The sequence below is a fragment of the Paenibacillus phytohabitans genome, from assembly GCF_013141775.1.
GTDB classification, from domain to species: Bacteria; Bacillota; Bacilli; order Paenibacillales; family Paenibacillaceae; genus Paenibacillus_AQ; species Paenibacillus_AQ phytohabitans.
This window is the reverse complement of the sequence record NZ_WHOB01000061.1, coordinates 1-57,671: the sequence shown is the minus strand read 5'-3', so window position 1 is coordinate 57,671 and position 57,671 is coordinate 1. Positions and strand designations below refer to the sequence as shown.

General features: G+C 51.6%; 53 protein-coding genes and 1 pseudogene (1 of these 54 running past the window's edge). 43 read left to right on the top strand and 11 right to left on the bottom strand.

The annotated features are described in order from the left end of the window. From GC101_RS20430 to GC101_RS20410, 5 genes are all read right to left on the bottom strand, one after another. A protein-coding gene (locus tag GC101_RS20430; RefSeq protein ID WP_246354428.1) for an FTR1 family iron permease crosses the window boundary here: on the bottom strand, positions 1-1,618 show its 5' portion. The gene continues 200 nt to the left of window position 1, outside the view; only the first 1,618 of its 1,818 coding nucleotides appear in the window; its start codon is at positions 1,616-1,618; its stop codon lies off the left edge, out of view. Between the two features lie 548 nt (positions 1,619-2,166). Then, the gene (locus tag GC101_RS20425) at positions 2,167-2,313 is read right to left on the bottom strand and encodes a hypothetical protein (RefSeq protein WP_171718750.1); all 147 of its coding nucleotides are present in this window, start codon (positions 2,311-2,313) and stop codon (positions 2,167-2,169) included. Beyond that, a complete protein-coding gene (gene efeB / locus GC101_RS20420) occupies positions 2,310-3,659 on the bottom strand; it encodes an iron uptake transporter deferrochelatase/peroxidase subunit (RefSeq protein ID WP_171718749.1) in 1,350 nt (449 codons plus the stop codon). The genes GC101_RS20425 and efeB overlap by 4 nt, the downstream gene beginning before the upstream one ends. A 5-nt stretch (positions 3,660-3,664) precedes the next feature. Then, the gene (gene efeO / locus GC101_RS20415) at positions 3,665-4,591 is read right to left on the bottom strand and encodes an iron uptake system protein EfeO (protein WP_171718748.1); all 927 of its coding nucleotides are present in this window, start codon (positions 4,589-4,591) and stop codon (positions 3,665-3,667) included. 709 nt (positions 4,592-5,300) lie between these two features. Then, the gene (locus GC101_RS20410; RefSeq protein WP_171718747.1) at positions 5,301-6,278 is read right to left on the bottom strand and encodes a LacI family DNA-binding transcriptional regulator; all 978 of its coding nucleotides are present in this window, start codon (positions 6,276-6,278) and stop codon (positions 5,301-5,303) included. Between the two features lie 478 nt (positions 6,279-6,756). On the opposite strand from GC101_RS20410, the gene GC101_RS20405 reads away from it, so the two are divergent. Further along, entirely contained in the window at positions 6,757-6,981 is a 225-nt protein-coding gene (locus GC101_RS20405; RefSeq protein WP_019908812.1) for a helix-turn-helix domain-containing protein, read from the top strand. Between the two features lie 207 nt (positions 6,982-7,188). Here the strand turns inward: GC101_RS20405 and GC101_RS20400 are convergent, their stop codons facing one another. After that, positions 7,189-7,578 (bottom strand): pepsin/retropepsin-like aspartic protease family protein, encoded by a 390-nt coding sequence (locus tag GC101_RS20400; protein ID WP_171718746.1) that lies wholly within the window; start codon positions 7,576-7,578, stop codon positions 7,189-7,191. Further along, positions 7,575-7,835 carry a hypothetical protein gene (locus GC101_RS20395; RefSeq protein WP_171718745.1) on the bottom strand — a complete coding sequence of 87 codons (261 nt, stop codon included), beginning with the start codon at positions 7,833-7,835 and terminating at the stop codon, positions 7,575-7,577. Before GC101_RS20395 ends, GC101_RS20400 begins: the two co-directional genes overlap by 4 nt. Before the next feature lie 86 nt (positions 7,836-7,921). On the opposite strand from GC101_RS20395, the gene GC101_RS20390 reads away from it, so the two are divergent. The 14 genes and pseudogenes from GC101_RS20390 to GC101_RS20325 all read left to right on the top strand — a co-directional run bounded on the left by GC101_RS20390 (position 7,922) and on the right by GC101_RS20325 (position 21,701). Then, positions 7,922-8,350: a hypothetical protein gene (locus tag GC101_RS20390; protein WP_171718744.1), complete on the top strand. Its 429-nt coding sequence runs from the start codon at positions 7,922-7,924 to the stop codon at positions 8,348-8,350. A 47-nt stretch (positions 8,351-8,397) separates the two neighbouring features. Further along, positions 8,398-8,472, top strand: a pseudogene (locus GC101_RS20385) (helix-turn-helix domain-containing protein); the annotation flags it as partial. A gap of 161 nt (positions 8,473-8,633) precedes the next feature. After that, the gene (locus GC101_RS20380; protein WP_171718743.1) at positions 8,634-9,068 is read left to right on the top strand and encodes a DUF6398 domain-containing protein; all 435 of its coding nucleotides are present in this window, start codon (positions 8,634-8,636) and stop codon (positions 9,066-9,068) included. A gap of 307 nt (positions 9,069-9,375) precedes the next feature. Further along, the gene (locus GC101_RS20375; protein WP_171718742.1) at positions 9,376-10,365 is read left to right on the top strand and encodes a LacI family DNA-binding transcriptional regulator; all 990 of its coding nucleotides are present in this window, start codon (positions 9,376-9,378) and stop codon (positions 10,363-10,365) included. A gap of 20 nt (positions 10,366-10,385) precedes the next feature. Further along, positions 10,386-11,375, top strand: coding sequence for a BadF/BadG/BcrA/BcrD ATPase family protein (locus tag GC101_RS20370; protein WP_171718741.1), 990 nt, complete (start codon positions 10,386-10,388; stop codon positions 11,373-11,375). Beyond that, positions 11,360-12,658 (top strand): 6-phospho-beta-glucosidase, encoded by a 1,299-nt coding sequence (locus tag GC101_RS20365; RefSeq protein WP_171718740.1) that lies wholly within the window; start codon positions 11,360-11,362, stop codon positions 12,656-12,658. Before GC101_RS20370 ends, GC101_RS20365 begins: the two co-directional genes overlap by 16 nt. A 24-nt stretch (positions 12,659-12,682) precedes the next feature. Beyond that, a complete protein-coding gene (locus tag GC101_RS20360) occupies positions 12,683-13,609 on the top strand; it encodes an ABC transporter permease (protein WP_171718739.1) in 927 nt (308 codons plus the stop codon). A 94-nt stretch (positions 13,610-13,703) separates the two neighbouring features. Then, complete coding sequence (locus tag GC101_RS20355; RefSeq protein WP_171718738.1) at positions 13,704-14,594, top strand: carbohydrate ABC transporter permease; 891 nt, start codon at positions 13,704-13,706, stop codon at positions 14,592-14,594. 34 nt (positions 14,595-14,628) lie between these two features. Further along, a complete protein-coding gene (locus GC101_RS20350) occupies positions 14,629-16,263 on the top strand; it encodes an extracellular solute-binding protein (protein WP_171718737.1) in 1,635 nt (544 codons plus the stop codon). Positions 16,264-16,519: 256 nt separating this feature from the next. Next, positions 16,520-18,259, top strand: coding sequence for a family 10 glycosylhydrolase (locus GC101_RS20345; RefSeq protein WP_171718736.1), 1,740 nt, complete (start codon positions 16,520-16,522; stop codon positions 18,257-18,259). Positions 18,260-18,323: 64 nt separating this feature from the next. Next, positions 18,324-20,042 carry a glycoside hydrolase family 84 protein gene (locus tag GC101_RS20340; protein ID WP_171718735.1) on the top strand — a complete coding sequence of 573 codons (1,719 nt, stop codon included), beginning with the start codon at positions 18,324-18,326 and terminating at the stop codon, positions 20,040-20,042. 267 nt (positions 20,043-20,309) lie between these two features. Beyond that, positions 20,310-21,071, top strand: a complete 762-nt coding sequence (locus tag GC101_RS20335) for a SagB/ThcOx family dehydrogenase (protein WP_171718734.1) — start codon at positions 20,310-20,312, stop codon at positions 21,069-21,071. Then, positions 21,043-21,336 carry a hypothetical protein gene (locus GC101_RS20330; protein WP_171718733.1) on the top strand — a complete coding sequence of 98 codons (294 nt, stop codon included), beginning with the start codon at positions 21,043-21,045 and terminating at the stop codon, positions 21,334-21,336. The genes GC101_RS20335 and GC101_RS20330 overlap by 29 nt, the downstream gene beginning before the upstream one ends. Beyond that, positions 21,294-21,701 carry a hypothetical protein gene (locus tag GC101_RS20325; protein ID WP_171718732.1) on the top strand — a complete coding sequence of 136 codons (408 nt, stop codon included), beginning with the start codon at positions 21,294-21,296 and terminating at the stop codon, positions 21,699-21,701. The genes GC101_RS20330 and GC101_RS20325 overlap by 43 nt, the downstream gene beginning before the upstream one ends. Positions 21,702-21,971: 270 nt before the next feature. Here the strand turns inward: GC101_RS20325 and GC101_RS20320 are convergent, their stop codons facing one another. Further along, entirely contained in the window at positions 21,972-22,502 is a 531-nt protein-coding gene (locus tag GC101_RS20320) for an NAD(P)H-dependent oxidoreductase (protein ID WP_171718731.1), read from the bottom strand. Between the two features lie 198 nt (positions 22,503-22,700). Between GC101_RS20320 and GC101_RS20315 the strand changes: the two genes are divergently transcribed. The 4 genes from GC101_RS20315 (at position 22,701) to GC101_RS20300 (ending at position 25,399) form a co-directional block, all read left to right on the top strand. Further along, complete coding sequence (locus GC101_RS20315) at positions 22,701-23,063, top strand: winged helix-turn-helix transcriptional regulator (RefSeq protein ID WP_171718730.1); 363 nt, start codon at positions 22,701-22,703, stop codon at positions 23,061-23,063. A gap of 83 nt (positions 23,064-23,146) precedes the next feature. Continuing rightward, a complete protein-coding gene (locus tag GC101_RS20310; protein ID WP_231575217.1) occupies positions 23,147-23,554 on the top strand; it encodes a MarR family winged helix-turn-helix transcriptional regulator in 408 nt (135 codons plus the stop codon). A 55-nt stretch (positions 23,555-23,609) separates the two neighbouring features. Then, positions 23,610-24,488, top strand: a complete 879-nt coding sequence (locus GC101_RS20305; RefSeq protein WP_171718729.1) for an alpha/beta fold hydrolase — start codon at positions 23,610-23,612, stop codon at positions 24,486-24,488. 20 nt (positions 24,489-24,508) lie between these two features. Further along, positions 24,509-25,399: a DMT family transporter gene (locus GC101_RS20300; protein ID WP_171718728.1), complete on the top strand. Its 891-nt coding sequence runs from the start codon at positions 24,509-24,511 to the stop codon at positions 25,397-25,399. Between the two features lie 95 nt (positions 25,400-25,494). Here the strand turns inward: GC101_RS20300 and GC101_RS20295 are convergent, their stop codons facing one another. Both GC101_RS20295 and GC101_RS20290 read right to left on the bottom strand, forming a co-directional pair. Beyond that, a complete protein-coding gene (locus GC101_RS20295) occupies positions 25,495-25,680 on the bottom strand; it encodes a hypothetical protein (RefSeq protein ID WP_039297739.1) in 186 nt (61 codons plus the stop codon). A 275-nt stretch (positions 25,681-25,955) separates the two neighbouring features. Then, on the bottom strand, positions 25,956-26,249 hold the full coding sequence (locus GC101_RS20290; protein WP_171718727.1) for a histidine kinase: 294 nt from the start codon (positions 26,247-26,249) through the stop codon (positions 25,956-25,958). A gap of 295 nt (positions 26,250-26,544) precedes the next feature. Here GC101_RS20290 and GC101_RS20285 point away from each other — a divergent pair, with 295 nt between their 5' ends. From GC101_RS20285 to GC101_RS20250, 8 genes are all read left to right on the top strand, one after another. Then, positions 26,545-28,275, top strand: a complete 1,731-nt coding sequence (locus tag GC101_RS20285) for a cellulase family glycosylhydrolase (RefSeq protein WP_171718726.1) — start codon at positions 26,545-26,547, stop codon at positions 28,273-28,275. 139 nt (positions 28,276-28,414) lie between these two features. After that, complete coding sequence (locus GC101_RS20280) at positions 28,415-29,836, top strand: spore germination protein (RefSeq protein WP_076248420.1); 1,422 nt, start codon at positions 28,415-28,417, stop codon at positions 29,834-29,836. Positions 29,837-29,847: 11 nt separating this feature from the next. After that, positions 29,848-30,930, top strand: a complete 1,083-nt coding sequence (locus GC101_RS20275) for a GerAB/ArcD/ProY family transporter (RefSeq protein ID WP_171718725.1) — start codon at positions 29,848-29,850, stop codon at positions 30,928-30,930. Next, positions 30,923-32,005 carry a Ger(x)C family spore germination protein gene (locus tag GC101_RS20270; protein ID WP_171718724.1) on the top strand — a complete coding sequence of 361 codons (1,083 nt, stop codon included), beginning with the start codon at positions 30,923-30,925 and terminating at the stop codon, positions 32,003-32,005. The genes GC101_RS20275 and GC101_RS20270 overlap by 8 nt, the downstream gene beginning before the upstream one ends. A 324-nt stretch (positions 32,006-32,329) precedes the next feature. Continuing rightward, on the top strand, positions 32,330-33,301 hold the full coding sequence (locus tag GC101_RS20265; RefSeq protein WP_246354427.1) for an ABC transporter substrate-binding protein: 972 nt from the start codon (positions 32,330-32,332) through the stop codon (positions 33,299-33,301). Beyond that, positions 33,282-34,064, top strand: coding sequence for an ABC transporter ATP-binding protein (locus tag GC101_RS20260; RefSeq protein ID WP_171718722.1), 783 nt, complete (start codon positions 33,282-33,284; stop codon positions 34,062-34,064). The genes GC101_RS20265 and GC101_RS20260 overlap by 20 nt, the downstream gene beginning before the upstream one ends. Continuing rightward, the gene (locus GC101_RS20255) at positions 34,058-34,810 is read left to right on the top strand and encodes an ABC transporter permease (protein ID WP_171718721.1); all 753 of its coding nucleotides are present in this window, start codon (positions 34,058-34,060) and stop codon (positions 34,808-34,810) included. The genes GC101_RS20260 and GC101_RS20255 overlap by 7 nt, the downstream gene beginning before the upstream one ends. Positions 34,811-34,964: 154 nt before the next feature. After that, positions 34,965-37,304 (top strand): S-layer homology domain-containing protein, encoded by a 2,340-nt coding sequence (locus tag GC101_RS20250; RefSeq protein ID WP_171718720.1) that lies wholly within the window; start codon positions 34,965-34,967, stop codon positions 37,302-37,304. Between the two features lie 80 nt (positions 37,305-37,384). Here the strand turns inward: GC101_RS20250 and GC101_RS20245 are convergent, their stop codons facing one another. After that, positions 37,385-38,212 (bottom strand): TerC family protein, encoded by an 828-nt coding sequence (locus tag GC101_RS20245; protein WP_171718719.1) that lies wholly within the window; start codon positions 38,210-38,212, stop codon positions 37,385-37,387. 797 nt (positions 38,213-39,009) lie between these two features. On the opposite strand from GC101_RS20245, the gene nifB reads away from it, so the two are divergent. The 16 genes from nifB (at position 39,010) to GC101_RS20165 (ending at position 57,290) form a co-directional block, all read left to right on the top strand. After that, on the top strand, positions 39,010-40,377 hold the full coding sequence (gene nifB, locus GC101_RS20240) for a nitrogenase cofactor biosynthesis protein NifB (protein ID WP_042139712.1): 1,368 nt from the start codon (positions 39,010-39,012) through the stop codon (positions 40,375-40,377). Positions 40,378-40,383: 6 nt separating this feature from the next. Continuing rightward, on the top strand, positions 40,384-41,250 hold the full coding sequence (gene nifH / locus GC101_RS20235) for a nitrogenase iron protein (protein ID WP_039297719.1): 867 nt from the start codon (positions 40,384-40,386) through the stop codon (positions 41,248-41,250). 132 nt (positions 41,251-41,382) lie between these two features. Further along, positions 41,383-42,840: a nitrogenase molybdenum-iron protein alpha chain gene (nifD, locus tag GC101_RS20230; protein ID WP_171718718.1), complete on the top strand. Its 1,458-nt coding sequence runs from the start codon at positions 41,383-41,385 to the stop codon at positions 42,838-42,840. After that, positions 42,837-44,396, top strand: coding sequence for a nitrogenase molybdenum-iron protein subunit beta (gene nifK, locus GC101_RS20225; RefSeq protein ID WP_171718717.1), 1,560 nt, complete (start codon positions 42,837-42,839; stop codon positions 44,394-44,396). Before nifD ends, nifK begins: the two co-directional genes overlap by 4 nt. 288 nt (positions 44,397-44,684) lie before the next feature. Further along, positions 44,685-46,049 (top strand): nitrogenase iron-molybdenum cofactor biosynthesis protein NifE, encoded by a 1,365-nt coding sequence (gene nifE, locus GC101_RS20220; protein WP_076248462.1) that lies wholly within the window; start codon positions 44,685-44,687, stop codon positions 46,047-46,049. Then, positions 46,039-47,367, top strand: coding sequence for a nitrogenase iron-molybdenum cofactor biosynthesis protein NifN (nifN, locus tag GC101_RS20215; protein ID WP_171718716.1), 1,329 nt, complete (start codon positions 46,039-46,041; stop codon positions 47,365-47,367). The genes nifE and nifN overlap by 11 nt, the downstream gene beginning before the upstream one ends. Further along, positions 47,342-47,752: a nitrogen fixation protein NifX gene (gene nifX, locus GC101_RS20210; RefSeq protein ID WP_039297710.1), complete on the top strand. Its 411-nt coding sequence runs from the start codon at positions 47,342-47,344 to the stop codon at positions 47,750-47,752. The genes nifN and nifX overlap by 26 nt, the downstream gene beginning before the upstream one ends. Further along, positions 47,736-48,302: a DUF269 domain-containing protein gene (locus GC101_RS20205; protein ID WP_171718715.1), complete on the top strand. Its 567-nt coding sequence runs from the start codon at positions 47,736-47,738 to the stop codon at positions 48,300-48,302. The genes nifX and GC101_RS20205 overlap by 17 nt, the downstream gene beginning before the upstream one ends. A 310-nt stretch (positions 48,303-48,612) precedes the next feature. Further along, the gene (locus GC101_RS20200; RefSeq protein ID WP_171718714.1) at positions 48,613-49,365 is read left to right on the top strand and encodes a HesA/MoeB/ThiF family protein; all 753 of its coding nucleotides are present in this window, start codon (positions 48,613-48,615) and stop codon (positions 49,363-49,365) included. Further along, positions 49,362-50,504: a homocitrate synthase/isopropylmalate synthase family protein gene (locus tag GC101_RS20195; protein WP_171718713.1), complete on the top strand. Its 1,143-nt coding sequence runs from the start codon at positions 49,362-49,364 to the stop codon at positions 50,502-50,504. Before GC101_RS20200 ends, GC101_RS20195 begins: the two co-directional genes overlap by 4 nt. A gap of 176 nt (positions 50,505-50,680) precedes the next feature. Continuing rightward, a complete protein-coding gene (locus GC101_RS20190; RefSeq protein ID WP_171718712.1) occupies positions 50,681-51,457 on the top strand; it encodes a Cof-type HAD-IIB family hydrolase in 777 nt (258 codons plus the stop codon). Between the two features lie 333 nt (positions 51,458-51,790). Next, positions 51,791-53,062, top strand: a complete 1,272-nt coding sequence (locus GC101_RS20185; RefSeq protein WP_171718711.1) for a BclA C-terminal domain-containing protein — start codon at positions 51,791-51,793, stop codon at positions 53,060-53,062. A gap of 170 nt (positions 53,063-53,232) precedes the next feature. Then, positions 53,233-53,472, top strand: coding sequence for a hypothetical protein (locus GC101_RS20180; protein ID WP_171718710.1), 240 nt, complete (start codon positions 53,233-53,235; stop codon positions 53,470-53,472). A gap of 105 nt (positions 53,473-53,577) precedes the next feature. Beyond that, positions 53,578-55,281 carry a glycoside hydrolase family 13 protein gene (locus tag GC101_RS20175; RefSeq protein ID WP_171718709.1) on the top strand — a complete coding sequence of 568 codons (1,704 nt, stop codon included), beginning with the start codon at positions 53,578-53,580 and terminating at the stop codon, positions 55,279-55,281. Positions 55,282-55,514: 233 nt separating this feature from the next. After that, complete coding sequence (locus GC101_RS20170; protein WP_171718708.1) at positions 55,515-56,249, top strand: class I SAM-dependent methyltransferase; 735 nt, start codon at positions 55,515-55,517, stop codon at positions 56,247-56,249. A 39-nt stretch (positions 56,250-56,288) separates the two neighbouring features. Then, complete coding sequence (locus GC101_RS20165) at positions 56,289-57,290, top strand: MBL fold metallo-hydrolase (protein WP_246354426.1); 1,002 nt, start codon at positions 56,289-56,291, stop codon at positions 57,288-57,290. Positions 57,291-57,671: the final 381 nt, after the last annotated feature.

The following is a 57,671-nucleotide window of genomic DNA, read 5'->3' as shown; positions in this document are numbered from 1 at the left end:
TCTCACCAAGGAAGCGGAATACGAGATAATAGATCAGCACTGTGGCGGTGCGGAAGAAGGCGGCAATCGGCAGTCTGGCGCTCAGTGCAATGATTGCGTAGCCGAGAACGATCAGTACTGCAAGTGCGCCGCCAATCCCGAGCAGCAACTGGGAAGTAGCGATAGCAGGAGCCATGCCTGCATAGAAGATAGTTGTTTCCGCTCCTTCGCGCAGGATTGCCAGCGCAGCGATGAAGAACAGGTACCATAGGTTGCCCTTGGCGAGAGCACCCTGCATCTGGCGGTCCACATACTTATTCCAGGCAGCCGTACTGGATTTACCATGCAGCCAGCGGCCGACGGTGAGCATCATGACCACGGCGACCAGCCCGGCAATACCTTCGATCAGCTCACGTGCTCCTCCGGAGGCTGCCTGCGAGATGGTATAGGTTAGCAACACGGCGATGCCGATGCTTCCGGCCAGCCCCACCGCAGCCCCGGACCAGACCCAGCGCCGGGCCGCGGGTTCTGCTTCCCGGCGCAGATAAGCGAGGAGTGCGGCGAGCACAAGAATCGCTTCGAGCCCCTCACGCAGCAGAATGAGTGCCGCATCCCACGCAGTATACGTCTGTTCTCCGGCCAGCGGAGTCAGCTCGGCGAGCATATTGTCCATGATCTCCAGCGCCCCGGCAAGCTTCGGAGGATCGGAGAGCAGGTAGCCGGTGACGGCGGTGCTCTCATTCTCGATATTGGCATAGACCTTGGGCGAGGCAATCTGTACGGCGCCTTCTGCTGACGGCCAAGCTATGATGAACTGCTCCATTATCGCGGCTGCTGCCGGACTGTCTCCGGCTTCGGCAGAGGCTGAAGCTTTGTTCAGGTAGCTGATCAGCCCTTCAATGGAGGCGGGCTCCGCTGCCGGGGTACCGGTATCGACCGCCTTGCCCTCGCTGTAGCCGGACAGCAGCGCAACCAGCGCCTCAGATTCCGCCAGCGCGGCTTCTTCGCGGAGGGGCTCGGCCTGCAGCGCAATGCGCAGCAGGCTCATCTTCGTCTCCAGCAGGCCGTAGACGGCGGGATTGTCCCCGCGGATGCCGCGCTCCGCCGGCGTCCAGCCGTTCACGACGGCGAGGTAGGCTTCCGCCGCCGCCGTCCAGTCGGCGCTGCGCGCCGCATCCCGCGTGCGCTCCGCCGCGGGCAGCAGCTTCGCCGCCGCTGCGCGGCCGGCGGCGCCTGAGTCACCGCCGCCCCCGCCCGCGGCGGCGGTGACGTACGCGTCCACGCTTCTGGCGAGCGTGGACAAGGCGGCCTTGGCGGGCGCTCCGCCGCCGGCCGCAAGGGCCTGCGCCGCGGCTGCCAGCGCGGCGTCGACTTCAGCTGCCGGACCGGCGAGTGCCGGGTCCGGCGTGCCTTCGTTCGCGCTGCGCCACAGCGCCGCGAACGATTCCACATCGGCCGCCGCCGCATCCCAGCGGCTCTGGCCGGACTCTACCAGCGCGCTGCCTACAGGCGGCAGCAGCTCATCGAGCGGCGCGCCTGACGCAGAAGCCGGCGCGCCGGGCAGCAGCAGAAGCAGGCCGATCAGCAGCAGCGCTGCCCGGATCTGCCGCCATGGACTGATTTTAACCGTTATGATCATCGGGATCATTCCCTTCGCGAATAAGCATGCTATTATGTTTCCTCTATAGAAGGCGGACTTAAGAGTTGAGCCTGAAACGAGGTTGTTACTGCAGTGAACATTGGGACTCGGGGCGGCAGTAACTGTTGTACCTGATTCTCCGCTAACAATCCTGCACGAAATACAACATTTCTTTTGAAATATTGCCCCTAAACTAAAATTGTTGTATGAAATGCAGCATTCCACCGGTTCCAGGCTGGTAAACGAAGCGATTGTTGTATTTCATACAACAATCCGTCCCAATAGGCAGGAAACTAGGTATTCGAGTTGTACCCAGTGCAACATTTTGCCTGATTCCGTTTGCCGCCGTGCCAGCTGCCAGCCGCCCCTCCATTTACTCAATCCCGCCGCTGCTCCGTTTCTTTCCGCAATTTCCCCGTCACACTTTCCTATTCTCAAATCTCCAGTCTGCTCTGGATTATTTGTTCTGGATCGTTCGTCCCACATCTAATTCATCCCGCAATTTCCTTATCGCACTTTCCTGTTCTCAAATCCCGGTTGACTCTAACTTATTTGTCCCTTAACATCCGTCCCATATCGTTCATCCCGCTGTTTCTGGTCACACTGCGCAGCCTTACGAACCCGGATGTATCCAGCGCCAAATTCAGCGTCAATTCCTCACGCTGAATCCGGGCAGTCCCTCCAATGTTCGTCACCCCAGCAGCGTCTCCCCAATATAACCGCCTTCCCGTACTCCGGGGAAGCAGGCGAATACGGCGCTGCCGGTATGGACCATATATTTATTCAGCCGGTCATTCTTCGAGAGGCGCTGCTGAATGCTCACGAACTGCTTCACCAGATCCTTCTGGAAGCTGATGAAGACCAGTCCTGCATCCAGCTGTCCGGTTTTGAGATCCATGCCACTGGAATAGGAGTAGGAGCGGCGCAGCATTTTGACTGAGCCGTCCCCATGGGCGAGGGCCGAATGGGAATCCGGCGGAATGACAGGCTTGCCGCTGGCATCCGCCGCCTCCAGATTGAGCTCGGCGAATTCATCCCGCGCTCCAATCGGAGCGCCGCTCTGCCGGTGACGCCCGAACGTTGCTTCCTGATCGCTCAGCGTAGAGCGGTCCCAGACCTCAATGCGAAAGCGTACCCGGCGCAGTGCGAGATACGTGCCGCCGTTAATCCAGGCGGGGCCATCGCCGCTTCCGCTCCAGACGACACTTCGCATCTCGGCGTCATCGGTGACGTCGGGATTACCCGTGCCGTCCTTGAAGCCGAGCAGATTACGCGGTGTGCCGCCTGCCGGGTCGGCGCTGCCGGTGCGCTGGAAGCCCTCCTGCGTCCAGCGCAGCACGGCTGTGCCCCGGGCGATGCGGGCCAGATTGCGGATGGCATGGAACGCCACCTGCAGATCGTCGGCGCAGGCCTGCACACAGAGATCGCCGCCGCACCACTGCGGCTCCAGGCTGTCTCCCGTGAATGCCGGGAGATCGGTGAAGGAGGCCGGCCGTTTCGCAGCCAGTCCGAACCGGCTGTCAAAGAAGGCAGGACCCGCCCCGAAGGTAAGCGTACATTTGGAGGGGGTAAGACCATCGGCCTCGCCTGTGTCGGCAGGCGGAAGATTGGGATTGTCGTTCACGCTGCCGATCAGCGTACCGGCAGTAAGGGCAGCGGCGGCGGTGGTCCAGGCCTCCAGCAGTTTTTTGACCTCACTGAGCTTGGTTGTTGTCAGATCAAACGAGGCGAAGCACAGGAAATTCTGCGCAGGCGTAATGATTCCCGCCTGATGATTCCCGTAGAATGGAATAATGTCCGCTCCCGCGTGTTGCGGGGAAGAGAGTGCCTGTCCCGGCTGCCCGGCTGCTTTGCGTGCCGCCAGAATGCTGCCTACCCCGCCGCCGCCGAGCAGCAGGCCGAGTCCGGAGGCGCCAGTAAGCCGCAGCATATCGCGGCGGCTTAGTTTTTTATCGAATAATAGCTGATCTTTAGAAGCATCCTTGGAGAGAACGCTCTCTGTCGCGGGAGTTTCCCGGGAAGTCCTGTCTTTCTTTTTCATACCGGTCACACTCCCAGAATAGTTCCCATGTTGGATAGAGGCTCAGCTAAGGCGTCCAGATTCTGGCTTAACGTCCGGACCTCATCTTCTTTCAGCGTTTCGTAGGAAACGTAGCCGTCACCGGATTTAAACGGTGCCAGCTCATTCAGCAGTGCCGTGAAGCGTTCGCCGATCGTTTGCTCCAGCGCAGGGTCTTTTTTGGCCAGCTCGGGTTTCAGCAGCTCATAGATCTTCTGGGCACCTTCCACATTGGCGACAAAATCATACAAATCCGTGTGGGAGTAACGTTCCTCTTCACCGGTTACTTTGGAGGAGGATACTTCATTCAGCAGCTCCACAGCTCCGGTAACGAGCAGGTTGGCATCAATCTCAGCGGTTTCCACCTTGGCACGCAGCAGCTGCGCATCCTTCAGCAAACGGTCCGCGACATCAGTCATGCCATCTGTGGTATTGTTCTGCCAGAGGGCTTGTTCAATCTTGTGGAAGCCGCGCCAGTCCGCAGCGTCAACATCGTTCTCGCGGGCATCAATATTCGGGTCCAGATCTCCGAGCGCTTCAGCAATGGGCTCAATCCGTTCATAATACATGCGTGCCGGAGCATATAGCGCCTTGGCGTCTTCAAGCTTGCCTGCTTTCACCGCATCGGTGAAGCCTTCGGTCTGTTTCACGAATTCGTCGCATTGTTCAATTACATATTTCCGGTACTCGTCGATGGCCGTGGTGAAATCCGCCGTAACGCCAGCAGCAGTTGAATCTGCAGTTGCGGCAGGTGCACCGGTTGACCCATTGCCCGTCTGGGCTGCGGCATTATTCCCGGAGGTATTGCTGTTATTGCCGTTGTTGCCATTATTATTGTTATCATTGCTTGCACAGCCGGCAAACAGGAGGGAAGCCGCAAGCAAACCCGCGGGTAATGCATAACCTATCTTCATTCTGTTGGACACCCCTTTTTGTTTATGTAAATGATAATCGTTATCAATGATGGACCTATCATAAATCTCCATCCAGTACCTGTCAATAAAAATGTGATAATTATCATATCCATGCTGACTCACACAAATAAAACACCAAAAACGCCTCCCGACAGGCGGAAGACGCAGTTTAATTTTTTGAGTATATAGGAATATATACTTTTTCATATGATAACTTATCCTTCAAGTTCCCCTGAAACGGTACCGTCCCCTAAACAGACAGCGTTACGGTTTCTACTTGATTCCTGCACGAAATACAACAATTTACTCCTAAAAACGGCCGAACTCAAGAATTGTTGTAGAAAAGGCAGCAATTCCTCTTGTTCCAGCAGAAGATCGGGGGAATTCCTGTATTCCGTACAACATTCCTCCCGGATACCCGGGTATTCATGAACCGGAGTTGCACTACGTACAACATTATGCCTTTACAGGCCGAAGGCAAAACTTAATTATCTTACTCTAAGCTCGCTCTGCTGCCGGGTGTCCCAGAGACAACAGCGTAATCCCCGGCGGAATGACTGGTATACGCAATGTTTTTTAAACGTTCCGCCACATTGAAGTTTATAGCATTCGTGACAGCGCTGGATTAACTCAGCACGAATTATTCCGCGTACCTGCCGGCAATAGACCGTTTGGTTAGGAAACAAGCAGTGATCGCAGATCGCTGATTCTACACCGTGGACCGCTCAATAATCCGGTAATCCAGCTTGCGGTAGACCGGGGCTGGGTTGTCTGAGCTGATCTGCTCATGAATAATACGGAAGGCGGATGCACCCATCTCATACAGGTGATTGTCTATGGTGGTGATCTCCAGCAACCGGCCGATCGGCTGGTTATCGAAGCCCATGACCGCGAGGTCTCCCGGGATACTAAGACCCGCTTTGCGCGCCTCAATCATCAGTCCGGCTGCAACATGATCACCAGTGATGATCATAGCTTCAGGCCGCTCCGGCATTTCCAGCAGCAATCGTGCCACGGCAGCACCGTCTTCTTCCGTTGTACAGTCATAGATCATCCATTCCTCCTGAAAAACCAGCTTGTGCTCAGCAATGAATTCGCGAAAGGCAGTCTGCCGGATAGAGGCGCTGCTGCCATTCTGCCTGCCTTCGCAATAGCCGATGGTGCGGTACCCTTTGCCCTTCAAATACTGCAGCCCCTGCCGGAAAGCCGCATAATGCTCAATATATACAGAGGAATAACGGCGCTGCCCGCTGTCCTGGCAGGTTACAACCGGACCGTATGCGGTATACTCCTCAATCGTTTCGGGCTTCAGCGCAGTCGATACAATGATCACACCGTCGATTTCTTTATTGCGCAGCATCTCCAGCACTTTAATCTCTTCATCCGCCAAATAATTGCTCTGGCACAGGATCAGCCGGTATTGCGCGAGCAGTGCCTCATGGGCAAGACCATTCATAATAATCGAGAAATAAAAAGCATTGATATACGGAAGAATCACCGCCACTGTACCGGTACGGCCAGTAATCAGGTGGACGGCGTTCATATTGCGGGTGTAGTTTAACTGCTCAATCGTATCGAGGACGGCGGCTCTTTTGTCTTTGCTGACATAAGGATGATTATTCAGCACCCGCGAGACGGTCGTTACGGAAACTCCGGCAATCCGGGCGATTTCTTTAATATTAGCCATGGCGTATGCTGCCCCCCGAGTCAGAATTGGAATGGTTTTATTTTACCATAGAAATTTTCACATTTTCGCATATAAAAAAGCTTGCTATGGAATCCATTTCATAAATTACACTGGGGTTGTTAGCAGCCTTACCGGATTAAGCCGGCGTGACCGAAAGGGCGTGACGGACCGGTAAAGTTTGCGGCTTCACGCTGCGGGCGGACGGAGTTCCAGCAACATTTTTTTGCCTAAGCATTACTTAGCAGCGTGTTTTCTATAGACTTTGCCCCAACGGATGACGCCCTTAACGATAGGAGCTGAAGCCGTTTTTATTATGCGTTTTGGTCAGAAATGCCAGGGTTGTCCGCGATCCGCGTCTGTCCCCGCCCAAATTAATGCTGCAACAGCACCATTAACTGCCACCCTACATAGTATGGTTTGACTGTATCCCTTTACCTTGTTATACCAAACAAACCCAGAGCAAGGAGGGGTGACACCATTGAAAGGGAACGAACATCATAGCAAATTTCTGTTGACGCATCGTGAGCGCGAAGTATTCGAGCTTCTAGTGCAGGACAAAACTACACGGGATATTGCAGGACTGTTATTCATTAGCGAAAAAACCGTCCGCAACCACATTTCCAACGTCATGCAAAAATTAAACGTAAAAGGCCGTTCGCAAGCGGTTGTCGAGCTGATCAAGCTTGGGGAGCTGAAAATATAGCTGCCGTGCTTCAGGGGTGACGCGTTTAAGCCTTCTCTTATCCTTCGGGGTGAGGGGAGGTTTTTTGTTGTGACAGGTCTCTGAGCAAAATAATCCGTTCAACAAGCTTTTCTCAGTAAATGGTATTATCGTTTCGGATGATTATTTTGAAAAATAAACAGGAATAGACCAAGTGACTGCCGTCCGAGTGAGGAGGCGTCATTTGGTCTATTTTTCAAGCTGGACAGTCATCGCTTCAAAATCCACTTGGCATTTGGTTCTCATCATAAAATCAATGCCAATAATTCCATCAAAGCCGTAAGGCTCTTGAATCGAACCAAGCTGTATGGGGAAATCACTCAAATCGATATCTTCAATGCAAAAGTCGGGAATCTGCTGCTCATAACAAATTTCGCTCGTTCCCCCTACTCCATACATTCGCTTGGCTCTTCCGTTAATAAAATCAATATCGATACCTATTACAGCTAGTATATCGGAATCAAAAACGGTTGCAGCACAGCCAGTATCAAATAAAAGATTTTTAAGAGAAATGGATTCACCATGGTGAGTTAGAGTCAAAGAAACAATAGGCAGGCCATGCAGAAGGTGTAACTTCATATCTGTTGCCGTACTCCTGAGAAAAACTCTTCCACAACCTCAACATCATTTCTGCTTGTATGAAATACATACAGTTCACGGTTTGGATGAAGCTTATGCAGCTTTTTATAGCCGCTCCAAGCTTCTTGCGGGTTATCGTAATCTTGTATGACTGCCATATCCTCTAACTGACGCATGCGGTTACTTGAGCTTGCTTTAATTGCTTCCACCAGTACAAAGCGGCTTGGGTGTAATTCTGTAATCTCTCCCCACTTCATTGGCTTCACCTCGCTTAGTTTATCATCTTTTCAGTATAGCATAGATGCTTAAGGATGACGGAAGTGAGTGCAGCAATTGTAATTATATGGATGGTGCAGCTTGTGACGCCGGTGTTTTGCATTCAACTGAAAATTATGAAGAGAAGCTATTATTAAAAGTACTACAAACAAAAAATGAAAAAGAAAGAAGTTCAACGAAGAGTTTTCCTGATCCTTTAGGAAGCCAGCTAGGGGTAGTGGTTGTACTTTTACGGCATGGGGAAATAATTAATAAAGAACCTTTCAAAGAGTTCATTGGAATTGATGAATTTTATGATTTAGTGGTACAAGAGGGGGATTTTGATTATCAGAAATTTAATTTGGAATGGTTACCACATCTCAATGAAGATGAAATTAAGAAGATACTTAGTGACTCTAATAATAAGGAGATTATAAGAAGTAAATTTGTAAAATCACTTGTAGAAGATGAACTAGGGCATAAGATTAAAAAGTTTTATTTGGAGTATTTTGAGTAGTAGTGCATTCGAAATGACTTATCTTGTGTACTTCCTTTCAAACTACATCCAACGTAATGCGGAAATTAAATGTAAAAGGCCGTTCGCAAGCGGTTGTCGAGCTTGGGGAGTTGAAAATCTAGCTGCCATGCTTCAGAGGTGATGGCGTTTAAGCCTTCTCTTATCCTTCGGGGTGAGGGGAGGTTTTTTGTTGTTATTATGGTATGAAGAGATTATCCTTGCATTTTACTAATGGCTGTATAATATTTTTAATATGCGGAATTTGTGAATAGGGAGGCGGAGAATGATAGACCCGAAGATGTTAGAGAAGAAAGAACAACTGCTGCAGCTAGTGCGGGGGTTCTGCCAGGAATATCTGGATGAAGATTATGAACAGCTGTCCTGCAAAATGGTAGAAAAGCTGGGACGCAAACGGACTGTTCCTTTTATGAGCGGAAAGCTGGAAATCTGGGCAGCAGGCATTATTCACGCCATTGGCACGATTAACTTTTTGTTTGATAAAAGCTTTGAGCCTTACGTTTCTGTGCATGACATCTGTGAATATTACGGTGCTGCTCAAAGTACAACCTCACAGAAATCCAAGTTACTACGCGATATGTTCAAAATGGGGCATTTCGGAGGCGAGTTTGCCACACAGGTCTCTGAGCAAAATAATCCGTTCAACAAGCTCTTCTCAGTAAATGGAATTATCGTTTCGGATGATTTTTTTGAAAAATAAACAGGAATAGACCAAGTGACTGCAGTCCAAGTATGGAGGCGTCATTTGGTCTATTTTTCAATAATCAGCGAATATTAGGCTTTCTGTATTTTATGGATTGACGGCTGGGGAAATTGGTTGTAAAATCTGCGTAAAGTATAAACCTTTAAACTTTAAGAACGGTTTTGAAGTTTTGGATAAAGAGAAAACTCACATCTAATGTTCGGTTTTCAGTTAGTACGCAGTTTTTGCGAGAGGAGTTACTCTTTTTTATTACCCTGAAAGTTAAATCGATTAAACTTTTGAGTTTGGAGGCATAGATACTTAAATGAACATTCATGATGTAGCCAAGAAGTCGGGGCTCTCTGTAGTGACCGTATCCAGAGTTCTAAACAATTCACCCTCTGTACGTGAAGGCAACCGCCAGAAAGTGCTGAATGCCATTGAGGAATTGAATTATCAGCCCAACTCGGCGGCGAGAAGTCTCGTTCGCGGCAAGACAGGAGTTATTGGGATGTCGATTACGAACTTTAACGACTCTTTCTATGACCGCGTGATTCGCGTGGTGAACCGGAAGCTGGCAGAGCAAGGGTACTTCCTGGCCTTGTCTATAGCTGAGAATGAGGATGACGGTGTGAACTTCCTGTTTCAGAAGGACCGCGTGGACGGAATTATCCTGTTATCTCCGCTTGAGGAGAAGGAATACGTGGAGGAGCTGAAACGAAAAAACATTCCGGTTGTCCTGCTGGATAACCAGTTTCAGCATGAGGATGTTCCGAGTGTACTCGTTGATAACTATCAGGGAGGGTATGAGGCTACTAAGCATTTGATTGGTCTTGGGCATACCCGGATCGCCTATATCGGCGGCCCTTCGGTGTTTCTGAGTGTAACGGAGCGCAAACGGGGGTATGTCCAGGCGCTGGATGAAGCGGGGCTAACGCCCTTCGGCACGGAATATTGCGGATTTACGGTAAGCAGCGGTTATGAGGTAGCGAAGAGATGGATTCGCGAGGATAAGCTGCCGACAGCCATTTTTTCGGGAGACGACTTTATTGCGCTCGGGGTTGTTCAAGCCCTGCGTGAGGAAGGAATTCTGGTACCGCAGGATATCTCCGTGGTCGGCTTTGATGATCAGCAGTTCGTAGGTGAATTCTACCCGCGGCTCACGACAGTCAGGCAGCCCGAGGCGCAAATGGGCAATATAGGCGTTGAATTACTGCTGAAACTGATCAACGGGGAGGTGACGCAGCCCGCTGTAACGAAGCTCGCTCCTCAACTGCTCATTCGTGAATCCACCGCATCTGTCAGATTAACTTGAATTATAGGAGTGAATCATCTGTGAAGTATTTCTTGGGAGTGGATGCAGGTGGAAGTAAGACCTGCGCAATGATTGCAGACGAACAGGGGAAGGTCATAGGTGCAGGCAAAAGCGGGAACGGGAATCATCAGCTAAACCGTGAGCAGGCGGCGGACAGCTTGCACCAGGCCGTATCGGAAGCCATTACGGCTTCAGGGCTGACCCGGGATCAGCTGGATTACTCCTGGTTCGGACTGGCGGGAGCGGACAGAGAGGCTGATTTTAGAATTTTGCGGCCGATCATCGGCAGCCTTGGCCTTCCCCGGACGGAGATTTCCTGCGATACCTGGAATGCGCTGCGGTCAGGTACAGAGAAGAACTATGGGATCGTGCTGATTTGCGGATCGGGCGTGAACTGCAGTGGTAAAAATCCGTCTGGTGCTACCTACCAATGCGGCGGCTTCGGCTACCGGTTCGGAGATTTTGGCGGCGGCTATGATCTGAGTATGGAGGTATTCCGCAGCGTCCTCAGGGCGGATGACGGAAGAGAAATGGAGACAGTGCTAAGCAAACGCTTAACTCAATTGCTGGGCTATACCAACGTTTCAGAGTTAAGGGAGGATTACCTGGACCATTTCAGAGACCTGCCTCCCCAAATTGCGGAGCTGTTGTTTCAAGCGGCAGAGGAGGGGGATCCTGTTGCCACCGGGCTGCTGGTCAAGCAAGGGGATGAGCTGGGTCTGGCTGCGGTCTCGGCAATCCGCCGGCTGTCCATGGAGGGGGACGATTTCGATATCGTGCTTGCAGGCAGCCTGCTGACCAAGGGAGACCGCTCCGGCATCATCCGGCGGGCCATTGAGCGAAGAGTGAAGCAGGCGGCTCCGAATAGCACTTTAAGGATTCTAACCCGTGAGCCGATTGTAGGATCGGTCATTCTGGCGATGGAAAGCAGCGGTATGCATGTGAATCAGGAGGTTCTTGATCATCTATCAGAGGGTAAGGAGGGGCAATTGTCATGGAAGAAACATTGAAGCTGGTTGTCATCGGAGCGGGGTCATCGTATACACCTGAATTAATTGAAGGGATCATCCTGCATCACCAGGAGCTTCCTATCCGCGAAATATGGCTGGTGGATATCGAGGAGGGCAGGGAGAAGCTACATACGATTGCGGAGCTGAGCAAGCGCATGATTGCACAGTCCGGACTGCCGATTACTGTAGCAGAGACGCTTGAGCGCAGGGAAGCCATTGCCGGAGCGGACTTTGTCTGCACACAGATCCGGGTAGGCATGCTGGAGGCGCGCAAATGGGACGAATTGATCCCGCTTCAATACGGTGTCATCGGTCAGGAGACGACCGGTCCCGGAGGAATGATGAAAGGCCTGCGGACCATCCCGGTTATTCTGGATATTTGCAGGGATATCGAGGAGCTGGCCCCGGATGCCTGGCTGCTGAATTTCACGAATCCGGCCGGAATGGTGACTGAAGCTGTCCACAAATATTCATCGGTCAAAAGCGTAGGCCTGTGCAACTCGCCGATCGGTTTCCAAAAGTGGCTCTCGGGGTTCTTCGGACTTCCCATGGAGAAGATCTATGCGGAGTTTGTCGGCATCAACCACCTGCACTGGGTATCCGATGTCGTGATTGACGGGAAGAGCAAGCTGCAGGAGCTTATTGATTACCCCGAGAGCTACAAGGCAGGCAATGTGCCGTTTGATGCCTGGGATCACCGGTTCCTGAACAGTTTGCAGGCCATTCCCTCGTATTACTTGAGCTATTACTATATGACAGACGAGATGCTGGCGGAACAGAAGGAAGCAGCTGTAACGACCGGATCACGCGCTGAAGTTGTGAAGAAGGTGGAGGAGGAGTTGTTTGGGCTGTACCGGAACCTAGAGCTGAAGGAGAAGCCGAAGCAGCTGGAACAGCGCGGCGGAGCCTATTACTCGGAGGCGGCGGTGCTGCTGATGCGCTCCATTCATAATGATTCCCGCGATATCCAGACGCTGAATGTAAGGAATAACGGAATTATTGACTTCCTGCCGGACGATGCCTCCATTGAGGTGAATTGTGTGGTCACCAAGCAGGGGCCGCTGCCGATTCCGCTGCGCAGAGTTCCTCAGTCCGTCAGAGGCCTGCTGGCTGCGGTCAAGCAATATGAGAGCCTCACCATCGAGGCGGCTGTGCACGGAGATCGGGATGTGGCTCTGCAGGCTATGGTCCATCATCCGCTCATGCCTTCAGTCACCGTAGCTGAACAGCTGCTGGATGAAATGCTGGAGAAGAACAAACCGTTTTTACCGTTGTTTCACTAGAATCGTCCAGAGGAGGTAAAGCGGATGAACACGGCCGGAAAAGCGAGCAGGTGGAAGAGATTTACCAGTCAGTTGGATTTGCAGTCCATGGTTTGGCCGGGCATTATCTTTGTATTCATTTTTAGCTACATTCCGATGTATGGCGTGGTGATGGCGTTCCAGCAATACGATATTTTTAGCGGCATGATGAAGAGCCCCTGGGTTGGATTTATGCAATTCAGAATGTTCTTCGAGGCCCCGGAGTTCTGGAATGTGATGCGAAATACGATTGTGATTAGCCTGCTCAAATTGATTATCTCTTTTCCTGCCCCGATTCTGCTTGCGCTGATGCTGAACGAAGTCGGTCATATGGGCTTTAAACGCGTGATCCAGACCGTCAGCTATCTGCCTTATTTCCTGTCCTGGGTTATTGTATCCGGTTTCGTATTTTCGCTGCTATCCGTAGATAACGGAACGGTGAACTATGTGCTGGAGCGTTTCAATCTGGCCGGGGAGCCCATTAACTTCCTGGCGGTACCCAAGTACTTCTGGTCCATTCTGGTAAGTGTAAATGTGTGGAAGGAAGTCGGGTTTGGGAGCATTGTCTATCTGGCTGCGATAGCAGGTATTGATCCGACCCTATATGAGGCTGCTTCTATAGACGGAGCAAGCCGGTTTAAGCAAATTCACCTGATTACACTCCCCAGCATTACCCCTATTATTGTCATCTTTATGATTCTTGCCATCGGCAGTCTGCTCAGTGCGGGCTTCGAGGACATTCTGCTGCTGGCAACCAATCCGATCCTGCGCCCCTACTCCGATGTTATCGACACCTATGTGTACCGTGTTGGGATATTAAATGCCAGATTCTCTTATGCGACAGCTGTAGGGCTGTTCAAAGCGGTAATCAGTATCATTCTGCTGGTGACGGCCAACACAATCGCCCGCCGGGCAAATGTTAGTCTCTGGTAGGTACTACTACTCATAGCGAATGCTTCCGGTGAAGTTTTATTGCGATGTATCGACTGTGAGTCATGCTCCATAAACCTTTTAGGAGGGGTGAACAATGAGACTAAGCCTGGGCGACAAAGTGATGCAGCGGACTATTTATATCCTTTTGACACTGCTGGCGCTACTCATGCTGTACCCGTTTTGGAACGCGTTAGTCATTTCTTTTAATCTGGGCAGTGATACGGCGCTCGGCGGTGTAACCCTGTTGCCAAGAGCATTTACCCTGGAGAATTATTATATTGTGTTTCAGGATGACCGCCTGCTGAATTCTTTTCTGATCACCATTCTTAGAACGCTCGCCGGCACAGCATTATCCGTTTTCTTCACCGCCCTGTTAGCCTACGGCATGTCCAAGAAGTCTTTGCTTTTCCGCAAACCATATATGGTGTTCTTCATGATTACGATGTTCTTCAGCGGAGGACTCATCCCCAGTTACTTACTAATTCGCTCTTTGGGCATGCTGGACACCTTTTGGGTGCTGATTATCCCCGGCATCATCAGCGTCTGGAACATGATAGTCATCCGCACCTTCTTCAGCGCTTTACCTGAGGGACTGGAGGAATCAGCCAAAATCGACGGCAGCAGCAACTACGGCATTTTCTTCCGGATCGTGATTCCCGTCTCCGGCCCGGTGCTGGCCACGATATCTTTATTCACCGCAGTAAGTTACTGGAATGACTGGTTTACGGGAGCGATCTATATTACCAAGGATCACTTGCTTCCTATACAGACGCTGCTGCGGCAGGTGATGAACTCGAACATTATGACCCAGATTGGCTCCTCGAATGCGATCGCGCTGGATCATATGAACCGGAACCGGACGATTACCACGAAGTCACTGACTATGGCTACGATGATGGTCGCTACCCTTCCGATTATCCTGACGTACCCTTTTCTCCAAAAGTACTTTGTGAAGGGCGTAATGATCGGTTCATTGAAAGAATAGCAGTGTCCATATTACGTAGAAAGAAGGGAAAAGAATGCGCAAACGCCTGAAAGGGGTAGCTCTGTTGCTGACTTCGCTGATGCTTCTGCTCGCTGCCTGCAGCGGAGGTGGGAATTCTGACGCTTCGCAGAACAATCTGAATACCGGGACAGCCCCGGATGACGGCAGCGGGATCAAGCCTGTTACCTTCAGCTTTTATGGAAACTACGACTGGCTTACAACCTCACCCTGGGGGGAGAACGAGGCGACGAGGTGGATTCAGGAGAACCGCAAGGTTACGGTTGAACCGATACAATCCGGAGGAGCAGCCGGAGAAAAGCTCAACACGATGATCGTCGGCGGTGATTTGCCGGATGTTATTTTTACGGACCGGGGGTCCTCAGTAGAACGGCTGGTGCAGGCAGGGCAGCTCGTTGCACTGGATGAATATTATGAGAAATATCCGAACTTCAAGAAATATGTGAAGGAATCGACCCTGAATCTGCTCCGTTCAGATGACGGGCAAATCTATCAAATTCCGAACTGGTATACCTCCGGGCAATTCGGCAACGGCGGGTGGATGGTGAATAAGGATATTTATAACGCACTCGGCAGACCGGCGCTGGAGACCTTTGATGACTTATATCAGTATTTGCTCATGGTGCAAGACAAGTACCCGGATGTAGTCCCTCTGGAGGTTGGGGAGAAGGGGGCAGGTCTGGAAATTATGTATGGCGGTTTCAGGGAGAAATCCACCAGCAAGTTCGTTACACTCATGGGGCATCCGGAAGGCGACAAGCTGACATCTATCCTGGATGATCCCGCTTACGAGGAGATGGTGCTGTATATCAATAAGCTGTACCGTGAACGGCTGATTACGCAGGATGCGCTGCAGCAAACCCAGGATGCGGTCAAAGAGAAGGTCAATACCGGCCGGGTAGCTGTCATGGTTGAATCCAATATCACTACGTATGGAGCCGAGGGACACCGGGCATTGACAGCAAGCCATCCGGACAGCGGGTATGAGATTATTTGGCCGATCCATAAAGCCGGAGTAGACAGGACCAAAGTATTTGTAAGCGGCTTTGAGACGCTGGGCTGGAACGTCAGTGTTATTACGAAAAAGGCCAAGGACCCGGAGGCTATTTTCGCTTACTTTGACTGGATTACGGGTCCGGAGGGACAGAAGGTGCTGTTCTTCGGCCCTAAGGGCTTATACTGGGATGAAGAGGACGCGGATGGAGCGCCCATTCCGAACGAGAAATACAAAACTACTCCTGCTAACGAGCGTACGGATACGATGAGAAAATTCGAGGACTTTAACTGGGCGGGAAATACGACCTTCATTGATACGGCGAAAATGAGCCTCGAGGCGCTGCTCTCCGCGAACCAGAAATCATGGGAGACCGTGGCTCAGTCTACAGTAACCTGGAAAACCGCGCTGGACATTACGGAATTCGTAAATACCGATCCGCTTCCCGATACGGAGAACGGCATCATCGCACAGAATGTCGCGGATATCTATACCCTTGCTTACGCCCAGATGGTTCAGGCCAAGTCGGACGCAGAGGTGCTGGCGGCACTGGATACCGCAAGAAAGAACACCGCAAAAGCGGGGCTGGATAAGCTGCTAGAGTTCAGAACTGAAAAGTGGCAGGAGAATGTTAAGAAAATCAACGCTACGAAATAATTCTTGTTATATAGGAAGCACTAAAGAAACTAACGAAAAGCAAAAAGAAGCGAAGGGGAAATTTGGAACTGTAGGAGCGATAGCGACCGCCTTTGTCACCGGATTTCTACCGCGAAAGCGGTTATAATCAGGAAATTTGGGGACAACAGCGGCCGAAAGTCCAAATGTTCACCGTAGTGACGAATATGCTTCAAGTTCAAATCTTAAGTGCGCCTTATATAGAAGTTCAATAAGACTATGATGTGGAGGCGAGATTATGACATTTGCACTGAGATCAGGGTTCATGGCAGTGTTGGGAATCGTGTTGGTTTCTTCGGTAGCGGGTGGTTCCCTTCCCTTGCCGGCCCAGGCCGAGGAGGGGAGCAATCCCCCATTTGAGACCGAAGTGATTGTACGGACCGTGAACCAGTTCAAGAACATGGCGGATGTCCAGAATTTCATCAGTCTGTCCACCAGCTACGGGGTCGATGTCATCAGCATGAACGTGAAGCAGGATGAAGATGATGAGGTTCCGTCCGGCAGTGTGTTTTATCAGAGTGATATCGCGCCCATTGCCCAGGGCTACCAGAATTTCGATGCCCTGCAGGCTGTCATTACGGCAGCTCATGCCGCAGGAATCAAGGTTCATGCCTGGATTCCCCAGTTCCATGACCAGCAGGCCTTCCTGGCTCACGATGAATGGCAGATGCAGGCACTGGTGGACGGGGTTCAGACTCCGTTTACAGGCTCTAACGGCAATGAATATTTCGTCAATCCAATTCATCATGAAGTGCAGCAGTATGAGCGTTCCATCATTCAGGAAGTGATTGAGAATTATGATGTAGACGGCGTTGTGCTGGACTGGATCCGCTTCGACAATTACAACATGGACGTCAGTGATTATACGGTTGCAAAGTATCAGGCGGAGTTCGGGTATTCGCCGCTCAGCATTGACTTTGATACGGATTCGCCGCAGCGTCAGCAGTGGAACGAATGGAGAACCGAACAAATTGGACAGTATGTAGGCGATATCCGTGAGGATATTTCCGCATCCTCGAATCCGGATGTGCAGCTTGGTGTGTATATTTTGCCGCCGGAATTTACAGAGGTTGGACAGAATGTAGCCAAGTTCAAGGACGAGATCGATTTTGTCGCACCGATGGCGTACTTTGATGACTGGGAGTTCAACAGTGATTGGGTATACAGCACTTCCTACGGCATCCTGAAGGATACGAGCGACCGGATCAGCGGCAGTGCTGCGGACATCGTAGCCACCTTGGATAATGACTGGACCGATGATCAATATCAGGAGGTCTACAAAGGCATCCGCGAGAATTATCCGGACGTGAAGCGCCTGGCGTTCTTTGCCTACGGGGCCTGGCCGGAAGATGAGCTGGCGAACATCCATGAACGTGAGACCTGGCCGACACCAGGCTGGACGGCTCCGGTAGAGCAAGACTATCCGGCCCAGCTGCCCGCTGTGTGGAAGGCGCGGAATATCGGTTCCATGCCGGGGAACGCCACCTACAATGCTTCCAATAAGCAATTTACACTCAGCAGCAGCTCGACGGATATTTGGGGGAATGCGGATCAGCTGAATTATATATACCAGCCCGTGAGCGGCAATGCGGAGATTGTTGTTAAGGTGCAGTCCACCAGCTGGCTGGACGGCTGGGCCAAGGCCGGCATTATGATCCGGGAATCGCTGGGCCATAATTCCAGGCACGCGGATATGATGCTTACCCCCGGGAATGGGGCGACCTTCCAGTATCGTGCTGAAACCGCAGGCGATATGACCGACCATACTGCGGCCGCCTCGGCTCCGAAATGGCTGAAGCTGACCAGAACCGGAAATACGTTCAAAGGGTCGATTTCGGCAAACGGGAGCAGCTGGCAGACAGTCGGAACGGTTCAGATCCCCATGAAACGCAAGGTGTATATCGGCATAGCCCTCAGCAATCCGGGGAATGATTCGCGGGGCAAGGCCGTGTTTGGAAATGTGAAGGTTACGGATTAAGCCTAAGCCTGAGAGCCGGGAGAACCAATATGAGCTATATAGTGAGGCTGAAGGAGGCGTGAATATGACTATGCCGCTACGGGAACGGCAGTATTACTTCCGGGACTACTACGATCAGGGTGAGGAGCTGGTGCTGGAAGGGCAGCAGCTGAGAATCGGGCTGACTTCAAAGTTCTCCATGATCCAGAAGTGGGAGTGGCCGCTTGCTGCGGATGGCCCTATTGTAATTATTGAACCGCCGCAAGAAGGAGAGGCACCCGCAACGGGCAATGCCACGCTGGAGCTTGAATATGAGGGATCGCTTAAGGCGGATGGCTACCGGCTGGACATCCGTATGGACGGCAAAATTACAATAGCTGCCTCCAATAAGAGAGGACTAAGGTATGGGATGGATGCTCTGCACCGGCTGCTGAGTATAGATGAAGGTAAGTGCCGGTTGCCTGTGGCTACAATTCACGATGAGCCTTCTTTTCCAGTCCGCGGCATTATTGAAGGTTTCTATGGCACGCCGTGGAGCTTTGATGACCGGATAGATGCTGTGCGCTATATGGCGGCTCACCGCATGAACGCCTTCATGCATGCTCCCAAGGATGATCCCTATCACCGTGAGCTGTGGCGTGAGCCTTATCCTGAGGCTATGTTTGACCAGATTCGTGAGCTGAAGCAGGAATGTGATGCCCAGCTGGTGGACTTCTATTATTGCATTAGTCCGGGGAACGATCTGCAGTTTCGCAGTGAAGATGATTTTTCCAGTCTGGAAGCGAAGCTGAGAGCGATGATCGCCATCGGTGTCCGGCATTTCGCCCTGCTGATGGACGACATCGACTACGCATTGTCAGGGGAGAATCTCCATTACCTGGAGCGCTCCGGATTGGCGCACGCCTATGTGGCAAACCGTGTCTATGACTATTTAAGCCGTCAATTGCAGAAGGTTACTCTGGTGATGTGCCCCTCAGAATACTGGTCTAACTGGGATACCGAATATAAGCGGGATATCCGCGAGAAGCTGCATACGGATATCAGGATATTCTGGACCGGCTCTTCCGTCTTTGCCCGGCAAGTCGGAAGCAGGGATGCACGGAATAATTACAGCTATTACGGACATGAGCTGTGGCTGTGGGACAACATCCCCGTTAATGATGCCGACTACGACCGGCTGTTTCTGGACCCGGTTCGCGGACGTTATTCGCAGCTTGGTCAGACCGGACATCAGGCAGTGGTAGCGAATCCGATGATTCAATGGGAATGCTCCAAGATTACGCTGAATACAATGGCCCACTACATGTGGAACAGTGAGCGTTATATGCCGGAGCTTTCCTGGGAGCTGTCGGTCCGGGAATTCGCCGGAGAGCTGGCAGAGGATATGATGTTCTTCTGCAGCCAGAATCTAAATAGCCAGCTCTATAGCGGCGGGTATGAGGAACTTAAAGTGGCCTTGCAGAGAAAAGATATCCACTGGCTTGACGCGTATTTCGACCGCCTGGAGAGCGTCTCCTACCGGTTACTTGAAATGGAGAATTCCAAGTTTAAGGAAGAGGCAGGGCCCTGGCTGCAAAGAGCTCTGGCGGATGTAGAGCTGTGGAGAGCCTTGCGGCAGAAGGTTGCCGGGACGCCTCTGCCCGGAGCCGATGAAGAATTGCGTAAGCGGGCAGAAGCTTGTCAGGCCTTTGAGGTCCGGCTGGGGAGTGATCCGGCCTGGAGAGCCGCCGAGGCCTGGGGATTTGCTGCCAGGGAAGGAAAGAACGGATACCGGCTGACGTTGGATGCGGAGGCTGGAATATAATCGGCAGAGCACAATATCGCCAGAGCACAGTGCCAAGCAGAAACGTAATAAGCCGTGCGTAAACGGCTCCCCTGTCTGATCAAGCTTGCGGAGCTGGAAATATAGCGGCCGTGCTTCAGACGACACATTTAAGCCTTCCCTTACCCTTCGGGTGGGGGAGGGTTTTTGGTATTTGAATTTTTGTAAGGTGGAAAGTGAATGAAATCACAATCTATTTTTAACGGAGTGGTAAATTAAAGCTATCAAGTTAATCCGGGAGGATCTGTTATGACCAGATATGAACAACAAAGAAATTTTCTGAAATCGAATTTTCATGAATTCAAACATATTAAAACAGACAAGATCAAAGGAATTGCCCAGCCGCCAATTGTTAAGCCGTTTGATCCGGAATCACTAATTATTGATCTGCCGAAGGTTAGCAGAGACGTAGTGAGTAAAGACAATATCTTTGATTGTATCGGGCAAAGAAGAAGTACACGCTTCTATTCTGCCGACACTTTGAGTCTGGAGGAGTTATCCTATTTATTATGGGCGACCCAAGGGATCACCGGCATGAGCAAGAACGGGCTTACGCTGCGGACCGTGCCCTGCAGTGGGGCGACACACACCTTTGAAACCTATTTAATGATTATGCGGGTAGAGGGCATTCCGCAAGGGATCTACAGATACCTCCCGGTGGAGCATAAGCTCCTATTTATGTTTGAATTAGATCAGCTGGAACAGAAGATTGATGCGATCACTTTGGATCAGCCCTTTGTCCCTAACTTTGCCCGCAAGGCTTCCGTGCTGTTTGCCTGGAGTACCACACCCTACCGCTCCGAATGGAAATATGATATTTCCGCCCACAAAAAAATCCTCATCGATGTAGGACATGTCTGCCAGAACCTGTATTTAGCCAGCGAATCCATTGGTGCAGGTGCCTGCGCCATTGGTATCTATGATCAGAAGCTGATTGATGGGGTATTGGAGTTAGACGGTGATGAGGAGTTTGTTATCTATCTTGGCGCAGTGGGGAAGAAACGGGAATAGCTGCCTTGGCGATTTGAATGCGGATAAAGATTTTAGAAATTTCCTGGGCTATTTTGAGCTTACAACGGAAACATCCCTAAAATATCTACTGGATCATGAACTTGATAAAACAGAAGATAAAAATTACTGTGAGGAAATTGAAGACTTTTTAAATAGTCCAAAGGTTATTCATTTCAAAATGAATATAAGCCGTTTATTAAGTGATATTGGAGCTGATAAACTATGCCGGATATTAAAAAACTGGATTGGATCACCGCCAAAGTAAATGATTTTACAGTTAATGATCTGAAGTTCATTACGGATTTCAGATATTGGGTTGAAGTGGATACGGTGCAGCTGTTTGATGAATACAATACTCCCATGCTGCTGATCAACTTTATTTTAATGTCTAAAGGGGATAAAGGAACATATAAGGTCACTATTCATTTCAAAAAAGTAGGGAGCCTTCAACTAGCTGCTGGAGGAGCAGTAATCCAATTAAGCTGGTTTGAGATTTTGAATATTTCGGATAGGGGCTGGGAATCGGTTAAATATCTTGTCAGGGATTTTGAGAATGAGGACCGGTTTAACTTCTATTGTGATGACATTGAAGTCATTGCTATTGAGGAAATCGATTGGATTATCGGCTAGATGTTATCATAAAGGCAATCTGGGTAATGCAGATATGTTAATCACATCCTACCGGCAGTAATGTTGTACATATTGCAACTCTGAGGTCTAGATATCAGGGTATTTCATAGGATTGTTGTATAAAATGCAAGAATTATTCCGTTAAGCCGCGTGAAGGAAGAGAAATCCTGCCTTTTGTACAACAATCCTGGATTATGGCCGAGATGAGTGGGAAAAGTTGTATTTTGTGCAGGATTCTCAAAAGTAAGTGAGAGGGAGGTTTGTGGGCCCCTATCTATTCTCAATAATATATTGAAGATAGTCTGCTGCGCTCTGATTGATTGCTTCATCACCCGCCTGAAAGGAGGCTCCGAAGACGGCGAAATTGGGTAATGCGATCGCACCCACATGTCTTGCGCTGGCTTTAAACGGGGCTATCACCTCATCTACAGTAAAAGCAACGGAACCGGCAGGCAGGTAATTTTCCTGCTTATCCCCAATGGACATAGCTATCCCCAGCTTCTTTCCTCTCAGCTTATTCCCGTTTGAACCATACGCCCAGCCGTGAGTGAGGACGTCATCCAGCCATTTTTTCAGTAAAGGCGGGTAGCTATACCAATATAAAGGGAATTGAAAAATAATATGGCTATGTGCTTCGAGTAAACCTTGCTCTTTCGGAACATCAATGCTCCAGTCCGGATACTCCTTGTAAAGCTCATGGACCGTAACTTCCTCTGGATGCTGCAGCAGCTCCTGTTTCCATCTTTTATTTACTCTTGAATTCTCAATATTAGGGTGTGCTAAGATCACAAGGGTTTTCATATTTAATCACCTTTCCGGCGGATATTGGTTTTGTGCAGCTGTTTATATTATTTTGGAAGCCTGTAAAAATGTAAATACACACAATAAAGTAACATGGTTACCTCAAAGTGTGCATTGGACTCCGGATCGTTATATGGCATGATAGAAATCATAAGATAAGATAGGCTAAATTAATTAGGGTGTGATGAGGTGGCTGGTATGAAAGAATATTATTTAGGCATAGAAGCAACGCTTGAAATTCTCGGAGGAAAGTGGAAAGCGTTAATCATATGTAATCTAATGTCGGGTAAGAAACGGACAAGTGAATTACAGCGCAGTATCCCGGGCATCTCGCAAAAGGTTCTGATCCAGCAGCTCCGCGAACTTGAAAGGGACGGAATGATCGGCAGACAGGTTTATAATCAAATGCCGCCCAAAGTTGAATATTATATAACGGAATATGGAACTACAGCCAATGGAATTATTGACGTAATGTGTTCATGGGGCAGAGCCAACATTGCAATCAGACAGCAGCAGGGTGAAGATGTGGTGTTGCTGGAAAATAATCCGGACGATGAGTAAACCTGCGTTGCATCACTATATAGAATGCCGCCATTGACAATAGTTTGATGTCAAACTATAATCCGTGTATGGAAACTAGAGATGTGATTTCACTGATCTCCAAGATCAGAGAGAAGGTTAACCGGTTCATTGTTGCAGAGATGGTGAAGCAGGGGCTGGAAGGTATCGGCACTTCGCACGGGGACATTATTTATGCGCTGCTGCAGAAGCCGAGGCTTACTATGGCAGAGATCTCCGCCAAAATTAATAAAGACAAATCGACCGTCACGGCACTGGTTGATAAGCTGGTGCGGCTTGGCATGGTGACGAAGGAAAGGGAGAAGGAGGACACCAGGTTTGTGTACGTTGCTCTGACGGGGAAGGGGAGGGAGCTGGAAACAGTTTTTGAGGCGATATCCGCAGACATGCTGGAGCAGTTTTACCTCAATGTCACCGAACAGGAGAAGGAAGCGCTGCTGGGCATTCTAATTAAAATCAATAACAACTTTTAAAAAAAATATATTATATAGTTTGATATCAAACTAAAATTCAAAGGAGGAAGTACTTGTGAGAGATTACACGACAGAATTGCCGCCGCATACAGAGAAATACATCGGAGAGAACGATCTGTATCTGCAGATATTTGCAGGAAGGAACCTCCCGGAAGACGCTGACCGCAGGCCTCCTTTACTGTTCGTGCATGGTGCCTTTACCGGAAGCTGGATGTGGAGCAAATACATTCCCCATTTTATCCGTGAAGGATGGACCTGTTATGTCATGAATCTGAGAAGCCATTACAGAAGCCGGGTGCTGGATATGACGGAGATAACCTTCGGGGACTATCTGGAGGATATAAGCGAGGTTATCGCTGAGTGCGGGGCTCCGCCTATTGTGATCGGGTTCAGCATGGGCGGGATTCTGAGCCAAAAGCTGGCGGAAACAGCAGAACTAGCCGGGCTTGTGCTGATCGATTCAAGTATTTGTAAGGAGGTTCATGATAGGGTGCCTTACCGGGATATCGTCCGGACACAACCAGGCCTCGTAGTGCCTGCCCCGGTTCGAGAGGAGCTGACGGGCATAGATGAATCGGCAGAGGATGTGGCTTTTCAAAGAAAGTACCTGACTATGGAGTCCTCCAAGGCGTTTAGCGCTTTTTCTTATCATTACGGTGCAGAGGGAATCCCAGTAGACAGCCGGTCTATTACTTGCTCTTGTCTGGTTATCCATGCTGTTAACAGTGCGGAGGACGACCGCCGGGGCAAAGTGAACGCAGAGCATTTCCATGCAGACTATAAAGGCCTGTGGAACACCACGCATACCGGGTTACTCGTAGGGCAGCGGTATGTGGAAGCAGTGCAGATTGTTCTGGAGTGGTTAAAAGGATTGACACGCAACTCCCCAGGGGTGATACTACCTGTAAATGTTGAAGATAGCTTTATACCTTAGAATACAGGCGGGATGCTATATTGAATACCAAACCCCAAACTGCGGTCATTTGGGCGATCCTCGCGGCTGCACTATATGCAATCAGCACGCCGGTATCTAAAGAGCTATTAAAGGAAGTTCCGCCAACAATGATGGCTGCGCTTCTGTATCTGGGTGCTGGTATGGGGATGTCGGTCATCAGTTGGTTTCGTTCCAGAAGAGAAGTAGCGAAGAGGGAAATGCGGCTGACCAGGCAAGAGCTGCCTTTTACAGCCGGGATGGTTGTCTTGGATATCGCCGCTCCTATCTTCCTGATGATCGGATTAACGGTGACAACACCTGCAACGGTCTCACTCCTCAATAACTTTGAGATTGTCGCAACCGCGCTGATTGCCCTTCTGCTGTTCAAGGAGTCGATCAATTCAAGATTGTGGCTGGCGGTTATCCTCATTACAGCTGCCAGTATGATTCTCTCTGTCGAGGATTTCGGCAGTATCTCATTATCGTGGGGTTCAATATTTGTGCTGCTTGCAGCTGTCTGCTGGGGACTTGAGAATAATCTGACCTCCAAGCTGTCCGCCAAAGACCCATTACAGGTTGTAGTGATTAAAGGATTTGGTTCAGGGTTAGGCTCACTTGTCATCTCACTCATTCTTGGAGAAACTACAGATCGCATCGGGTATATCTTTGCTGCGTTGCTGCTGGGATTTGTTGCTTATGGACTGAGCATCTATTCGTACATATATGCACAGCGGTATCTTGGAGCGGCGAAGACAAGCGCTTATTATGCCATTTCTCCCTTTATAGGAGTGCTGCTGTCACTGATCATGTATTTCGATTTACCGTCCTTTTCGTTTATTATGGCACTAATCATTATGATCGCTGGTACTTATTTTGCCTCTACGGACCGTAAGGGGACACGGAATAAATAAAAGGCCGCATGAACCGGATGATCCGGTTACTTGCGGCCTTTTTAGTGTGGATTTTTAAGTGTGGCTATAGTTCAATCTATATACATCCGGTTAGATTAATGGAATTTGACAGTTTTGATCCGTGATTCCTGTTCGTAAGTAAGCGGGCTTGGCGTTTGCGGGGTGTGCAAATGGCGCTCTACGCTGTATTCCATTTTCCGGTAGTCTTCTTCTCCCGAAGCCATCCCAGGCTGCCACATTCCGGTTACCCAATTTTTCAGTTCCTTAATTCCTGCCAGCATTGCATTCATCCTCCTTGGCGATGAAATCCGATGGTAAATAGGGTTTCAATCACTTTTGTTTACGCTTTCATTATAGCATGGATCAGTTAGGAATCAAAGGTGTGTCCGTGTGAAATAGACAATAAAAGAGTACAAAGTGTGAATTAGAAAGGGTTTGTGCTTCTTGAAGGGAACTGTGTCCTTGTGGGAGAGACAATTGGTCAATGAGGAATGGTAAAAGAAAAAGCGACTGCCGGAAATGGCAGTCGCTTGCAGCAAATTCCTGTAGGGAGAGCTTATTTGATACGTTTCAATGCGGCTTCCTGATCTATAGAACGCCGGGCCAGTATGTCCAGTGTAGCATCATGTAAGGTCAATGTTTTGTCTATCCGCTCCAGAGTGTCCCGGGTTGCACTGACTTCAGCATTGACTTCAGATACAACCTGCTGGATCAGTGGGATCAGCTTCGTGTCTTCTTTGATGCTGTCAATATCAGCCTTCATTGTGCCAAGCTCAGACTTAACCTCGCTCAGGTCAGATTTCATTCCCTGTAATTCCGTAAGAATCTGTTGCAGAATCGGATCGCTCATCGTCACAGCTCCTCAAATATAGATTACATCAGAAGCGGGCTCTTTGGATTATGTTTAATTATTATAGCATAAGCCGGGGGGACAGGCCGAGGAAAAAGAGCAAACTGGCTGAAGCGCGGCATTCCTGCCTGGAACAAAGAAAATCTCTAATTATGAGTGTTTTTTACACTAATAATTGGGATATTTACCAATCGGCAAAGATGCTATATTGATTTTGGTAAGCGGTTGCATAAAAATTCCGAAGCTGATTTTATGCATCAGCCGATTACAACAAACCGGGAGGAATAAACGATCCATGCCAAAAAAGAAATCGTTTCTGTCATTCATCTTCACCGCGGTCTTGCTGCTCGCTATGGTCACACCGATGGTCTCTGCTGCAACGGAAGAACAGGCGCCACAGGAGCAGGCAGCCGTAGCTGCCGCTGCATCCACAGGTCTTCAATCCTACGTAGATGCCATGCAGCCGGGATGGAATCTGGGCAATTCACTGGATGCGACCGGAGCCGATGAGACTTCCTGGGGCAACCCGGCCGTCACACAGGCTCTAATCAAGAAAATTGCTGCCCAAGGCTATAAGAGCATCCGGATTCCCGTGACCTGGGATGTACATACGGGAGCGGCTGCCCCGTATACAGTGGATGCGGCTTATTTGTCACGTGTCCAGCAGGTTGTTGATTGGGCAGTAGCAGAGAATCTGTATGTCATGATCAACGTTCATCATGATTCCTGGCTGTGGATCAGCAAAATGGAGCAGCAGCATGATCTGGTGCTGGCCCGTTATAAGGCGGTCTGGACGCAAATTGCCAACCGCTTCAAGGGATATTCCAGCAAGCTGATGTTCGAGAGCGTGAATGAGCCGCGTTTCACCGATGGCGGAACGACGGATGAGGCCAAGGCGATTCAGATGCTGGATGAGCTGAATGTGGCTTTCCATGGCATCGTCAGAGCCTCCGGCGGGAATAATGCCACCCGTCCGCTGGTGCTGTCCACGCTGGAAGCTTCACCGACGCAGACCCGGATGGATGCCCTGTACCAGACCATCACCAGGCTGAACGACTCCAATCTGATCGCAACCGTACACTATTACGGATTTTGGCCGTTCAGTGTCAATATTGCGGGATATACCAGATTCGAGACCGATACCCAGAACGATATCGTGACTACTTTTAATAATGTCTATAACACCTTTACGGCCAAAGGCATTCCCGTTATTGTGGGCGAGTATGGGCTGCTCGGTTTTGACAAGAATACAGGTGTGATCGAGCAGGGGGAGAAGCTGAAGTTTTTCGAATATCTGGCTTATTATCTGAAGTCTAAGCAAATTACACCGATGCTGTGGGACAATGGCCAGCATTTCGGCCGCACTTCCTTCCAGTGGTCCGATCCGCAGCTTTACAATATGATGAAGGCCAGCTGGACCGGCCGTTCGTCCACTGCTGAAAGCGATCTCATTCATTTGAAAAAGGGTGCCGCAGCCAAGGATGTGACGGTTAAGCTGAATCTGAACGGCAATACGCTCTCTTCAATTCTATACGGTAGCCAGCAGCTGGTGCAGGGAACAGATTATACCCTAAGCGGTGACCAGCTGACGTTCAAAGCAGCGAAGCTCACCAGCCTGACTTCTTCCGGTAAGCTTGGCGTCAATGCAGTTTTGACGGCCCGCTTCAACAAAGGAGCGGATTGGAATTTTAACGTAATTCTCTATAATACGCCAAAGTTAAGCAGCGTTCAGGGAACAGCCAGTGCTTTTAAAATACCGGCTGTGTTCAATGGCGATACTCTCGCTACTATGGAAGCCGTATATGCTTCAGGAGGGAATGCCGGCCCGCAAAACTGGACGTCTTATAAAGAATTTGCTTATACGTTTACGCCTTCCTATACCACGGGTGAAATCAGTCTGCTGCCGGAGTTCTTCAATGAAGTGAACAATGGTGACGTGATCCTGAAGTTCCATTTCTGGAGCGGCGAAGTCGTGAATTACAAGATCACCAAGAACGGAACGAGCGTTACCGGTACGGCAATGTAGATGTAGCACAAGCAGAAGATGTACATGAAAGCCTTCTTTTATCCTGCGGGATGGAAGAAGGCTTTTTATTGCGGCAGCCTTAAATATCCAAGAAAATCTTGGGGATACTATACCAAACGAACGGGGAAGGAGGGCATCTATGGAACCGGACACACAGAATATTCCTACGCTGCGGCATATTCTTGATGAATTCGATCAGTGTGCGGATCTCAGCCACCGGCGCTTTCCTGAACTCTCCGCCGATATTGTGTATTTCCCGCATACGGTGGATAACAACCTGCTAATCCAGGAAATATTGCTGCCCTTTGACCGGCTTCAGGCGGATGGGCTGGATAAGTTGTTCCTCCAGTCCCAATTTGTTGAGACAAGGGAGTCCAAAGCCGTGGTGGTCGGCATACTGGAGGGCTGTGTAGCTGTCTTCCACGGGGAAGCTGTCTACTTACTGGACGCCTACGGCCCGGAAGGCCGCAGTGTACAGCAGTCGGAAACGGAGACGGTAATTGCCGGCCCTCATGATGCCTTCGTGGAATCCGCTCCTACGAACCTGAGCTTAATCCGCCGCCGGATCAAAAGCTCGCATCTGAAAATTATCCGGTGTGAGATCGGAGAAATTTCCAAAACAACTGTGTACATCCTTTATATCAAGGATATTGCCAATCTTAAATATGTCCAGGATCTGCAGAACCGGATCAACCGGATTGAGACAGATGCGATTAATGACGGCGGGACGCTTACCCAGTTCATTGAAGATATGCCGAATTCGGTGTTCCCGCAGTTTCTGACTACGGAAAGACCTGATGTGGCTGTGTCGAAGCTGGCGGCCGGGCGGATCATCACCATCGTTGACAATAGTCCGACAGCGATCAGTGCGCCCTCCTCCTTTTTTGAATTCTTCTCATCACCGGATGATTACTACCAGCGCTGGGCACTGGGGACGGCACTGCGGCTGCTCCGGTTTCTGGCTCTTGTAATAACGATATCATTCACGGCGATGTATGTATCGGTAACTACCTTTCATTACGAGATGATTCCCGAAGCGCTGCTCCGAACGTTGGCGGAATCACGGAACAGGGTGCCGTTTCCTCCTGTTTATGAAGCGCTGCTGATGGAAATCATGATCGAGCTGCTGCGGGAAGCCGGAGCGCGCCTGCCAACCAAGATTGGACAGACGATCGGGATCGTGGGCGGGATTGTGATTGGTCAAGCGGCTGTACAGGCTGGCCTGACAAGTAATGTGCTTATTATCGCAGTAGCCTCATCTGCCATTGCCTCTTTTGTGATTCCCAGCTATATGATGAGCGCCTCTATCCGCCTGATCCGCTTCGGAATCATAATACTCACCGGAATATGGGGCAATATTGGACTTGTAATGGGTATAGCCCTGATCGTAATTCATTTATCCAACCTGACGAGTCTGGGTTCGTCCTATCTGACCCCTATTGCTCCAATGAAGACGGGAGACTGGAAGGATGTGTTTATCCGTGCTCCTTTCTCGAAGCTGAGCAGCCGTCCGTCCCAGAGTAAGACCATGAATTCCATCAGGCAAAAAAACAAAAAGTAGGAGTGGACGTTATGCCCGAAAAGCTGCGCCCCTTTCATATTGCCGTTCTAATGCATATGACCCAATCCGGAATTGTGATCTTCACATTGCCCCGCAATCTGGCCGACTATTTCGGTACCAACGGATGGCTTTTTCTGGTGCCGTGTATCGTAGTCTCTACCTTCAATATCTATTTAATTTCACTGGTCTTCCGGCTTGGCCAAGGGAGGTCTGTATTTGAGATTATGGAGCAGACAATTCCAAGGCCGGTGCTGTATCCCTTTTATGGCGGCCTGGCTGCGGTCTGGCTTGTTTTTGGCTGCATGATCGGCAAGAAATACGTACTAATCTTCCAAATGCTGTCCTTCCCGACAACGAATCCCATGGTGTTCAAGCTGGCTGTGGACATTCTGGCCTTTCTGATGATTACCAAAGGAATCTATTCCATCTCCAAAGCGGCAACGCTGTTCTTCTGGCTGTCTGCCTGGATGTATCTGCTCATGCTGTGGTTTTTTCCGGCGTTCCGCTGGGAACGCCTGACTCCGTTTATTCTCAAAGGCGGGCATAATCAGTTCAAAGGAGCGATGGAGATCTATTCCGCTTTTCTCGGTTACGAATTATCGATACTGCTGTTCCCTTACGTGAACAAGAACAAAAAGGCTATGGCGGGCGTCTATGCGGGAAATCTCTATTTAGCTGTGCTGTATATCTCGCTGGCGATCATCTGCTTCGGGTTCTTCAGTCTGGGGCAATTGAAAAAACTGCTCTATCCCTTGCTTGATTTGCTGGCGTATATCCAATTTCCGTTTATAGAGAGGCTGGAGAATCTGCTGTACGGGCTGTTTCTGTTCCCGGTTCTGGTCACTGTTGTAATGTACTGGTGGGCGGCACAAGAGTCGGTACGAAGAATGCTCCCCAGGATAAAACTATCCGTGCTCTCTTTCTTACTGATTGCGATTTCCTACAGTATCTCTTTTATTCCGAAGACACTGGATGCAGTGGGGGTCTGGATCACTAACCTGGGGTATGCGGTGACCGGGATTGCTTTCGGGTTTCCTGTACTATTGCTTCTATTGCTGCTGATTCAGCGGAAAGGGGGAGAGGTCCGTGCATAGACAGAATTATAGCTTGGCAAGGTTGTCCCTGATTCTATTGCTTCTGCTTCCTCTGCTGCTGACCGGATGCAAAAGCGACGAGAGAATCCTGGAGAAGCTGGGCCTGGTGCAGACGGCGAGCTATGATCTTGCAGAGAATAACAGGATCAAAGTTACCTCCTGCGTCCCGGTCATTGACCCGGATTCCTCCGCACGCCGTGAGCTGTTGTCTACTGTCTCGGATAGCATTAAGGAAGCGAGAATCATGTTCTCCAGACAGACGGATTTGACGGTTGTCAGCGGGCAGCTCAGAGATGCATTGTTTGGTCTGAAGCTGGCCAAAGCCGGACTCGGGGATTACATTGATACCCTGCTGCGTGATCCCTCTATAGCCCTTGGCGTCAAGGTTACAATTATTAACGGGGATGCCGGAAGATATATCAATCACCTGCTGGAGAAAGAGGCGGCCGGCAACAGCATTCCCAATACCACTCTGTATGAATTCTCCCGTGACTATAATGACGATGGCATAGATCCGGTGGCACCGATAGTAAAGGATAGCGGGGACAAAGCCGTTATTGACGGCATTGCCTTGTTTCAGGAGGACCGTTACAGAATGAAGATTCCGGCTCAAGACGGGATCTTCTTCGGGCTGTTCCGTGATGACCTGAGGCAAGGGGAGGCCGCTCTCCATTTGGGGGAAGAGGATGGCCGGCCGGTGGTAGTGATGTTCAGTTCATTATTGAATTCACGCAAGGTGAAGGTTCATCGTCTGGGGCCCGGCCGGTTCAAAGTCGAGCTTCTGGCGAATATCCAGGGCTCCGTGCTTGAATATACCGGACACCATTATCTGAATAAGGCCGGGGTAAGACAACAGCTGGAGCGGGATATCGCAGACGTAATTATGGCCAAAGCTAAAGAAATGGTGTCGCAAATGCAGCAGCATAACGTGGATAGTCTCGGAATCGGGATACAGATAAGGAATACTCTGAGCTATAAAGAGTGGAATCAAATGAATTGGCGGGAGGTTTATCCGCAGGTGGAGATAGAGTGCAAGGCCAAGGTGACAATCAAGGATTACGGGAAATACATGTAGGCACTACCCTGATTATTTCAATTTATAAATATACAAAATAGGGCAATGGGTGTAAAATTGCATTACTTAGGTCTTCCCGGCGAGCAGAATAGCATGGATATACAGAGAAACGGGTGCTGCCCTTCAAAGGGGGGCATTAACGTTTCTACTTCTATGCCTATATGTGAATAAATGCGCATGGACCTCAGGCCTGAGGGGATTATGCCGCATTGCACCACAGGGTTATCCTGCTCCCGGAAGCAGAAGCGAAGGTACAGCAACAAGATGAACCGAAAAGAGACGGAGGAATTAAGAATCATGGAGAGAAGAAACTGGAAGCACCTTATGAAAATAGCAATGTTGACCGCTGCGGTTGGCCTGGTAGCGGCTGGCTGCGGAAATTCCAATAATGCAGGCAATGCCGATAATGAAAGCTCCGGAAATGCTGCGGAAGCTCCAGCTGAGGCGGTTACCCTATCGCTGGGTCTGCTGCCTTCTATTGATGCGATTCCATTTATTATTGCGCATGAGCAAGGCTTTGATAAAGAGCATAATGTAAACCTCGATATCCAGACCTTCAAGAGCGCCAAGGACCGGGATGTAGCTTTTCAAGCCGGCAAAGTAGATGGTCTCAGCGCAGATCTTGTAGCGATTTCCATCTATAATGAAGCGGGACTGGATGTCAAAATCACCAGTACTACAACGGGTGAATTTGATCTGCTGACCGGAAATGATGAAGTCAAAGAGGTGAAGGATCTGAAGGGCAAAACTGTCATTCTGTCCAAAAATACCTCGACCCAATATACCGTGGCGATGATGCTGAAGCAGGCCGGTCTGACTGAAGACGATATTACAGTGACCGAAGTGCCGCAGATTCCAACCCGCCTGGAGCTGCTCAAGAATAATAAAGCCGATGCAGCCGTCCTACCGGAGCCGTTCGTGACGATGGGCAGAACTGCAGGCCTGCGTGTCCTCAGCTCGACCCATAGTGCGGGAATCAATCCGTTCGTGCTGGCTTTCCCGCAGAGTGCGATTGATGCCAAGGGACAAGGTATCCGTGATATGTACGCCGCTTATGATGAAGCTGTAGATTATATGAAAACGCATGACCAGTCGGAATATATCGATCTGATTATCAAGGAAGTGGGTTATCCGGACACGCTGAAGAATGAGATTAAGGTGCCGGAATACCTCCCTGCTTACCAGGTAGATGTGAAGGAAGTGGAAGCTGCCTTCGCCTGGGCCCGTGAAAAAGGACTGCTCACCAAAAATATATCGGCTGAAGATGTGATCTCCGATGTCCAGTTTAAAGAATAGCGGACTCCGCATTAACAACCTCCATGTAGCCTACGAAAAGGGTCAGCTGGCGCTCGGAGAGATGAATCTGACCCTGCCGGAGCATGGGATATATACAGTAATCGGTCCTTCCGGCAGCGGCAAATCCACACTGCTGCGGGCGATTGCCGGACTGCTGCCGGGGTATGAGGGGGAACTGCTCTTCAACGGCAGATCCGTCCATGACAAGGAGACGCTGATCGGCCTGGTGCCGCAGAATTATGGGCTGCTGCCCTGGAAGACGGTCCGTGACAACATTCGGATTGCCATGAAAATTGCCCGCCCCGGCAGCGGGAGCACAAACAGGCAGGAGCAGGACGTGCAAATCCTGCATTGGCTGGAGTCCATGGGTATAGCCGGGCTGGCCGGCCGGTTTCCGCTCTCCCTGAGCGGAGGACAGCAGCAAAGGGTAGCTATTGCCCGTGCATTCGCCATTCTGCCGACCATTCTGCTGCTGGACGAGCCGTTCTCAGCGCTGGATGCCATTACGCGGGAAGGGCTGCAGCAGATTTTTATCGACAACTGGCAGGCGCATCCGGCAACCACACTGTTCGTCACCCACGATATAGAAGAAGCGATTCTCCTGGGGCAGAAGATTATCGTGATGCTGCCCGGGCAACAGGAGCCGCCGGAGATTCTCGACAACTCCGCTGTGTTTGCCATGAAGCATGTGGACAAGCGGGAGAGCGATGAGTATTTCGAGCAGAGTAAGAGAATCAGAAAGGTTATGATGGAGAAATGGTGAAAAAACGGCATCTCCCTCACCTGCTGCGGCTGCTGTTCGTTTTTGCGGGCATGAATGTAATCTGGTATATAGCCTATCTGCTGATGAATCATTCCATTCTGCCAAGTCCGGGTGCGGTCTATGAAGCTATGTTTCAGTTAGGCGCGCGTGATGTGGCGCTGAATGTGGGCTACAGCCTGCTCCGGATCTTCGAGGGTGTGCTGCTGGCGCTGCTGCTCGGATTGATGGTAGGCCTGCTGATGGGCCGCTCTCCGCTCTGGAACAGGCTGCTGGATCCGGTGGTGTATCTGACCTATCCGATTCCCAAGATTGCGTTATTGCCTGTAGTGATGCTGTTCTTCGGCCTCGGAGAGACCTCCAAAGTGCTGATGATTATGCTGATCCTGCTGTTTCAGGTAATTATATCCGTACGTGATGGTGTGAAGGCGATCCCTGAGAGTACATATGATGTTCTGACGAGCATCGGCGCCAGCTCCATGCAGAAGTTCTGGAATGTGACGCTCCCCGGCGCATTGTCGGTTATTCTCAGCACCATACGTATCTCTCTTGGAACGGCAATATCGGTGCTGTTCTTCACCGAAATTTACGGTACGGAGCATGGCATGGGCTTCTTCATTATGGATGCCTGGCTGCGGCTGGATTATCCGGAGATGTATGCGGGAATTATGCTGTTCAGTCTGGTAGGATTTGTCCTTTTCCTGCTGGTGGATCTGCTGGATTACCGGTTTATGAAGTGGCGGCGTTAGTCTGTACACGGGTATTGTCCGCATAAGGACGGTGCCCGTTTCTACTTGTTTGAGAATGCTGTAATTTCCTGTCGCAAATATAACATGGTAAATATATCTAAATATAATTATAATTAGAATATCCATGTTACCTATTTGAGGAGGATGAAATGTTTTGAACAGTAAACGTAATCAATTTATTCAGCAAACCGCCCGGACAGCCCTGATTACTTCGGTAGCGCTTGCATTACTGCTGCCTGGCGGGCTGGCTGCTGCGGATTCCAGCTACACTTCGGTAATGGTGCCTCTCTCCACAGCAGCTGCCGGACAGGCCGCCAATTCCGCAGCCCCGGACCCGGCCAAGGCCAAAATCACACAGGAGCAGGCCATTGCCAAGCTAAGAGAGCTGTTTCCCGTTCTGAAGGAAGCGACGGTATCCAATGTACGGCTTGGCACGGATTCTTATCCTCCTTCCGGGAACCAGATGGTGTGGAATGTCCAGTGGCAGTACCAGCTGGGCAGCTCAGGTTACGGGTTCTCCAGTTTGGTCGATGCGATGACAGGTGATCTGGTTAATACGTATATTTCTTACCCTATGTTGAGGGAGAATGCTTTTTACCCTCCGGAATTCTCCCGGGAGGAGGCACTGGAGAAAGCCCGCAGCTTTATTGCCGCGGCCGCACCATCCCTGGCAGCCAAGGACCTTGTACTGGATGATAACGACCAGACTTATATGGGCAGGGACGCACTCTTTGGTATGTTTGAATATAGATTTCCGTTCAGAATCTTGAGAAACGGGCTTGCCTCGGCAGCGGATATGCTGAACATCTCCGTCGATGGAAACGGGAATATCGTTCAATTCAGCAAACCGGCTACAGACGGAGTGTATCCGTCAGCGAAGCCGGCGGTTTCCCCGGAATCAGCAAGCAAGCAATTTGCCGGGAACTTTAAGGTTGGGCTCTATTATATCCCTCTATATAAAGATGGCGCGGCAGTACGCTGGATTCTGGGCTGGCGCCCTGAGAGTGAATCCCTGTCCCTTTTAGATGCCCAGACTGGCAAAAGCATAGATAATGAAGGCAAGGCAATTACGGCAGCTGTCACTTATGAGGCGGTTCCAGAGCGGAAGAATGCTTTCCAGCCGGCAAGCGCCGCCGGGCTGACCGCAGCTGCAGCGGCGAAGCTGGTACAGCAGGTCGCCGCGATTCCTGCAGAACGCAAGCTTTCAGGTCAGAACTCTGGCATGAATTCCCAGAATGATAAGCAAAAGCTCTGGAGGTTATCCTGGGAAGCAAGCCGCACGGCTGCGAATATGGCAATGCCGGAGCGTACTTACGCTGAAGTAGACTCCAGCACCGGAGAAATCATTCAATTCCAGCTGGATCAGTATGGCGGCCAGGAATTGAAGGAACAGCCTGCACCTGCAGGCGGAACCAAACTGACGCAGGCACAATCCAAGGAGAGAGCGATAGAGCTTATCAACCGTCTGTATCCTAAGGCCAGCGGAAGTCTTAAGCTGGCTGAGCATGGAGGAAAGTGGAGTATTCTTGAGGACGGGAAGGGGTACCGTTACCAGTTCGTGCGCTATTATCAGGGTATTCCGGTTAGTGACAGTAATATAGTCATGACTATGGATGTTTACGGCAGACTGCTAAGCTACATGAATACAGGCAGCACCGGTTATGAAGCGCTCAAAGACAAGCCCGTTCCGGCAGTTTCCGGGGCGGAAGCACTTCAGAGCTATCTCGGCCGATATGATCTTAAGCTGCAGTACAGCAGTATAGGCGGATATAATATAGACAATAAGTATGTTGAACCGGCAGTTAAGCTGGTATATGCTCCGACTCCGGCAGATTCTCAGGATACCTATAAGGTACTGGATGCGCAAACTAAGGAATGGGTCACGACCTACGAGAGCCCGTTGCAGTCACGGAGTGGTGCGGAGGCAGTTGATCTTAAGGGGCATGCAGCAGAGCAGGCACTGACCGAGCTGCTGAACTACGGCGTGCTGAGCGTAGATGCGGATAAGAAGGTGAATCCGGACCAGGAGATAACGGCCGGAGACTGGTTCACCCTGATTGCCAGATCCTCAACACCGTATTATGCAGGATATTCGAATGGTTCCGAACCTAAAGCCGTGGCTGGAGTGAGTCCGGACAGTCCTTATTATGAAGCCGTCAGCTATGCGGCAGAGCGTGAATGGATCAGCAGAGAGGCTGCGCTGCAGCCTGAGAGTAAGTTAAGCCGCGAACAGCTTGCTGTTCTGCTGGCCTCCTTCCTGAAGTACGATAAGATTTCAGCTTTTCTGGGTAATGATTCTGTCATAACCGGCTTCAGTGACAATGCGGCAATTCAGGATAAAGGGGCAGTAGCACTGGCTGTGAAGCTGGGACTGCTGCAGGGAGAGAACGGGAAGTTCAATCCACAGCAGATTGTAACCAAAGCGCAGGCAGCTAATGTGATCATGAAGCTCGTAGAGCTGCAGGGCAGAACCGATCAGGTGATCGGCCAATAGAGAATGGAGCACAGCAAAGCCCGTTTCCGCCACTATGGCGGGAACGGGCTTTTTGACGTCGCATTATGAAGTGGAGAAGCTTATTTGCCGAGCTGTTTGTCGACTTCCTTGACGGGATTCTCGCCGACATTGTCTTCGGTCTTGATGCTGCTCATGAACCAGCCTGTAGCCGCAATAATAATCAGAACTACGTAGAAGGTCAGTTTCCACCAGGTGCTGTGCGCGAAGTCTTCAGACAATACACCCAGCGAAGGATGTGCAAGAGTGATGACGGCAAGCTTAATCCCTACCCAGCCGACAATGAAGAAGGCGGCAATTTCGAGACCTGGACGTGTGTGGAGCAATTTGACGAAGAAAGAAGCGGCAAACCGCATAATAACCAGGCCGATGAATCCGCCCGCAAAGATTACCAGGAACTGTCCGCCGTCAAGTCCGCCAATATGGCCAATTCCGCTTGGCGGAAGAGCAACGGCGAGGGCGACAGCTGCGAGGATGGAGTCTACTGCAAAGGCGATATCTGCAATCTCAACCTTAAGTACGGTGAACCAGAAGCTGGCTTTCTTCTTGTTGACAGCCCCGGAAGTGCCGCTTTCAGCTGCTTCATCCGTGACCGGTTTCTTGAACAGTAATTTTCGGAAGATGTGATTCCCCGCGATAAATAACAGATAAATTGCGCCGATAGCTTGTACCTGCCAGATATCGACCAGATAAGAGATGACGAAAAGTGATCCGAACCGGAACACAAACGCTCCTGCCAATCCGTAAAAGAGCGCCTTCTTACGTTCCTCATCAGGAAGATGTTTAACCATGATTGCCAATACAAGTGCGTTGTCTGCGGCAAGCAGCCCTTCCAGTGCGACCAGAACGAGCAATACCCATCCGTATTCTAATAATAATCCCCAATCCATTGCTGTTTCCTCCTCATGTGGCTCTGGATACTTTTCATAAAAAATACCCTTATTACCATTATTGTAACCAAAACTATATAAAAAAGACCTTTACCAAACAGATTAGCCTTTGGAATAAAGGTAACCTGATTGGTAAAGGTCTCGCTAACAAAATGAATTGCCGATAAAACCGGAGAATATCCTCATATTCTCGTATTGACGATTTTATCTAACAGCTACTCCCCTTTACGGGATATATGAAATTTTAGGATTTACGTATCTGACTAAAAGTATCATATATGAGTTGAGAGGCGTTGTCAATGTTTATGAGAATAAATATCATCAGGAAATGATTGTTTTGAAAACGGAAACATGGCACATACGAGTTATATAACTTGACATACCATATGTCGAAACTGCAAACATAAGGAAATTAAGGGCAAATCAAGCTTTATCCTAATTGACGATGCCCTGTTATGAAAATATGATGAGACTAATTAAAGCAGCGAAGCGACGTTGGTGTTATAAAACATAACACATGACTGAGCGGATATCCAATTGCCTGTCGCATATGAGAATGTCAGGGAAGCTTAGCTTACAAAACTTAAGTGAATGCTTCCGAAGCGAGTTTTACTGCGAAGTGGTTTCAAGGAGTAGATACTCCGTAAATCTAAGCTGATGCTTCCGAAGTGAGTTTTGTACGAAGATTGTACAGGGAAGCTTAGCTTACAAAACTTAAGCGAATGCTTCCGAAGCGAGTTTTACTGCGAAGTGGTTTCAATGGAGTAATACTCCGTAAAACTTTTAGGAGGTGGGAAATGATGCAGCCGTCATGTATATCAAGTGAAGCGGAGGAGGAGATTAGCCGCCACCCTTGCTACAGCGAGGAGGCCCACCGGTTTTATGCCCGGATGCACATCCCGGTTGCTCCCGCCTGTAACATCCAGTGCAATTACTGCAACCGCAAGTTCGACTGTGTAAATGAAAGCAGGCCGGGCGTGGTCAGTGAAGTGCTTACACCGGAGCAGGCGGAACGCAAGGTGAGAGGCGTTGCCGCTCAGCTGATGCAGCTCTCGGTTGTGGGTGTAGCCGGACCCGGAGATCCGCTGGCGAATCCGGAGCAGACATTTGATACCTTTGCCCGGGTCAAGAAGTATGTGCCAGACGTGTCCCTCTGCCTTAGTACCAACGGACTTACGCTGTACCGGCATGTGGATGAGATTATCGAGCTTGGCATCCGGCATGTCACCATCACCATTAATGCCATTGACCCTGATGTCGGCCAGGCGATTTATCCCTGGGTATTCGATGAAGGGGTCCGGTACGAAGGAAGGGAAGCAGCTGAGCTGCTGATCAGCCGCCAATTGCTGGGGCTTGAGATGCTGGCGAAGCTGGGGATTCTGGTCAAAGTGAATTCGATTATGATTCCGGGGGTCAACGATCATCATCTGCCCGCCGTGTCCCAAAGAGTAAAAGAACTCGGGGCCACGCTGCATAATGTAACACCGCTGATTATCGCGCCGGGCAGCCAATACGAAGCGGATGGACGCAAAGCGCCCCGTCCGAAGGAATTGCTTAACCTGCAGGAGCTGCTAGGCCGTGACGGTATGAAGGTCATGCGCCATTGCCGCCAATGCCGGGCGGATGCGATCGGGCTGCTGGGCCAGGACCGCAATCAGGATTTCCCGCTTGAAGCGATGGAAGCTGAACCGGTCATTAATGAAGAAGCCCGGGCAATGTTCCAGAGTGAGCTGGATACCAAAATCCGCGAGCGCGTCAAAGCCAAACAGGCCAGACGCATTCAGGCAGGCGGGCCGAAGACCAGAGTCGCAGTTGCCACTAGAGGCGGCGATAAGGTGAATCAGCATTTCGGTCATGCCACTGAGTTTCTGATTTACGACACTGACGGCGCAGATGTACAGCTCCTGGGTGTCCGCAAAATACAAGCATATTGTCATGGCAAAGCAGACTGTAACGGCGACAAAGCCGCCACGCTGCAAGAAATCATATCTATTCTAAGTGATTGCCGCATTCTTCTCTGCTCCGGTATCGGCGATGCTCCAAGAGCCAGCCTGAACAAAATCGGAGTCCTGCCCCTCGTCCGCAAAGGCGGAATTCAGGAAGCCATTCTCGAAAGCGTCAAGTACAGCTCTTATTTTGAAAATATAAACATTTCGAAGGGATGATGAACAATGAGACAAATAGCTTTCTACGGTAAAGGCGGTATTGGTAAATCGACAACTTCACAAAACACCCTGGCTCAGCTGGCTACAAAATTCGGACAAAGAATAATGATCGTAGGTTGTGACCCTAAGGCAGACTCTACCCGTCTGATCCTGAACACGAAAGCCCAGAACTCGGTGCTTGAACTGGCGGCTGAGCTTGGCTCGGTAGAGGATCTTGAGCTTGAAGATGTATTGCAGACAGGTTTCGGCGACATTATCAACGTAGAATGCGGCGGCCCTGAACCTGGAGTAGGCTGCGCAGGACGCGGGATCATCACCGCCATTAACTTCCTGGAACAGGAAGGTGCCTATCAGGATCTGGACTTCGTATCCTATGACGTACTTGGTGACGTTGTATGCGGCGGTTTCGCCATGCCAATCCGCGAAGGCAAGGCGCAAGAGATCTACATTGTCTGTTCCGGTGAGATGATGGCGATGTACGCGGCGAACAATATCGCCCGCGGTATCCTGAAATATGCTACCAGCGGCGGTGTAAGACTGGGTGGCCTGATCTGCAACAGCCGTAACACGGACCGTGAAGATGAGCTGATTATGGAATTGGCCCGCCGCCTGAACACACAGATGATTCACTTTGTGCCACGCGATAACATCGTTCAGCATGCCGAGCTGCGCAGAATGACTGTTGCCCAATATAATCCTACCCATCAGCAGGCGAAGGAATATGAAACGCTGGCTGAGAAAATCCTCAATAACAAAATGCTGACCATCCCTACTCCGATTTCCATGGAAGAGCTGGAAGAGCTGCTGATGGAATTCGGCATCATCGAAGATGAAGAAGCTGCAATCAAGAAGCTGCAGGCTTCCGGTCAATAAGACTCTAAGCCGTAATCTACAGAGTGATCCGGTGAACGGGAGTGGAGAGACGGCCTTCGCCGGATCATCTCAGGTGGTATTAGCCACGCAGGCGGCTTAGACGTCCTGCATCAAGAAAAGGAGGGTCAATACATGGGACTGAATATCGAAGATAATAAAAAACTGGTAGAAGAAGTTCTGGAAGCTTACCCGAAAAAAGCGAAGAAAGACCGCGAGAAGCATTTCCAGGTTGCTACAGATAATGCAATAGATTGCGGTACTTGCGCAGTCAAGTCCAACATTAAATCCCGGCCGGGTGTGATGACTCCGCGCGGTTGTGCCTATGCAGGCTCCAAAGGTGTAGTCTGGGGCCCGATCAAGGATATGGTTCACATCAGTCACGGACCGGTTGGCTGCGGCCAATACAGCTGGGGCTCACGCCGTAACTTTGCGAACGGGACGCTGGGTATTGACAACTTTACGGCTATGCAGATCACCAGTGATTTTCAGGAGACGGATATTGTCTTCGGCGGAGATAAGAAGCTGGCCGTAATCATGCGTGAAATCACCGAAATGTTCCCGCTGGCCAAGGGGATCTCAGTTCAATCCGAATGCCCGGTCGGTCTGATCGGTGATGATATTGAAGCGGTATCCAAAAAGATGTCCAAAGAGCTGGATATGCCTATTGTTCCGGTACGCTGTGAAGGGTTCCGGGGGGTCAGCCAATCGCTGGGCCACCATATTGCAAACGATGCAATCCGCGATTTCGTCATGGGACGTGCGGAGCTGGCGGAGACCGGCCCGTATGATGTCAACATTATCGGCGACTATAATATCGGCGGTGATGCCTGGGCATCCCGTATCCTGCTGGAGGAGATGGGCCTGCGCGTGATTGCCCAGTGGTCCGGTGACGGCTCCCTCAATGAGCTGGAAGTAGCCCACAAGGCGAAGCTGAACCTGATTCACTGCCACCGTTCGATGAACTACATGGTGGATCATATGGAGAAGGCCTACGGTATTCCTTGGCTGGAATACAACTTCTTCGGACCGACCAAGACCTATGAGAGTCTGCGGGCGATCGCCGCCCTGTTCGATGCTACGATTCAGGAAAACTGCGAGAGAATGATTGCTAAATATAAGCCGGTGATGGATGCCATTATCCATAAATTCAGACCCCGGCTGGAGAACAAAACGGTCATGCTGATGATCGGCGGATTACGTTCCCGCCATACCATCGGAGCGTATGAGGATCTGGGGATGGATATTGTAGCTTCCGGTTACGAATTCGCCCATAAGGATGACTATGAGAAGATGCTTCCGATGCTGCAGGAAGGAACCATCATTATGGATGACCCTACAGCCTATGAGCTGGAAGAGCTCACCCAGAGAATGAACATAGATCTGGTAGGTTCAGGTGTGAAAGAGAAGTATGTGTATCACAAAATGGGTGTTCCATTCCGCCAGATGCACTCCTGGGATTACAGCGGTCCTTATCATGGCTTCGATGGCTTTAAGGTTTTTGCCAAGGATATGGATATGACTGTGAACAGCCCGGTATGGGATCTGGTAACCCGGAAATCCAAAATCCAGCCAGAGGAGGCGAGCATATGAGCAAGGATGATCTGAACATTAAAGATAATACCAGCTTGTTTAAGGAAGAGCGTTATGTTCAGCAGCGGGAGAACAAGAAACAGTTCGAAGCGCCTTGCAGCGAGCAGGAAACTGCTGAAGCACTCGCTTACTCCAAATCCGCTGAATATATGGAAAAGAACTTCAGCCGCCAGAATGTGGTCATCAATCCGCATAAAGCCTGCCAGCCGCTGGGTTCCGTAATGGCCGCGCTCGGATTCGAGAAAACACTGCCGTTTGTACACGGCTCGCAGGGCTGCAACGCCTACTTCCGCAGCCATCTCAGCCGTCACTTTAAAGAACCCACGCCATCCGTTTCCACTTCAATGACCGAGGATGCGGCCGTATTCGGCGGAATGAATAACCTGATCGACGGTCTGGAGAACAGTGTCGCGCTGTACAAACCGGAGATGGTTGCCATCTGTACCACCTGTATGGCTGAGGTTATCGGGGATGACCTCAACTCTTTTATCGGCAATGCCCGGATCAAAGGGGTGATCAGTGAAGAATACCCGGTAGCTTTCTGCAACACCCCAAGCTTCGTAGGTTCGCATATCACAGGCTATGACGCCATGATCAAAGGCATTCTGAGCTACCTCTATACCCGTTCGGGAATCGAGAGTAAGCCGGGAAGCGGTGCGGAAAGCGGAGAGAAGCTGAATGTTCTGCTGGGGTTCGAGCCGTACACCGGCAACTTTGCTGAACTGCGCAAGATTCTGGCGGCTTTTGATACCAAGTACACGATCCTGGGAGACCACAGCGGAAACTATGACTCCCCGGCCACAGGAGAATACGAATACTATTATGGCGGCACGAAGCTTGAGGATGTTCCGCAGGCAGCGAATGCACTGGGAACCTTGTCTCTGCAAAAATATACGCTGAAAAAGACGCAGGAATATATCAGCGGAACCTGGAAGCAGCAAATCTCCGCATTATCGACACCGCTTGGGATTAAAGGTACCGATAAATTGCTGGAAACGATCAGTGAACTGACGGGACTGCCGGTTCCTGCTTCACTTACTGAAGAACGCGGCCGCGTAGTAGATGCGCTCATGGACAGTCATCCTTACCTGCACGGCAAGCGGGTTGCGCTTGTAGGTGATCCGGATCTGCTGATCGGTCTGATCGGGTTCTGTCTGGAAACCGGGATGGAGCCAGTGCATATCGTCTGCTCGAACGGTGATGTTGATTACAATGAAGTGAAGTTCAAGGATGAAGCAGTGGCGCTGCTGGCGGCAAGTCCTTACGGTTCAGAAGCAACTGTGCATGTGGGTAAAGACCTGTGGCATATGCGCTCGCTGCTGCTGAATGATACGGTTGATCTGGCAATCGGCAGCTCCCATCTGAAATTCGCCGCCAAGGATGCCGATGTTCCGCTGATCCGGGTCGGATTCCCGGTCTTTGACCGTCATCATATGCACCGTTATCCCATTATCGGGTATCAGGGGACGTTAAATCTGCTTAGCTTGATTGTGAATACCATCCTTCAACAGCTCGATGATAATAATTCCGGATTTAACTTTGAGCTGGTGCGCTAAACATAGATTTATCAGCTATCTAAGTTAAAGTGATCACTAAGAGTGAGAGGGATTACTGAAACTTTCTGAAATGAAATGTATATTATTAATGTAATTATTTGAATAAATGTAAAAATACTAAGCCTGGCATCCTTCGTCCCCCGGTACGTTCGGCAGCGGTTATTATGACCGGAATCCGCGGGGGCAGCGGAGGGCCGGGATTCTTGCCATCATGTGCAAATGCCGCCTCAGGAACAGCGCAAGATTTGCGTGAAACACAGCATCTTATGCGAAGGAGATGAAGAGCCGATGGACCCTGTTCGAAAAGACGAATTTGATTCCGAGGCTTGCGGGAGCATAGCCCCAAAAGCAAAGCCCTGTCCGCGGCCCAAACCGGGTGAAGCAGCTGGAGGCTGCTCCTTCGATGGAGCCCAAATTACGCTGCTGCCGATTATGGACGCTGCACATCTTGTCCATGGACCGATTGCCTGTGCCGGTAATAGCTGGGAGAGCAGAGGAACGTTATCAAGCGGCCCCTCCCTGTCCCAATATGGCTTCGCTACGGATCTTACGGATTCCGATATTATTTTTGGCGGCGAGAAGAAACTGAAGGAAAGTATCGACTATATTGCCGAGCGCTTTGCGCCTCCGGCAATATTTGTATATTCAACCTGTGTGACAGCGCTGATTGGCGAAGATATGGATGCGGTCTGCAAGACGGCGGCTGAGCGGATCGGGATTCCTGTGATCCCCGTGAACAGTCCCGGCTTCGTCGGCAGCAAGAATCTCGGCAACCGCCTGGCCGGTGATGCCCTGCTGCAGTACGTCATTGGTACGGGAGAGCCGGAGCCGCTGACGCCGCTGGGCGTGAATCTGATCGGAGAGTATAATATCGCCGGTGAGATGTGGGATATCGAGAAGCTGATGAACAGCGCAGGGATAGCGGTAACCTCACGGATAACGGGAGATGCCCGTTACAAGGAGATTACCTGGGCGCACCGGGCGAAGGTGAATATGGTGGTCTGCAGCCGGGCGCTGCTGGGCCTTGCCAAGGAGATGGAATCCAGATACGGCATTCCATATTTCGAAGGTTCGTTCTATGGTGCCAAGGAAACGACCTATTCGCTGCGGCAGATGGCGTTTCTAATGAATGACCGTGAGATGGAGCGGCGGGTGGACCGGCTCACCGAACGGGAAGAGGCCCGGTTAAGCCAGGATCTGCGGCCTTACCGCAAGCTGCTGAAGGGGAAACGGGCGGTGCTCTATACCGGCGGTGTCAAAAGCTGGTCGGTGATCTCGGCGCTGAAGGAGCTGGGTGTCCAGGTAGTCGGGGTAGGCACGAACAAAAGTACTGAGGATGATGTGCGGCGGATTGCCGACCGGGTGGGCGACGATACGGAATACATTCCCGAAGGCGGAGCAAGCCGGATTATTAAGACGGTCAGGGAACGCAAGGCTGATATTATGATTGCCGGCGGACGCAATATGTACGTGGCGATGAAAGAGCAGATCCCGTTCATCGATATTAATCAGGAGCGGCACAAGGCGTATGCCGGATATGAGGGACTGCTGAGGCTGGCCAAAGAGCTGACCTATTCGCTGGCGAATCCAATCTGGAAGCTGGCGGCGAGCCCGGCCCCATGGGATAAGGAGGCTCCTCCTTATGACCGTTAACCGGAGAAAGAAGCCGGCATCGGTCAACCCGCTGAAGATCGGGCAGTCGCTGGGTGCCGTGCTGGCACTGCAGGGCTGTTACCGGGCCATGCCGCTGATTCACGGCTCCCAGGGCTGCTCCGCTTTTCCGAAGGCGCTGCTGACCCGGCATTTCCGGGAACCAATTGCCGTGCAGACCTCGGCGCTGCAGGAGATGGATGTCATCTTCGACGCCAACCGCAATCTGGAAGAGGCGCTGAATCTGGTGCTGAGCAAGCACCGTCCCGATATCATCGGCATTATTGGAACAGAGCTGACCGATGTGGCGGGTGTAGATTATCAGAACATGCTTAAGACGTATAAAAGAGAGCGGAATATGCGCGGCGGTCTCGCCTTCTCCGTCGTGCTCCCTGATTTTCGCGGATCACTGGAATCGGGCTTCAGCTCTACGGTAGAAGCCATGATTGACGAGATGATCCAGCAGGTCGGGCACCGGGGGTCCAGGAGTGTAAACACCCGGCAGATCACCTTGCTGCCGGGATCATTCTTAACCCCGGCCGATGTAATGGAACTGAAGGAGATCATCTCCTCCTTCGGGTTCGAGGTGATTGCGCTGCCGGATATCTCGACGTCCCTTTCCGGCCATCTGCTGACAGGCTTCTCGCCGCTGACCCGGGGCGGGGTTCCCCTGGATTCCATGCTGCAGAGCCTGCAGTCCGGGCTGACGATTGCCATCGGCGGGAGCATGGAGCGTCCGGCCCGGCGGCTGCACAATGCGCTGGGCACGCCTTATAAAGTATTCGAAGGCGCAATGGGACTCAAAGCCACCGATGAACTGCTGCATTTCCTGCATCAGATCAGCGGGGAGCCAGTGCCGCTGCGCTATTGCTGGCAGAGGGAGAATCTGCTCGACAGCATGCTGGATGCCCATTTTCAGTTTGCCGGAATGTCGGCTCTGACGGCGCTGGAACCGGATCATTTGTATTCGGTCTCGGGATGGCTGGAGGAGCTGGGGGTAGAGCAGAAGGCGCTGATTACCTCATACGAAACTCCGCTCGTTGCCGGAATGGAACGCGAGGTATGGGTGGGGGATCTGGATGATGCCGAGGTACTCGGCAAGGGAGCGGATTTGTGGATCAGCAATTCCCACGGGCTCGCAGGTGCGCAGCGGATCGAAGCAGCGTTTATGCCGGCCGGATTCCCGGTCTGGAATGAGCTGGGTGCTTATATGTCTGTCTCGGTCGGGTACCGAGGCGCTATGGAATGGAGTAATAAAGCAGGGAATTTGTTAATGCAAAGGGAGGCAGGACACCGTGAAAGTAGCGTTCGCCACAGATGATGGAAACCGTGTAAATGCCCATTTCGGACAAAGTCCGATGTTTGCTGTATATAATGTAACGAAATCAGGCGCCTCACTGGTTGAGCTGCGCAAGCTGCCAGCGGTGCTGAACCAGGATGAAGCAGGCAAAATCGACAGCCGGCTGGATGCGGTAAGCGACTGTACCCTGATCTTCATCATGCAGATCGGTGCGTCAGCGGCCGCACGGGTGACGCGCCGCAAGATCATGCCGGTGAAGGTGCCTTTCGGCAGTCCTATAGAGGAACAGCTGAAACGGCTGGTGGAGATGCTTCAGGGTAAGCCGCCTATGTGGCTGGCCAAGGTTCTGCGGGCGGAGGAGAATAGCGGGAGCGAAGGGGGAGAAGCGAATGGAACCCATGGCTAATGAGCATGCGGCACTGCAGGATAAGGGGAACACGGAAGCCCCGGCAATGAGGCTGCGCAGCCGGAAAGTGCGCAAGGAACTGAATCAGGAGACAGCGGATGCTCTGGTCCGGCGGCTGTGCCATCTGCTGGATGCCGGAGATTTCTTCGGGCGTAATGCCATGCTTCCGCCGCTGGAGAAGATCGGGAAGCTGTTCCTGGCTACTGCAGAGGATCAGAATCAATCCGAATTCAATTGTGCCGTGTCTCCGAAGGTGCGCCAGCAGGTACCGCTGCTGTTCCAGGCGATGGCCGGAGTGATGGAAGAAAGAACGGGCCTTATGATCCAGAGTACCGCTGAGATTAACGGCGAGGGCTTTGGACGGGGGCTGCTGTACAGCGGCAGAGTTATCCTGGTACTCAAAAGCTTACGCGCCGGCGCCCCCTTCCCGTTCACTTCTGCAGAGAAGACGATCCGGTACGGGGTGGAGTGTATAGAAGAAGGGCAGGCTTTTCTGGATAAATACAAGGTGATGACTTCAGAGCACGGGCTGCTCAGCCTGGAGGGCTAGAGCAATGGGGCAGGAATCAATATCTATATCTGTAGTTACGACTATCCCAGAATAGAAAAATTACTAATATAATTTATCTATATAAGAATCACTAAAGAAATAAACAAAAAGCGAAAGAAGCGGAGGGGAAATTTGGAACTGTAGGAGCGGTAGCGACCGCCTTTGTCACCGGATTTCTACCGCGGAGAGCGGATTAGATCAAGAAATCTGGTGACAACAGCGGCCGGAAGTCCAAATGTTCACCGCAGCGACGACTAAGCTTCAAGTTCAATCTTAAGTGCGCCTTATATAGTTACAGGGGGATTCAGGGATGGAGCAGCTTGCCGGAGGTTTGGAGCTGGAACGGTATGCCCGGCAGCTGAAGCTGCTCGGGGAAGACGGGCAGAAGGCACTGAAGGAAGCGACGGTCATGGTGGCCGGCATCGGCGGACTTGGCGGAACAGCGGCACTCTATTTGGCGGCGGCGGGTGTCGGCAGGCTTATTTTGGCCCATGAGGGAAACATTCTCGCGCCGGATCTTAACCGGCAGATTCTGATGGATAGTGATCATTTGGGGCAGGAGCGGATGAGTACGGCTATTGCCCGGCTGCAGCGGCTGAATCCGCACGTGGCAATTGAAGGCTATAATTCTAAAATTGAATATAACGCGGCCAGACCCTGGGTAAGGGATGCCGATATTGTGATTGATGCCCGGTACGATTTCCCTGAGCGGTACGCGCTGAACCGTCTGTGTGTCGATACGAACACGCCTATGGTGGAAGCGGCAATGTATGGCTTTGAAATATCGCTGACTACTGTGATTCCAGGACTGACGCCTTGCCTCGAATGCCTGTATCCGGATGTGCAGCCGCAGTGGGAGCCGTTTGGGTTCCCTGTTCTGGGTGCAACCTCCGGGATTGCAGGTTGTCTGGCAGCGCTGGAAGCCGTAAAATGGATTACAGGGGTAGGGACAACTTATGCGGGCGTAATGCATCGCTTCAGCTCACTCGACTTCGCCTGTTATAGCGTCCATATTACCCGTAATCCGAATTGCGCTTGCTGCGGAGAAGGAGGTAAACCGTGAAAAGTCTCAAGCTATGTGACACGACACTGAGGGATGGTGAACAGGCGGCTGGAGTTTCATTCACGAGGGCGGAAAAGCTGGAAATCGCAAAGTTGCTGTCGGAGTGCGGAGTAGAGCAAGCAGAGGTAGGGATTCCTGCCATGGGCAAACGGGAGCAGGAGGATATCGCGGCCATCGCTGAACTGGGACTCCCCATGAAGCTGATGACGTGGAACCGTTCGGTTCCCGGAGATATTGACAAGGCAAAGGCTACCGGAGTGAACTGGAGTCATGTCTCCATTCCGGTGTCGGAGATTCAGCTGCAGGGCAAGCTGGGATTGTCGCAGCATGAAGGTCTGAACAAGCTGCTTCGTGCAGTGGAATACGGGCTGCGGCAGGACATGACGGTGTCGGTAGGCATGGAGGATTCCTCCAGGGCAGATCTGAATTTCCTCATTGAAGTGGTGAATACATTATATAAGGAAGGCATCCGCAGGTTCCGTTATGCGGATACCGTCTCGGCGCATCATCCGGGGCAGATGGCAGAACGTGTGAGCCGGCTGCTTGGTGCAGTGCCTGGGGATGTGGAGCTGGAGGTGCACTGCCACAATGATTTCGGTCTGGCCTGCGCGAATACGCTTAGCGGCATCGCGGCAGGTGCGGTATGGGCCAGCACAACGGTGGCCGGAATCGGTGAACGGACCGGCAATGCGGCCATGGAGGAAGTAGCCATGGCCTGGCGCTATTTGTACGGCGGGGAATGTGCGGTCCGGCTGGAGCTGCTCAAGGGCTTGGCTGACAAGGTGATTGCCGCCTCCGGCCGCAGTGTCGGCGACGCGAAGCCGATTGTGGGGCAGCTTGCCTTCACCCATGAATCGGGGATTCATGTGGACGGGCTGATGAAGGAGCAATCGACGTATCAGTCCTTCGATCCTGCGGAGGTAGGCCGGGCTCACCGTTTCGTGCTCGGCAAGCATTCCGGCAGCGGCGGTGTCACGCATGTGCTGGAGCAGCGGGGCCTTGAGGTCAGCGCTGACACGGCCGGCCGGCTGCTGGAGAAGGTGCGTGAATATGCGGAAGCCCGCAAAGGCACCGTGCCGGAGTATATGCTGGTGCAGTGGCTGATGGAAGAGCAGCAGCGGGCTCAGAATGCGGTATAGAACAGCATTGAAGTGTTGATCATATTAAGCAGCGCAGGTTTTCCTTAGGGAGAACAGTGCTGCTTTTTTGCTGTGAATCCGTCATTTTCTGAAAAGATAACTTGCATCGTTTGCAGGAAGCATCTACACTTTGAGCAGGATATTACTTCGGAAGAAAGCAAGGAGAGTGGGCAGCTATGACATTGAGGAAAACGATCTTTTTTGATATTGACGGCACAATTTATGATGAAGAAAAGCAGATTCCCCCGTCCGCCAAAGAAGCAATAGCCGAACTGAAAAGACGCGGCCACCATGTGGCGATTGCTACCGGAAGAGCGGACTATATGTTCGAGGAGCTGCGCGCGGAGCTGGGGATCGATTCCTATGTTTCGCTTAACGGACAATATGTAGTATATGAAGGAAAGCCGGTGTACAGCAACCCGATTGAGAAGTCTACACTGGAGGAACTTACCTTGTTCGCTGAGAAGCTGGATCATCCGGTGGCATACACAGATACGGCGGGTATGAAAGTAAACGTGGCCGATCATGAGTATATCAAGACGAGCATCGGTTCGCTGAAGCTGGTGTTTCCGACGCATGATGCAGAATATTTTCTGAAGAATGACACGCATCAGGCGATGATATTCTGCCCGCAGGAGAGTCAGGCTATATACACTGAGCGGTATCCGCAGCTGAACTTCATCCGCTGGCACCCGCTGTGTATGGATGTGCTGCCGGGCAATGGCTCCAAGGCTAACGGAATTGCGGAAATGCTGAAGGTTATCGGCGTCCGGAAGGAAGATGTATATGCTTTTGGCGATGGTCTGAATGATGTAGAGATGCTGGGGTTCGTCGGCTACGGTATTGCTATGGGCAACGGGGAAGCTGAAGCGAAGGCTGCCGCCGCTTACGTAACGAAGCATGTCAGCGAGGACGGGATTTACGAAGGCTTGAAGATGGTCGGACTGCTGTAAGGCAGGGGTGGATGGTGTAAGCGGAAGCCGGGCGTTTCCTGGCCTGAGAGATGCCGAAAGAGTATTCTATTGCAGATTGTGCAGTAGGATGCTCTTTTTTGTGTATGCCCGGCTTCTAAAGGGCGGGTTGTCCGGCAATAGTATATGTTTTAGCTGGACGGGGTGTGATAAGGCGGGTGAACAATTATTGGCTTGCCCGGATGAATTCAGCTTGTCCAACCGGTATAAATGCCCAGTTTTCGCTAAAATAAATATTTGCCTACGGGATGAATGTCCATGCCCTGCCCTGGGTAAACGGAGTAGGATACATAAAGTCTATTGGAGGTGCTAATTATGGGTCGTCCGGAACTTAAGAGAAAAAAACGTATTTGCAAAGACGATGTATTGGAGTGTCCGCTGCCAAAAATTAAACGTCCGAAAAGAAAAGTGCATGATAACAAATGCAACTGCAAGAAGATTATCGTCAAAAAGCAGATCGTACGCGTTAATATTCCATTAGGGGCATTGGGAGCAGCCGGGGCAGCAGGGGCCCTGGGTGCTGCCGGAGCTGTAGAGGCGCTGGGAGCGGCTGGCGCTGCAGGTGCGGCAGGTGCGCTTGGCGCAGCAGGAGCAGGCGGAGCGCTCGGTGCACCGGGCGCCGCCGGAACACTCGGCGCAGTCGGTGCGGCCGGAGCGCTGGGCGCTGTAGGCGCAGCGGGTGCCTTGGGTGCCCGTGGAGCAACCGGCACATTGGGCGCGGTAGGTGCCGCCGGGCTGCTGGGAGCGGCTGGAGCCGCTGGAGCGCTAGGCGCAGTTGGAGCCACAGGCGCACTCGGCGCAGCGGGAGTCGCCGGCGCCTTAGGTGCCGCCGGAGCTGCCGGTGCAGCGGGAGCGCTGGGAGGGATCGGTCCGGCGGGAATTGCCGGACTGGTTGGCCCCGCAGGGCCGGCGGGCGCAGCAGGACCTGCGGGACCTGTAGGACCGGCAGGAGCAGTGGGGCCTGTAGGGCCAGCCGGAGCAGCCGGAGCAGTGGGGCCAGCAGGACCGGCCGGAGCAGCCGGGGCAGTGGGGCCTGCAGGACCGGCCGGAGCAGCCGGAGCAGCGGGGGCAGCCGGGGCCACTGGTGCCACAGGTGCGGCCGGCCCGGCTGGAGCTACGGGAGCCGCAGGAGCGGCAGGTCCGGCGGGGGCTACCGGAGCAACCGGAGCCGCTGGCGGGATTGCCCAGTTCGGTTATGTATACAATCTCGGCGCACAGGTGGTGCCGATTGAGGCGGATGTATCTTTTGATACGAATGGCTTCCTTACGCCCGGGATTACGCATGCTCCGGGTACAACCACCATTTCGGTTACCAATGCGGGTGTCTACGAGGTTAATTTCTCGGTATCCGGTGTAGAGCCGAGCCAGTTTGCCCTATTCGTGAATGGCGCACAGGTTCCGGGGACGGTATATGGTTCGGGTGCAGGAACACAGCAGAATACCGGGCAGGCCATTTTCTCCCTGTCATCCGGAGATGTGCTGACGCTGAGAAATCACAGCTCGTCGGCAGCAGTCACACTACAGACACTGGCTGGCGGAACACAGGCGAATGTCAATGCGTCGATTGTCATTAAGCAGCTGGCCTAGCAGTAGCAGAAAGCAGAGTGAATTGAAGGTTACAGAACAGGCTTGGAGGGAGGCGGGGTACCGGGTAGAGGGTATCCTGTCTTTTTGTTGTGCAGGCTGCAGGCGGGTGAAGAGGTACCTGGCGCTATTTTCAGCTGGAATTGAACGGGCTTAAGCCGCAGGTCTATTCCATGGACGGAGTGGAGCTGTCGCTATATCTCTTCGCTTCCGCAGAGGAGCGGGCTGCAGGCTGGGAAGATTTCGGGGAGCAGACGGCTGCTGCGGATTTGATTCCTTTTAAAGCCTATCAGGAAGGGGCCTTGCTTATGTTCTACATCCACGGTGAATCTGCGGCAGAGGGGCAGAAGTGGAATGAGCAGCTTGATAAGCGGCTGAAGGCAGCCATACGGGGATTGATTGCGGCGGAGTAGGCGCATGCTTTTCGAATAAATTGTTATCCTCTTCCTTCGGTCTGGTTAAGATATATTAATATGTCTTACAGAGGCAGGAACCAATAGAAGCGGAGGGAATCTAAATTGAACCCCAAATGGTGGAAAGAAAGTGTTGCCTACCAGATTTATCCGATCAGCTTCATGGACAGCAATGGTGACGGGAAGGGCGATCTGCGCGGAGTGTTATCGAAGCTCGATTATTTGCAGGACCTCGGCGTAGATGTGATCTGGATCTGCCCGATTTATAAATCACCGAACCATGACAACGGCTATGATATCAGCGACTATTGCGGCATTATGAAGGAATTCGGCACGATGGATGATTTTGACCTGCTGCTGCGCGAGATGCATACCCGCGGGATGAAGCTGATGATGGACCTGGTGCTGAATCATACCTCGCATGAGCATCCGTGGTTCGTTGAATCCAGAAGCTCGAAGGATAATCCCAAAAGGGACTATTATATATGGAGAAAAGGGAAAAACGGCGGTCCGCCGAACAACTGGGAATCCTATTTCAGCGGTTCGGTCTGGGAGCTCGATCCCCGTACGGATGAATATTATCTGCATTTGTATTCCCGTTTTCAGCCCGATCTCAACTGGGAGAATCCCGCGGTGATCGACAAGCTGCATGAGATGGTGGAGTGGTGGCTGAAGAAGGGGGTTGACGGCTTCAGGTTTGATGCGATTGCCCATATTGTGAAGGCCGAGGGTTATCCGGATGCCCTGAATCCCGGCGGCACGCCGACCGTACGCGCTTATGATATGTTCTCGAACCTGGAGCATGTGCATACGCTGCTGCAGAATCTGCATGATCAGGTGCTCTATTACTACGATATTATGACGGTAGGGGAAACCTCGGGTCTTGGGCCGGAGCAGGCGCTGGATTATGTCGGTGACGGACGCCGCGAGTTGAACATGACCTTCCAGTTCGAGCATATGAATCTGGATGCCGCCTCACCGGGCAGCGGGAAATGGGATGTCGTGCCCTGGAAGCTGGGTGACCTGAAGAAGATTATCAGCAACTGGCAGACCGTTCTGCATAACCGGGGCTGGAACGCCAACTATCTGTGCAACCATGATCAGCCGCGCTCGGTGTCGCGGTTCGGCAATGATCTGTTCTACCGTATCCCGTCAGCCAAAATGCTGGCGACCTTCATCCACATGCTGGAAGGCACCCCCTACATTTATCAGGGTGAAGAAATTGGGATGACCAATGTCGCCTTCGAGTCGATTGATGATTACCGGGATGTAGAGACGCTGAACTTCTACGAGGAAAAGCGGACCGCCGGCGTTCCCGAAGCCGATATTATGGCCGCTATTCATACCAAAAGCCGCGATAATGCCCGCACGCCGATGCAGTGGGACGATGGTGAGGATGGCGGATTTACGACGGGGGTTCCCTGGATTAGGGTGAACTCGAACTCCCGGGAGATTAATGTGGCTAATGCAGTCAAGGACCCGGACTCCATTTACAATTACTATAAAAAGCTGATTCAGCTTAGAAAACAACATCAGGTGATCGTCTACGGTAAATATGGTCTGCTGCTGGAAGAGCATCCCGAGATCTATGCCTACACCCGGACGCTGGAGGACCAGCGGCTGCTGGTCATTCTGAATTTCTATGAACGTGAGCCGGTATTTGAGCTTCCGGAGGAATTTCAGGCGGCGGAGAAGCTGGAGCTGCTGATCTCTAATTATCCTGCAGCCAAAGAGGATGATCTGCGCAGTCTGAAGCTGCGTCCATATGAGGCGCGTGTATATCTGCAGCGCTTAAGCAGCAAAACGTAAGGCCGGACCCGGGTTCCCGGACCGCCGACTGAAGAACCCAAAACAGCAGTCCGGGAGTGGTCTCCGGGGATTGCTGTTTTTTTTCACGAAAATAAATAATTATTCAATCTATGTTCCGGCTGAATTGTGATCCTGATGCTTTGTTTCCACAGTAAAAGACGGTACAATAAGCGTTATTAAAGAGAGGCATAAGACCGTACTGGGAAAAAGGCTGTGGAGGGAGTAATAGAGAGATGAGTGAGTGGTACGAAACAAGCTTTGGCGAGGACTATTTAATCGTATATAGACACAGGGACTTCGGCGGTGCACGCCATGAGGTGGAGACGATGATCGGCTGGCTGGACTTGCACAAGGGTGCCAGGGTGCTTGATCTCTGCTGCGGTATGGGCCGCCATTCGCTGGCTTTGTCGGAGGCCGGTTATGAGGTGACCGGGGTTGATCTATCCGAGGCGCTGCTGCGTGAAGCGCGTTCGCAGGCGGGGGCGGAAGCCGTAACCTGGCTGCGGTCTGATATGCGTGAGCTTCCCTTGGAGGGCGGATTCGATGCAGTGGTCAATTTGTTTACTTCGTTCGGATATTTCGAAGAAGACGAGGAGCAGATCAAGGTGCTGAAGGAAATCTGCCGGATGCTGAAGCCGGAGGGCAAATTTATTATTGATTTTCTGAATCCGGCTTATGTCATCCGCCATCTGGTGCCCCACTCTGTCCGTGAGGACGGGGATACTCTGATCGATGAATCACGCCGGATTGAGGAGGGTTATGTGAAGAAGGATATCCTTCTGATCTCGAAGGCTGGAGGGGCGCCCCGGAAATATCATGAACGGGTGAAGCTCTATTCCGTGGACAATTTCCGCGAGATGATTGCTGCTGCCGGGCTGCGGCTTGAAGCTGTGCATGGCAGCTACGATGAAGAGGAATATGATGCTGAGTCCTCAACCCGGATGATCTTCACAGGAGCTAGACCATAGATGGCGGCGGGAAGAAGAGCCGGAGGAGGAGAGAGGATTTTGCACAAGGCGGATATTCAATCTTGGGATGGCGGAGTTCTGCAGGTCTCTGTGCCGATGGGGCTGCCGCTCCGTCAGGTGAACAGCTATATTCTGCCTGACCGGGACGGCAGGATTACGGTGATTGACCCGGGTCCGCACACCCCGGATGCAGAGCTTGCCTGGCAGGGTGCTCTGGAGGAATTGGATCTGTCCTGGTCCAAGGTGCGGGATATCGTCGTTACCCATCATCATCCCGACCATTATGGTCTTGCCGGCTGGATGCAGTCGCGCAGCGGTGCTCGGGTCTGGATGTCGGAGCGGGCTCATGCTGAAGCCGGCCTGGCCTGGGGCAGCGGGGCGATTCTGGATGAGGCTTTGCCGCTGTTTTTCCTGCGGCACGGCATGCCGGAGGTCTGGATTCAGGGCATCCGGGAGCATCTGGAGAGCTTCCGGCCGGAGGTGACCCCGCAGCCGGAGGTCACCTATATCAATGAGGCGGAGCCGTTTGTGATGGGCAGCCGCAAATGGCAGGTTCTGATGACCGGCGGGCATGCGCCGGGTCATGTGTCGCTCTACCACGGCGGCAGCGGGCAAATCTTCTGCGGCGATGCTGTGCTGCCGCAGATTTCGCCCAATGTCGGCCTGCAGCCGGGCAGCGATCCGCAGCCGCTGCGGACGTATCTGCAGGGGCTGCGGGAGCTGCGCAGCCTTGAGGTGGAGCTGGCGTTCCCGGGCCACCGGGAACCGTTCAGCGGGTTCACGGCGCGGGCGGACAGCCTGCTCCGGCATCATGAGGAGCGGCTGGATACTACAGCCGCATTGCTTGCCGGCGGACCGCAGAGCGGGTTCGCCGTCTGTGAGGGGCTGTTCCGCAGCCGGATCGCGACTGCGCATCAGATGCGGTTCGCGATGAGCGAGGCGCTGGCCCATCTGGCCGAGCTGGTGCGCCGGGAGCGGGCGGCCGAGACGGAGGACGGCCCCGGCGGGAGCATATTGTTCACGGCGGCGGTGTCCGGATAAGCTGCAATAGATTGCTTGTTGCAGACCTAAGTCCATCTGTGTCCGTCGCCGTCTCTCCTTGAGGCTGTTCTTACAACCGTTGCGGGAACCGTACCCTTTGCTGTTACCACTACTATTACTACCACTACCACCACTATTACTATTACTTTTACTATTACGAATACTTCCAATACCAAACAACAACCAGAATACAGCATACTTAAGAGAAACGGGCACTATCCGCCAAGGAGGGTACCCGTTTTTTGTGTTAGTTTAGAAAAGTACCAAGTTACTCCGAGTGGCGGGAACAAGAAGTATCTTTAAATTCGCCGGAAGTGGGCATATGGGCCAAATGTATGCGAAAAATCGAATACAATGTGCTAGCGCGAAGGTAATCGGACC

Coding starts and splice junctions, on each gene's coding strand:
- efeB (WP_171718749.1), bottom strand. CDS start 3,659: ATGAAAAAGAAAGACAGGACTTCCCGGGAAACTCCCGCGACAGAGAGC.
- efeO (WP_171718748.1), bottom strand. CDS start 4,591: ATGAAGATAGGTTATGCATTACCCGCGGGTTTGCTTGCGGCTTCCCTC.
- GC101_RS20410 (WP_171718747.1), bottom strand. CDS start 6,278: ATGGCTAATATTAAAGAAATCGCCCGGATTGCCGGAGTTTCCGTAACG.
- GC101_RS20400 (WP_171718746.1), bottom strand. CDS start 7,578: ATGAAGTTACACCTTCTGCATGGCCTGCCTATTGTTTCTTTGACTCTA.
- GC101_RS20395 (WP_171718745.1), bottom strand. CDS start 7,835: ATGAAGTGGGGAGAGATTACAGAATTACACCCAAGCCGCTTTGTACTG.
- GC101_RS20390 (WP_171718744.1), top strand. CDS start 7,922: ATGGATGGTGCAGCTTGTGACGCCGGTGTTTTGCATTCAACTGAAAAT.
- GC101_RS20380 (WP_171718743.1), top strand. CDS start 8,634: ATGATAGACCCGAAGATGTTAGAGAAGAAAGAACAACTGCTGCAGCTA.
- GC101_RS20375 (WP_171718742.1), top strand. CDS start 9,376: ATGAACATTCATGATGTAGCCAAGAAGTCGGGGCTCTCTGTAGTGACC.
- GC101_RS20365 (WP_171718740.1), top strand. CDS start 11,360: ATGGAAGAAACATTGAAGCTGGTTGTCATCGGAGCGGGGTCATCGTAT.
- GC101_RS20360 (WP_171718739.1), top strand. CDS start 12,683: ATGAACACGGCCGGAAAAGCGAGCAGGTGGAAGAGATTTACCAGTCAG.
- GC101_RS20355 (WP_171718738.1), top strand. CDS start 13,704: ATGAGACTAAGCCTGGGCGACAAAGTGATGCAGCGGACTATTTATATC.
- GC101_RS20350 (WP_171718737.1), top strand. CDS start 14,629: ATGCGCAAACGCCTGAAAGGGGTAGCTCTGTTGCTGACTTCGCTGATG.
- GC101_RS20345 (WP_171718736.1), top strand. CDS start 16,520: ATGACATTTGCACTGAGATCAGGGTTCATGGCAGTGTTGGGAATCGTG.
- GC101_RS20340 (WP_171718735.1), top strand. CDS start 18,324: ATGACTATGCCGCTACGGGAACGGCAGTATTACTTCCGGGACTACTAC.
- GC101_RS20335 (WP_171718734.1), top strand. CDS start 20,310: ATGACCAGATATGAACAACAAAGAAATTTTCTGAAATCGAATTTTCAT.
- GC101_RS20325 (WP_171718732.1), top strand. CDS start 21,294: ATGCCGGATATTAAAAAACTGGATTGGATCACCGCCAAAGTAAATGAT.
- GC101_RS20320 (WP_171718731.1), bottom strand. CDS start 22,502: ATGAAAACCCTTGTGATCTTAGCACACCCTAATATTGAGAATTCAAGA.
- GC101_RS20315 (WP_171718730.1), top strand. CDS start 22,701: ATGAAAGAATATTATTTAGGCATAGAAGCAACGCTTGAAATTCTCGGA.
- GC101_RS20295 (WP_039297739.1), bottom strand. CDS start 25,680: ATGCTGGCAGGAATTAAGGAACTGAAAAATTGGGTAACCGGAATGTGG.
- GC101_RS20290 (WP_171718727.1), bottom strand. CDS start 26,249: ATGAGCGATCCGATTCTGCAACAGATTCTTACGGAATTACAGGGAATG.
- GC101_RS20285 (WP_171718726.1), top strand. CDS start 26,545: ATGCCAAAAAAGAAATCGTTTCTGTCATTCATCTTCACCGCGGTCTTG.
- GC101_RS20280 (WP_076248420.1), top strand. CDS start 28,415: ATGGAACCGGACACACAGAATATTCCTACGCTGCGGCATATTCTTGAT.
- GC101_RS20275 (WP_171718725.1), top strand. CDS start 29,848: ATGCCCGAAAAGCTGCGCCCCTTTCATATTGCCGTTCTAATGCATATG.
- GC101_RS20265 (WP_246354427.1), top strand. CDS start 32,330: ATGAAAATAGCAATGTTGACCGCTGCGGTTGGCCTGGTAGCGGCTGGC.
- GC101_RS20260 (WP_171718722.1), top strand. CDS start 33,282: ATGTCCAGTTTAAAGAATAGCGGACTCCGCATTAACAACCTCCATGTA.
- GC101_RS20255 (WP_171718721.1), top strand. CDS start 34,058: ATGGTGAAAAAACGGCATCTCCCTCACCTGCTGCGGCTGCTGTTCGTT.
- GC101_RS20245 (WP_171718719.1), bottom strand. CDS start 38,212: ATGGATTGGGGATTATTATTAGAATACGGATGGGTATTGCTCGTTCTG.
- nifB (WP_042139712.1), top strand. CDS start 39,010: ATGATGCAGCCGTCATGTATATCAAGTGAAGCGGAGGAGGAGATTAGC.
- nifH (WP_039297719.1), top strand. CDS start 40,384: ATGAGACAAATAGCTTTCTACGGTAAAGGCGGTATTGGTAAATCGACA.
- nifD (WP_171718718.1), top strand. CDS start 41,383: ATGGGACTGAATATCGAAGATAATAAAAAACTGGTAGAAGAAGTTCTG.
- nifK (WP_171718717.1), top strand. CDS start 42,837: ATGAGCAAGGATGATCTGAACATTAAAGATAATACCAGCTTGTTTAAG.
- nifE (WP_076248462.1), top strand. CDS start 44,685: ATGGACCCTGTTCGAAAAGACGAATTTGATTCCGAGGCTTGCGGGAGC.
- nifN (WP_171718716.1), top strand. CDS start 46,039: ATGACCGTTAACCGGAGAAAGAAGCCGGCATCGGTCAACCCGCTGAAG.
- GC101_RS20205 (WP_171718715.1), top strand. CDS start 47,736: ATGGAACCCATGGCTAATGAGCATGCGGCACTGCAGGATAAGGGGAAC.
- GC101_RS20200 (WP_171718714.1), top strand. CDS start 48,613: ATGGAGCAGCTTGCCGGAGGTTTGGAGCTGGAACGGTATGCCCGGCAG.
- GC101_RS20190 (WP_171718712.1), top strand. CDS start 50,681: ATGACATTGAGGAAAACGATCTTTTTTGATATTGACGGCACAATTTAT.
- GC101_RS20185 (WP_171718711.1), top strand. CDS start 51,791: ATGGGTCGTCCGGAACTTAAGAGAAAAAAACGTATTTGCAAAGACGAT.
- GC101_RS20180 (WP_171718710.1), top strand. CDS start 53,233: ATGGACGGAGTGGAGCTGTCGCTATATCTCTTCGCTTCCGCAGAGGAG.
- GC101_RS20170 (WP_171718708.1), top strand. CDS start 55,515: ATGAGTGAGTGGTACGAAACAAGCTTTGGCGAGGACTATTTAATCGTA.